Origin of the sequence: Paenibacillus sp. SAFN-117 (assembly GCF_051966115.1) — a bacterium.
GTDB lineage: Bacteria > Bacillota > Bacilli > Paenibacillales > NBRC-103111 > Paenibacillus_L > Paenibacillus_L residui.
Map to the genome: position 1 here is coordinate 1 of NZ_JBQCLK010000047.1, position 44,344 is coordinate 44,344.

The 44,344-nt window shown below is 49.9% G+C and carries 38 protein-coding genes and 2 pseudogenes; 33 read left to right on the forward strand and 7 right to left on the reverse strand.

Annotated elements, in window-relative coordinates:
- The first annotated feature begins 631 nt into the window (after positions 1-631).
- The 11 genes from ACTHRH_RS23560 to ACTHRH_RS23610 all read left to right on the forward strand — a co-directional run bounded on the left by ACTHRH_RS23560 (position 632) and on the right by ACTHRH_RS23610 (position 14,696).
- The gene (locus ACTHRH_RS23560) at positions 632-1,429 is read left to right on the forward strand and encodes a sugar phosphate isomerase/epimerase family protein (protein ID WP_144937907.1); all 798 of its coding nucleotides are present in this window, start codon (positions 632-634) and stop codon (positions 1,427-1,429) included.
- Between the two features lie 27 nt (positions 1,430-1,456).
- Positions 1,457-2,578: a Gfo/Idh/MocA family protein gene (locus ACTHRH_RS23565; RefSeq protein WP_379286762.1), complete on the forward strand. Its 1,122-nt coding sequence runs from the start codon at positions 1,457-1,459 to the stop codon at positions 2,576-2,578.
- A gap of 55 nt (positions 2,579-2,633) precedes the next feature.
- The gene (locus ACTHRH_RS23570) at positions 2,634-3,848 is read left to right on the forward strand and encodes an MFS transporter (RefSeq protein ID WP_379286760.1); all 1,215 of its coding nucleotides are present in this window, start codon (positions 2,634-2,636) and stop codon (positions 3,846-3,848) included.
- Positions 3,849-4,047: 199 nt separating this feature from the next.
- Positions 4,048-5,397, forward strand: coding sequence for an ABC transporter substrate-binding protein (locus tag ACTHRH_RS23575; protein ID WP_440417895.1), 1,350 nt, complete (start codon positions 4,048-4,050; stop codon positions 5,395-5,397).
- A 13-nt stretch (positions 5,398-5,410) separates the two neighbouring features.
- Positions 5,411-6,361 (forward strand): carbohydrate ABC transporter permease, encoded by a 951-nt coding sequence (locus ACTHRH_RS23580; protein WP_440417897.1) that lies wholly within the window; start codon positions 5,411-5,413, stop codon positions 6,359-6,361.
- An 11-nt stretch (positions 6,362-6,372) separates the two neighbouring features.
- On the forward strand, positions 6,373-7,233 hold the full coding sequence (locus tag ACTHRH_RS23585) for a carbohydrate ABC transporter permease (RefSeq protein ID WP_379286754.1): 861 nt from the start codon (positions 6,373-6,375) through the stop codon (positions 7,231-7,233).
- A 388-nt stretch (positions 7,234-7,621) separates the two neighbouring features.
- A complete protein-coding gene (locus ACTHRH_RS23590; RefSeq protein WP_440417899.1) occupies positions 7,622-8,956 on the forward strand; it encodes an ABC transporter substrate-binding protein in 1,335 nt (444 codons plus the stop codon).
- Positions 8,957-8,977: 21 nt separating this feature from the next.
- Positions 8,978-10,789: a cache domain-containing sensor histidine kinase gene (locus tag ACTHRH_RS23595; protein WP_440417901.1), complete on the forward strand. Its 1,812-nt coding sequence runs from the start codon at positions 8,978-8,980 to the stop codon at positions 10,787-10,789.
- Positions 10,786-12,408, forward strand: a complete 1,623-nt coding sequence (locus ACTHRH_RS23600; RefSeq protein WP_440417903.1) for a response regulator transcription factor — start codon at positions 10,786-10,788, stop codon at positions 12,406-12,408. Before ACTHRH_RS23595 ends, ACTHRH_RS23600 begins: the two co-directional genes overlap by 4 nt.
- Positions 12,409-12,636: 228 nt before the next feature.
- Positions 12,637-13,506 (forward strand): SDR family oxidoreductase, encoded by an 870-nt coding sequence (locus ACTHRH_RS23605; protein WP_440417905.1) that lies wholly within the window; start codon positions 12,637-12,639, stop codon positions 13,504-13,506.
- A gap of 221 nt (positions 13,507-13,727) precedes the next feature.
- Positions 13,728-14,696, forward strand: coding sequence for a helix-turn-helix transcriptional regulator (locus tag ACTHRH_RS23610; RefSeq protein ID WP_144937892.1), 969 nt, complete (start codon positions 13,728-13,730; stop codon positions 14,694-14,696).
- Between the two features lie 404 nt (positions 14,697-15,100).
- On the opposite strand, the gene ACTHRH_RS23615 is transcribed toward ACTHRH_RS23610, so the two are convergent.
- From ACTHRH_RS23615 to ACTHRH_RS23635, 5 genes are all read right to left on the reverse strand, one after another.
- Entirely contained in the window at positions 15,101-15,853 is a 753-nt protein-coding gene (locus tag ACTHRH_RS23615; protein ID WP_144937889.1) for an ABC transporter permease, read from the reverse strand.
- Positions 15,850-16,830, reverse strand: coding sequence for an ATP-binding cassette domain-containing protein (locus ACTHRH_RS23620; protein WP_440417908.1), 981 nt, complete (start codon positions 16,828-16,830; stop codon positions 15,850-15,852). Before ACTHRH_RS23620 ends, ACTHRH_RS23615 begins: the two co-directional genes overlap by 4 nt.
- A gap of 16 nt (positions 16,831-16,846) precedes the next feature.
- Positions 16,847-17,422 (reverse strand): hypothetical protein, encoded by a 576-nt coding sequence (locus tag ACTHRH_RS23625; protein ID WP_144937883.1) that lies wholly within the window; start codon positions 17,420-17,422, stop codon positions 16,847-16,849.
- A complete protein-coding gene (locus tag ACTHRH_RS23630; protein ID WP_379286765.1) occupies positions 17,422-17,736 on the reverse strand; it encodes a PadR family transcriptional regulator in 315 nt (104 codons plus the stop codon). The genes ACTHRH_RS23625 and ACTHRH_RS23630 overlap by 1 nt, the downstream gene beginning before the upstream one ends.
- A gap of 448 nt (positions 17,737-18,184) precedes the next feature.
- Positions 18,185-19,177: a phage baseplate protein gene (locus ACTHRH_RS23635; protein WP_144937880.1), complete on the reverse strand. Its 993-nt coding sequence runs from the start codon at positions 19,175-19,177 to the stop codon at positions 18,185-18,187.
- Positions 19,178-19,818: 641 nt separating this feature from the next.
- On the opposite strand from ACTHRH_RS23635, the gene ACTHRH_RS23640 reads away from it, so the two are divergent.
- The 3 genes from ACTHRH_RS23640 to ACTHRH_RS23650 all read left to right on the forward strand — a co-directional run bounded on the left by ACTHRH_RS23640 (position 19,819) and on the right by ACTHRH_RS23650 (position 20,998).
- Complete coding sequence (locus tag ACTHRH_RS23640) at positions 19,819-20,316, forward strand: RDD family protein (protein WP_144937874.1); 498 nt, start codon at positions 19,819-19,821, stop codon at positions 20,314-20,316.
- Positions 20,317-20,426: 110 nt separating this feature from the next.
- Positions 20,427-20,789 (forward strand): GNAT family N-acetyltransferase, encoded by a 363-nt coding sequence (locus ACTHRH_RS23645; RefSeq protein WP_440417911.1) that lies wholly within the window; start codon positions 20,427-20,429, stop codon positions 20,787-20,789.
- A complete protein-coding gene (locus ACTHRH_RS23650) occupies positions 20,789-20,998 on the forward strand; it encodes a tubby C-terminal domain-like protein (protein WP_440417930.1) in 210 nt (69 codons plus the stop codon). Before ACTHRH_RS23645 ends, ACTHRH_RS23650 begins: the two co-directional genes overlap by 1 nt.
- 209 nt (positions 20,999-21,207) lie before the next feature.
- On the opposite strand, the gene ACTHRH_RS23655 is transcribed toward ACTHRH_RS23650, so the two are convergent.
- The gene (locus tag ACTHRH_RS23655) at positions 21,208-21,864 is read right to left on the reverse strand and encodes a universal stress protein (protein ID WP_144937868.1); all 657 of its coding nucleotides are present in this window, start codon (positions 21,862-21,864) and stop codon (positions 21,208-21,210) included.
- A 332-nt stretch (positions 21,865-22,196) separates the two neighbouring features.
- Here ACTHRH_RS23655 and ACTHRH_RS23660 point away from each other — a divergent pair, with 332 nt between their 5' ends.
- The 4 genes from ACTHRH_RS23660 (at position 22,197) to ACTHRH_RS23675 (ending at position 24,933) form a co-directional block, all read left to right on the forward strand.
- Positions 22,197-22,400 carry a hypothetical protein gene (locus tag ACTHRH_RS23660; RefSeq protein WP_379286732.1) on the forward strand — a complete coding sequence of 68 codons (204 nt, stop codon included), beginning with the start codon at positions 22,197-22,199 and terminating at the stop codon, positions 22,398-22,400.
- 23 nt (positions 22,401-22,423) lie between these two features.
- Positions 22,424-23,401, forward strand: a complete 978-nt coding sequence (locus ACTHRH_RS23665) for a GNAT family N-acetyltransferase (protein WP_440417913.1) — start codon at positions 22,424-22,426, stop codon at positions 23,399-23,401.
- A gap of 5 nt (positions 23,402-23,406) precedes the next feature.
- On the forward strand, positions 23,407-23,703 hold the full coding sequence (locus tag ACTHRH_RS23670; RefSeq protein ID WP_440417915.1) for an antibiotic biosynthesis monooxygenase family protein: 297 nt from the start codon (positions 23,407-23,409) through the stop codon (positions 23,701-23,703).
- A 228-nt stretch (positions 23,704-23,931) separates the two neighbouring features.
- On the forward strand, positions 23,932-24,933 hold the full coding sequence (locus ACTHRH_RS23675) for a DUF4003 family protein (protein ID WP_440417917.1): 1,002 nt from the start codon (positions 23,932-23,934) through the stop codon (positions 24,931-24,933).
- Positions 24,934-26,017: 1,084 nt separating this feature from the next.
- Here ACTHRH_RS23675 and ACTHRH_RS23680 read toward each other — a convergent pair.
- Entirely contained in the window at positions 26,018-26,203 is a 186-nt protein-coding gene (locus tag ACTHRH_RS23680; RefSeq protein ID WP_379287757.1) for a hypothetical protein, read from the reverse strand.
- A gap of 841 nt (positions 26,204-27,044) precedes the next feature.
- Between ACTHRH_RS23680 and ACTHRH_RS23685 the strand changes: the two genes are divergently transcribed.
- The 15 genes and pseudogenes from ACTHRH_RS23685 to ACTHRH_RS23755 all read left to right on the forward strand — a co-directional run bounded on the left by ACTHRH_RS23685 (position 27,045) and on the right by ACTHRH_RS23755 (position 44,222).
- Positions 27,045-27,701: a hypothetical protein gene (locus ACTHRH_RS23685; RefSeq protein ID WP_379287755.1), complete on the forward strand. Its 657-nt coding sequence runs from the start codon at positions 27,045-27,047 to the stop codon at positions 27,699-27,701.
- Between the two features lie 179 nt (positions 27,702-27,880).
- Positions 27,881-29,049: pseudogene (locus tag ACTHRH_RS23690) on the forward strand (ISL3 family transposase).
- Between the two features lie 326 nt (positions 29,050-29,375).
- Positions 29,376-29,516, forward strand: a pseudogene (locus ACTHRH_RS23695) (ATP-binding protein); the annotation flags it as partial.
- Between the two features lie 131 nt (positions 29,517-29,647).
- The gene (locus ACTHRH_RS23700) at positions 29,648-30,685 is read left to right on the forward strand and encodes a LacI family DNA-binding transcriptional regulator (protein WP_144937849.1); all 1,038 of its coding nucleotides are present in this window, start codon (positions 29,648-29,650) and stop codon (positions 30,683-30,685) included.
- Between the two features lie 585 nt (positions 30,686-31,270).
- Positions 31,271-32,617: an ABC transporter substrate-binding protein gene (locus ACTHRH_RS23705; RefSeq protein WP_440417920.1), complete on the forward strand. Its 1,347-nt coding sequence runs from the start codon at positions 31,271-31,273 to the stop codon at positions 32,615-32,617.
- Positions 32,618-32,690: 73 nt separating this feature from the next.
- The gene (locus ACTHRH_RS23710) at positions 32,691-33,572 is read left to right on the forward strand and encodes a carbohydrate ABC transporter permease (protein WP_144937843.1); all 882 of its coding nucleotides are present in this window, start codon (positions 32,691-32,693) and stop codon (positions 33,570-33,572) included.
- The gene (locus tag ACTHRH_RS23715; RefSeq protein ID WP_379287746.1) at positions 33,565-34,395 is read left to right on the forward strand and encodes a carbohydrate ABC transporter permease; all 831 of its coding nucleotides are present in this window, start codon (positions 33,565-33,567) and stop codon (positions 34,393-34,395) included. The genes ACTHRH_RS23710 and ACTHRH_RS23715 overlap by 8 nt, the downstream gene beginning before the upstream one ends.
- Positions 34,396-34,414: 19 nt before the next feature.
- Positions 34,415-35,635, forward strand: a complete 1,221-nt coding sequence (locus ACTHRH_RS23720) for a Gfo/Idh/MocA family protein (protein ID WP_144937837.1) — start codon at positions 34,415-34,417, stop codon at positions 35,633-35,635.
- A 29-nt stretch (positions 35,636-35,664) separates the two neighbouring features.
- The gene (locus tag ACTHRH_RS23725) at positions 35,665-37,656 is read left to right on the forward strand and encodes an alpha/beta hydrolase family protein (protein WP_440417923.1); all 1,992 of its coding nucleotides are present in this window, start codon (positions 35,665-35,667) and stop codon (positions 37,654-37,656) included.
- Positions 37,653-38,903: a Gfo/Idh/MocA family protein gene (locus ACTHRH_RS23730; protein WP_144937831.1), complete on the forward strand. Its 1,251-nt coding sequence runs from the start codon at positions 37,653-37,655 to the stop codon at positions 38,901-38,903. The genes ACTHRH_RS23725 and ACTHRH_RS23730 overlap by 4 nt, the downstream gene beginning before the upstream one ends.
- Positions 38,904-38,919: 16 nt before the next feature.
- Positions 38,920-39,657 (forward strand): glucosamine-6-phosphate deaminase, encoded by a 738-nt coding sequence (locus ACTHRH_RS23735; RefSeq protein WP_144937828.1) that lies wholly within the window; start codon positions 38,920-38,922, stop codon positions 39,655-39,657.
- 118 nt (positions 39,658-39,775) lie between these two features.
- Positions 39,776-40,030 (forward strand): hypothetical protein, encoded by a 255-nt coding sequence (locus ACTHRH_RS23740; RefSeq protein ID WP_440417925.1) that lies wholly within the window; start codon positions 39,776-39,778, stop codon positions 40,028-40,030.
- Positions 39,963-41,309, forward strand: coding sequence for a tagaturonate reductase (locus ACTHRH_RS23745; RefSeq protein WP_440417927.1), 1,347 nt, complete (start codon positions 39,963-39,965; stop codon positions 41,307-41,309). Before ACTHRH_RS23740 ends, ACTHRH_RS23745 begins: the two co-directional genes overlap by 68 nt.
- Positions 41,306-42,820: a UxaA family hydrolase gene (locus ACTHRH_RS23750; RefSeq protein ID WP_379287741.1), complete on the forward strand. Its 1,515-nt coding sequence runs from the start codon at positions 41,306-41,308 to the stop codon at positions 42,818-42,820. The genes ACTHRH_RS23745 and ACTHRH_RS23750 overlap by 4 nt, the downstream gene beginning before the upstream one ends.
- Before the next feature lie 904 nt (positions 42,821-43,724).
- The gene (locus ACTHRH_RS23755; RefSeq protein ID WP_379287739.1) at positions 43,725-44,222 is read left to right on the forward strand and encodes an NAD(+) diphosphatase; all 498 of its coding nucleotides are present in this window, start codon (positions 43,725-43,727) and stop codon (positions 44,220-44,222) included.
- Positions 44,223-44,344 lie beyond the last annotated feature (122 nt).

The following is a 44,344-nucleotide window of genomic DNA, read 5'->3' on the forward strand; positions in this document are numbered from 1 at the left end:
TTTCCATATTTCTTCCGAATATAGAAAACTAACTGTATGAAATCCAGTTAGTTTTCAAATTTCACACTATTGAAGCAGTTCAACTCTATTCTATCTTGAAAATACATCCATTTTCACCATCTGATGGTGCCGCGGCCAGAGGCATGGGGGTCTAAATGGAAATTCTAGCTGCAGACTGCCTTTTAAAATGGGTGACTTGCAGTGATATAGCTCTTTTCACAGTAAATAACTGGGGGTTTTCCAGTAAGTTTTCTTTCTTAACCTCATAGGAGCAAAATAGCCGGACTATATCCATTTAGACGCCACGCCCATGACGATTGCGTAGTTTCAAGCCATCCGCGTCTCCCTTACCAATGTGCCTCCAGGCAGTTTGGACCTGAGCTGTCCGCATTTTCTATTGTGCTTAAAAAATCAGATAATTTTGTGGATTTCCGGGATAGGAGAGAGGCTTGTAAGCGGTTATAATCAAACCAAGGCAATAATCCAAAAACTGGGAGGTGTCGACGAGGAAAGGCAATGTTGCCCATTTAGCTGCTGCTCGACGGAAAATGATCAACGGGAAAAGGTAGGCCAAGGCTTGTTCAACTTTAATTTACAAGTGCAGGAATGGAAGAAAGAGAGGTGCACTATCATGAAATTGTCAGTTGGAGGCTATTCGTTCTGTAATTCTTTCCGGGCAGGAACGATGGATGTATTCGGCTATCTGGAAACGGTCAAATACCGTTACGGCTTGGATGCCGTCGATTTGTGGAACGGTTTTTTTGCGGATGGTACGGGCGAGCTTTGCAGGGTGCCTGACGAGGATTACATACGGAAAATTCGGCAAGCGCTCGATGAAAGGGAGCTAATCCTAGCTAATTTTGCCATCGATAAAGCGCATATTTGGGACCCCGATCCGGTGGAAAGGGAAGCGCTGCACAAGAACGCGCTGGATCATCTGAAGATGTCGGCCGCGCTAGGGGCACAGACGGTCCGGATAGATACGGGTATCTACGAAACGACGGAGATCACCGAAGAGCAGTTCGAATATATCGTCAACCGGTTCCGCGAGTACTGCGAGTTTGCGAAGGATAACGGATTCCTGATCGGTCCCGAGAACCATATGGGCCCCTCGCTCGTGCCGGGCACGATGGCGAGAATAGCCGAGGCGGTCGATCATCCGAGCTACGGAATTTTGCTGCATATCGGCAGGTGGCGAGAGGATGTGGAGCAGGGGGATGCCATGGTGGCCCGCTGGACGGTTCATACGCATTTCTCCGCCCATACGGTGACGGGCCCGGAAGCGGTGGAGAAGGTCCGGATGCTTAGAGCGGCCGGGTATGACGGATATTGGGCGGTCGAGTACAACGCGCCCAACAACCAATATGGGGAAGTCGAGTGGCTGCTGGCTTCGGTCAAGAGGGTATTGGCCGCGAGCGAGGCGGAGTGAGGTTTTAAAGAAACGGAGGAATAGGGCATGAAGACGATTCGGATAGGGGTTATCGGTGTCGGACTCATCGGCAAGAATCATATGGAAAATTATTCGAAGCTGGCGGGAGCGGAGGTCGTTGCCGTTTGTGACATTAACGAAGCCGAAGCGAAATCGGTGGCTGACAAATACGGCGTGCCGCACGTATATACCGACTACAGGAAAATGCTGGAGCGGGACGATCTCGATGCGGTGGATGTATGTCTCCATAACAATTACCACGCTCCCGTGTCCATCGCTGCCATGGAGGCAGGCAAGCATGTCTACTGCGAGAAGCCGATTGCGGGCTCCTACTTCGACGGCAAGCGGATGGTGGACCGGGCGCAGGAACTGGGAAAGATGCTGCATATCCAGTTGGGTACGCTGTACCGCAAGGAGACCAAAGCGGCGAAGGCGTTAATCGACGGAGGAGAGCTCGGATCGCTGTACCATGCCCGGGCGACCGGATTCCGCCGAAGAAACCGGCCGTTCGTGGACGGCTTCGGAACCGCCTATTTCACCCGCAAGGAAACGGCAGGAGGCGGAGCCATCTTCGATATGGGCGTCTATCATATTGCTCAGATGCTGTATCTGCTGGATCTGCCCAAGGTCGAGCGAATATCCGGCAAGACCTACCAGGAGATGGACATGGACGCTCACAGGAAAGCGGCCAGCGGCTTCGATGTCGAGGAATTGGGACTGGGCTTCGTCCGCTTTGCCGGCGGCGTGACGATGGATATTATCGAAGCGTGGTCGGTTCATCTGGGCGGATTCGAGGGGGGCTCCGTGGTCGGCTCCAAGGGAGGAATCCGGCTGCCCGCCTACGGTCCGGGGGACCAGAAGTTCTCGTATTACACAACCCGATGCGACATCGACCTCGACAGCACCGTCGATTTGAACATGATGGATCTCCGCTGGCACCGGCTGAGGGAGAATGAAGACGCCTACGACTCGTCCCAGCACCATTGGATCGCTGCGCTGCAGGGCAGGGTCAAGCTGCTGCCCACCGCAGATATTGCGCTTCAGACGATGCTGATCAGCGAAGGGATTTATTTGTCGGATTCGCTTGGCCGCGAAGTAACAGCCGAGGAGGTAGCCGAGCGTTCCGTTTCCCTGTCCATTCCCGTATAAGGATGGGAACGGCGCTTCTCTCCTCAGGAATTCGGCGGAAAGAGAGGGGTAGCTTATGACGGATACGGTCCAGCCGGCAAGCGCTCGCTCGCTGGTTCAGTTGAAGATCTATAACTTTTTCGTATATGGCTCGATTGCGGTGCTGTTCGCCTTTTTTCCCTTCTATTTCATGAAAGCGGGATTGAGCCGGATGGAAATCGGCATGCTGATGGCAGGCGGACCGTTCGTCTCGATCATTGCCAACCCGATGTGGGGGTACTTAAGCGACCGCTTCCAAAATCTTCGGCGCGTCATCGTCATCCTGCTGCTGGGGAATCTGTTGGCCGTGCAGGCGGTGTTCCATACGACATCGTTTGGAGTCATATATCTGGTCATGATCGTGTTCTTTTTCTTCCAGACGCCGCTGTTCTCACAGAGCAATAGTCTGATCTTGAATACGATCGAAGGGACGCGGTACAAATTCGGCACCTTCCGGTTATGGGGCTCGCTCGGCTGGGCTTTGTTGGCGGTCGCGGTCGGGCCGGTAATCGAGAGGACAGGAATTGACCGGCTGTGGATCATTTACAGTGTGATGCTGCTGATCACACTGGCCTTTACGATCGGACTGCCGCGGGGACAGGTCGCCGAAGTTCCGACCAAATTCGACGGGCGCGGGTACGGGAAAGTGTTTATCAATCCCCACTTTACGATATTTGTCCTGCTGGGAGTGCTCATTTCCGTGCCGAATTCGATGAATTCGACCTTCGTCTCCATCTATATTTCGGATTTGGGCGGCTCCGAAACGCTAATTGGCTGGTCGGCCTTCTTCTCCGCTATTTTCGAAATTCCGGTTTTTCTGCTGTTTGACCGCTTCCTCAAGAAAAAGACGAATACGATGGTCGCCTGTCTGGCAGCGGTCAGCCTGCTGTTCGCTTTACGGTGGCTGCTCATGGCGGTTGCGGCCGGGCCCTGGCAAATTATATGGATCCAGGTGCTTCACTGCATTACGTTCGGCGGCTACTATTACGTCGGAACGAGCCTGACGGCCCATCTTATTCCAAGCGAGTATCGCGCGACCGGGCAGGCGGCATTTGCCCTTACCTGGGGAGGCATTTCGGGCATACTGGCCGGATTTATCGGAGGATGGATGTTTCAGAATCTGGGACCCGCTCCGATGTATACGATCAGTGCGGTCGTTTCCTTGCTCGGAGCAGCCGGTTTTGTCTGGCTGTGGCGCATGATCCGCAAGGCGGAGGCGCGAACGAGCGGTACGCACAGCGCGGCTGTATAGGCAAGCGATTTCGAAGAATCTGCCATATTCAAAGATTGTGATGGTGAAGGAAGGCAAATCCGTCATGGATTTGCCCGGAGTATATGGGACGTCAAAAGTCCTTAAAGGACTAAATATGTCCCGAAATTTAAATATTTTCAAGGGTCTGAGCCCGGCCCGATGAAAGAATCCAACCCGATTCAGTAAAGGAGGAAAGCTTATGCGAAAAAAAATTGTCCCGGCCTGCCTCGTGTTGTTCCTGCTGCTGGCAGCGCTGACCGGCTGCGGAGGAGGAAGCGGTACCGGTGCGGAAGGAGGCCAAGGAGGACAAGAGCAGGTCGAGATTACCTGGTTGGTCGTATCGAATCCCTATAAGCAGGCATGGTATGAAAATACGGTCAAGACGTTCGAAGCGGAGCACCCGCACATTAAAGTGAAATTGATGACCTTGACCCAGACGGATGTGCCGCAGAAGCTGCCGACGATGGTCGCCAGCAACACGATGCCGGATGTTTGGTCCGCGAACTGGGGCGGAGGATTTGCGACATGGAAAGGGATGGATCTGCTGATGGATCTGACCCCGTATATCGAGAAAGATCCGCAAGCGGTCGAAGGGATCGACCCCCGGCTGCTGGATGTATACAAGATAGAAGGCAAAATATACGGGGTTCCGATGCTGCATTACGGATTTTTCCTGTTCTACAACAAGGATTTGTTCGATAAAGAGGGCATTCCGTACCCGACGACCGACTGGGATGATCAAAGCTGGACCTGGGACCGGTTCGTCGAGGTCGCCAAACAGTTGACGAAGGATACGGGCAAATCGAGCGATAAGCAATTCGGCTTCTATTACGACCTGCATAATCATACGCGGGTGTGGCAGTGGGGCGGAGATTTCTTCAAGGAAGAGGATTATGTCAAGGGCGAAGTGAGTGAGCCGGCGGTCCTTACCAATCCGAGGAATTTGGAGGCGCTGCAATTTAATGCGGATATGATCTTCGAGCATAAAATTTCTCCTTCGCAAGGCGAACTCGATGCCGTCTCGCAGCTTGGCGATCCGTTCATGACCGGCAAGGTGGCCATGGTGCTCAAAGGCGGCTGGGGCTTCCAAAACTTCACGCAGGGCGTGAAATTCCGCTGGGGAGTGGCCGCTGTCCCTTATGCCGAGGGCCGTCAGGTTCCCAACTATGTGGACCCGTGGAATATTTATAAGAACAGCAAGCATCCGGACGAAGCCTGGGAGTTCGTGAAATTTCTGATCGATTCCAACGGGGCGGCCAAAGAGTTTGCCGAAAATTCGGGAGCGACTCCGGTTCATTCGGAGCTTCTGGACCGGTGGTATGAGCAGATGGCCAAAGTTACGGAAATGACGCCGGAGCAGCTGAAGCAAGTCAATGAGGGCTCGCTGAAATACGGAAGGGAGGATGCCGGCCATCTCATAAGAGAGTTTTCCCCTGTTAGTAACATGATCAAGCAAACGATGGACGGTGTCTACAACGGCAACAAAACGGTTCAGCAAGCATTGGAGGAAATCGACAAAAACTTGCGGAATCTGAAATCTGGCAAATAGCAGGTGAGCGAATATGAATGAGATGGAAATTTCCGCCCACGCTCCGGAGCGGATGCCTCCGGGGAGGAAGCGGAATATGGAAAGAATCCGGGAGCAGAGAGCGTTCTGGCTGTTCATATCTCCGTGGCTTATCGGATTCGTATGCTTTACGGGGGGGCCTTTCATCGCCTCCCTGCTGCTCAGCTTCACCGATTACAATGTCGTTCTTGCGCCTAACTTTATCGGCTTGGGCAATTACATCAAGCTGTTCCAGGACAGCCTGTTCTATAAGTCGCTCCGCGTCACTGCGTATTACGCTTTGCTGAATGTTCCTTTTTCCATTCTGTGCTCCTTGCTGCTGGCGGTCCTGCTGAACCGCAAGGTGAAGGGGACAGCGCTGTTTCGCACGATTTATTACGCGCCGTCCATCGTTTCCGGCGTTTCCGTCGCCTTCCTCTGGTCCTGGCTGTTGAATCCCGATTTCGGGATTGTCAATAACGTGCTGCATGATGTGTTCGGCATTCAGGGCCCGGGATGGTTCAACGATTCCAAGACGGTCGTTCCGTCCATGGTGCTCATGCATTTGACCTCGCTCGGCTCGACGATCGTCATTTTCTTGGCCAGCCTGCAATCGCTTCCTTCGGAGCTGTACGAAGCTGCCGATATAGACGGCGCCGGAAGCGTGCGCAAATTTTTCAGCATCACCGTTCCCTTGATTTCACCTGTTATTTTGTTCAATTCCATTATCGGAATCATCAACTCGTTCCAGGTATTCACGCAGGCATTCGTCATTACCAAGGGAGGGCCGGACTGGAATTCCTATTTTTACGTGCTGTATCTGTACGATACGGCCTTCGGGCAGTACCGGATGGGATACGCCTCGGCGCAGGCGTGGATTTTGTTCATCATCATTTTCGTGCTGACGATGCTGTCGCTGTGGCTCTCCAGAAGGTTCGTCCATTATGAATACGGTGATAACCGATAGGGGGAGGAGTTATGCTGCGCTTTAGAAAAATATACGGGCACGGAGAGCTGAATCCGCTGCAAAAAATCGTCACTTATGTGCTGCTGCTGGCGGGAGCCGTGCTTTTCGTCTTCCCGGTCTACTGGATGATCATCACATCGTTGAAGCATCTGCCGGATGTGTATACGATGCCGCCTTCCCTGCTTTTTTTCGATATCCGCTGGGAAAATTACAAGGACATTTTTACCATCGCACCGATGGGCAAATATTTATGGAATACGGTATGGTACAGCGCCGTATCGATTTCGATCCATGTCGCCGCCTCCTCGCTGGTCGCCTTCGGCTTTGCGAGACTTAGGGCCAAGGGCAGCGGCATTCTGTTCGCCATCGTGCTGAGCACGATGATGCTGCCGCCCCAGGTGACGATGATTCCGCAATATCTCGTCTTCAACAAGCTGGGGCTGATTGATACGTACTACCCGCTGATTATTCCGGCTATCGGCGGTGGGGCTTTCCTGATCTTCCTGATGCGGCAGTTTTTTCTCGGATTGTCCAAAGATTTGGACGAGGCGGTGAAGATCGATGGAGGCGGCTATTGGACGGTCTATTTCCGGATTATACTGCCCTTGTCCATGCCGGCGCTGGCCACGGCCGCCATCCTGGACTTCATGTATCGCTGGAATGACTTGATCGGGCCGCTCATTTATATCAACTCGCCGGAGAAGTTCCCGCTGTCTCTCGGGTTGGCCGGATTTACCGCCGCCTTCGGGGGAACTCCCTGGAATCTGCTGATGGCTGCGTCGGTCGTCGCTGTCGCACCTCCGCTCGTGCTGTTCTTCTTCACCCAGAAGTACTTCATCCGCGGCATCGTCATCAGCGGAACCAAGGGATAGCCTGTTCCTTGCCAGGATGTTCAGCCGTTCAGTTCGTCCCCATCATCCTTTAGCCTGCAAGCAAGCCCGTTCACTGCACATATCGTCCCTACCCGTAAGGATGGAGGATGGTCAGGATTGGCTCCGATTCCGGTTATCCTCCCCCGGGTCAATCCTGTCCGATTAGAAAGCCAAGATCATCGGTTCATACGGTTTGCGGACGTTTGTTTGTCAGAGGCTCTCCTTTGGCAGGAAGTGTAGGTTTTTCGGATATTATTTTAATTCGCAAGGATACTCAAACGGACATCTCCGACTTATAATGAAAATAAAAGGGGCAGACAAACCAATGTTAGCCGATGATTCCCACCAGAAATGACAGCGCTTTCTAAGTTTGCGGGGGGAGGAAGTTATGACCAGAAGCCGGATGAAACGTTTGTTTTGCGCGGCCATCGGTTTAACGCTTCTCATGGGCTTGACGGCGTGTGCTACGGCATGGCCGCGGAACAGGGCTCCCGATTCGGCCGCCGGACCGCCCGAGCCGACGGTGCTCACCTTCATGCACAATTGGTCCGGACCGAGCAAGGTCAGCACCGTATATATGGAAAGGCTTCGTCAATTTGAGCGCGAGAATCCGGATATCCGCATCGTTGAGGAGGCGATCGCCTCCGCGCAGTATAAAATTAAGCTAGGCACCCATAGCGCGGGGAGGAAGCTGCCCGATTTAAGCGTGGTCTGGCCGGGCTCCAGGCTGATTCGGTTGGTCGACAGCGGGCTCCTGATGCCGATTGACGACATCATCGGTGAATGGGAGGGGCTGCTCCCTCCCGAAGCGCTGCAGGGCTTCACGGTTCATGGGCAGACGTATGCGCTGCCCGCCATCCAGAATTTCGACGATATTATCTACTATAATAAAAGCTATCTGTTAAAGGCCGGATATAAGGAATTCCCGGACAGCTACGGGGAGTTCAAGGAGATGCTGGTCCGCTTGAAGGAGCTGGGCATCACGCCCATCGGGCTCGGCAATAAAGATAAGTGGCCGATGTCTTCGGCTTATGTCTCTATCATTACGGACCGGATCAACGGCCCCAGTTTCCTGCAGGGGGTGGCCAGCGGAGAGAGGGCGTTCACGGAGTCCGGGTTCGTTCGTGTACTGTCGGTTATCGGCGAATTAGCCGAGATGGAAGTTTGGAATGAAGATATGAATTCCATCGATGCGATTCAGGTGCTGGAGCGGTTCCTGCAAGGGGAGGTGGCTATGGTCATTTCCAACAGCTCTTACAATGCCAAGCTCAGAATCGATAATCCGAACGGCCCCCAGGTAGGCGTCGCCCTGTTTCCGAGGTTCGCTGAAGGCAGAGGCGACCCGGCCCGAAGCGCCGGCAATATTCAGATGGGCATTGCCGTCAACAGCCGGCTCGATCCGGCGAAGAAGGAAGCCGCATTCCGGTTTCTTAAATTTTTTTATGATGAATCCTTCTACCGGTCCTTGTTAATGGAAAATATTCTTGTGCCGGCCAGGCTGGAAATCCCCGAAGACGCCGACCCTTCCTTGCGGGAAATCATCGGGCTGACCGGCAACGGGACGGCCCCGATTCTGGACAGCGTCGTTCCGCTGTCGGTGAAGGACGCGGTTGAGACCGGGCTTGTCGCCATTGTTAAAGGGCAGGCAGCACCGGAGGAGGCCGCCCAAGAAATGCAGAGGGTCATGGATCAATGGCTGAATGATAACCGGGCAGCAGATTGAGCGGAAAGAAGGAGAAGCCGCATGCGGAAACGAAAGCGGAGCCGTTGGCTGGCGCGATTGAGTTTGAAGTGGAAGTCTTACATCCTGTTTGCCGTATTCGTTACGCTGCCAACTCTATGGCTCGGGCAGGTTGTTCTCCAGCAGCTGAGCGGTATATTGCGTGAGCAATTCATGGCTTCCACAGAGCGGAATCTCGATGTAATCGTCATGAATTTGACGGACAAGATGAAAGCCGTCGAGGATATGTCCGACTATATGACGTACAGCCGCGATTTCCGAACGTTCATGATGAGCCCGCCGGATCAGATTTCTCCCGAAGAGAATGACCGCATACAGGACAGCATTATGGGCTTCGCCACCTTTCAATTAATGTCCAAAGGCTATATTAAATCGATTTCAATTGAAGGAATCGGAGGAGGCCGGGTCGACTTTGGCGAGCCGGTCTTAAGCGACGAAACCGATTGGCGGGAGAAAGCCCGCAGCAAGCGGGGAGAAGCCGTCTGGAGCGATTCCTACCTCATCTACAGCGGCTGGAACGAGAGCAAACGTGTCCTTTCGATGTTTCGCGTCATCAACTCGTATGACGATCCCGAGCGCCCGATCGGCCTGGTCACCGTAAGAATGGATGAAGGGGCAGTGTCGGCACTGCTCGAAACCGGGATGGGCAAGCAGTACGGCCATATCTTTATTGTCCGTGGCGACGGTACGGTGGTCCTTCACGATGATAAACGCGTCATCGGCTCATCTAATCCGTGGCTGGACCGCACCGAAGCAAGCTTCTATTCCGGCAAGGGGCCGAATGCCGGCAGCTATCTGCAAATCATCCGCGAGGTCGGAGCAACGGGCTGGCAATTGATCGCCTTGATCGACAGGGCACGGATCGAGAGCCACGCCCAAGGCATCAAGGCTTCGATTCTGCTGATCCTTGGCGTCATGGTCCTATTGGGACTGGCCGCGTTGTTCGGCTTTCACTGGACGATAATCCGTCCGATCCTCGAGCTGAAGAAACAGACGATGCGGCTGGAGGGGGGAGACTTTCAGGCGCGGGTCGCCATCCGTTCCGGGGACGAGATCGGCAGCCTCGGCAGGCAGTTCAACAGGATGGTCCGAACGATCCGCAGACTGATCGACACGAAGTATGTACTGGAGATTCGCCAGCGCGAATCGGAGTTGAAGCTGCTGCAAAGTCAGATCGATCCTCATTTTTTGTATAACACGCTGGATATGATCCGCTGGACGGCCAGGCTGGAGCAGGCCGGGCAGACCAGTCAGCTTATTGAAGCTCTGTCCCGTTTCTTCCGCAACAGCTTGAGGAAGGACCGGATGTGGACGACGCTGCAGGATGAACTGGAATTCGTCCGCTCGTATCTCGAGCTGCAGAAGAGAAGACTGGGCGACGGGCTGAGCTTCACTGTGCTGGCGGATGCAAGGGTAAATCATTGCGTCATGCTGACCCAAATTATCCAACCGCTTGTGGAGAACAGCTTGAAGCACGGGCTGGCCCGCAGGAAGCAGGGGGTCATTGCCGTCCGCTGCTACGAATCGGGAGGCGGGCTGCGGATCGACGTGCTCGATAACGGCAGCGGTTTTGCCCCGGAGCTGGCCGGCTTCCTGATGGGAGCGGGCAGTCAGCCCGCGCAGGGACTGGCGCTGCATAATATTATGGAGCGATTGAGAATCGTGTTCGGAGAGAGTGTGGGATTCGAGATCGGAGAGCCGCCGGGCGGGGGAGCCAGAGTCAGTCTCCGGCTTCCTCTGCTGTACAATTCGGAGCAGGCTGTCCGATTGCTGCATCGCAAAGACCAACCGGGAAAGGCGGGAATCGGACCATGACTTTCAAAATGTTGATTGTGGACGACGAACCGGTCATTTGCAGCGGACTGAGACATACCATTCCATGGGAAACGCTTGGGATCGATGTCGTAGGCGAGGCCTATGACGGAGAGGAAGCGCTGCGCATCGCTGCCGTGCGGCCTCTCGATCTGGTGCTGACGGATATCTCTATGGAGGGAATGGACGGATTGGAGCTGGCGGGAACACTAAAAAGCCGTTATCCTCATATTAGAGTGATCTTGATCAGCGGTTATGAACAATTCGAATATGCCCGGCAGGCTGTCCGTTTGGGAATCGAGGACTATCTGCTCAAGCCGGTCGATATTGATGAATTGCTCGGACTGGTCGCGAAAATTACCGGTCAATTGGCTACAGATCGAGAACGAAAGCACCGGAAGGAGAGGGAGGAATGGCTGGGCTGGCTTAACGATCAGATGCAGGGAATCGATAGAGCCTGTCCTCCGGCCGCGTTGCTATGGGAGAGTGAAGCCCCAACAGACTGCCGGGTGATAGTCAGCCAGTTGGATGATTATGCCTGTTGGCGGCAGCACCTCTCGGAAGCGGAGAGCAAGCAGATGCGGATGCGTTGGAAAGCGGCCGTGGAAGCGGCACTGCAAGCTGGGTGCTGGTATCCGCTATCTATTTTCCACCATCCGAACCTGCTCGTTACGATGGCTGCGGGCGCCTCTGCGAGCTGCATTGATTCCGCTCCGGGTGCGAGCTGTACGAACGCGCAATTCGATATGCTTGAGAGGCTTCTGAGCGAGACGTCCGAACGTTGGGAAGGGCCCGGCCGACTCGCTTTTGGGGTGTCCGGCGCGTTCAGTGACCCGGCTTGCTTTCGTCGGCACGGGATGGAGGCCGTGCAGGCTCTTCGACGCAGAGCGATAGAGGCAGAACACATCGTGTTCGAATACGGACACGAAATACGAACGCCTCCCCGATCCGTTCCGTGTTTAAGTGACGAGATGAGTCAATGGGAGGAGCGGGTGGCCCGGTCCATACTGAAGGAAGCAGAGTATGAAGTCGCTGTGGCGGTGCGGGAGCTTCTGAACGGCTGCAGAGCTCGGAGGATGCTGCTGGACGAAGCGGTTCAGGTTTGCGACGAGCTTCGTCTGATGGTCTGCCGCAAGCTTAGGGAGAGCGGGCTTCGGATCGGGGGGGAAGCGGCCGGATATCCGTTGGCCCGGCTTGACCCGCATGTCTATAATTCCTATGCTTCGATTGAAACGATATTTATCGAGCAATTGCTTGCGCTCGCATCCGCAGCGGTGCCTCCTTGCCCGGGAAAAGCCTGGCGGATTATGGAACAGGCCAAATCCTATATCATTCAAAATAGCGGAAGCGATCTGCGGGCGGCGGATGTCGCCGGCTGGCTGCAAATTACGCCGAACTATTTCAGCATGCTGTTTAAGCAGCATACGGGGAAAAATTTCTCCGAGTTTCTGAATGAGCAGAGAATTAAGAGGGCGAAGGAGCTGCTGCTCGAAAGCACGGACCGGGTCTATGAAATCGCCGATCAGGTGGGCTATAAGGAATATAAGTATTTTTCCGCCATTTTCAAGGCCCACACCGGCCTGACACCGACCGATTACCGGGAATTGGCTTCCGCCAGATAAGGCTTCGCATCCGACAGCGAAATTGCTCCATCGATCCGGCTAACGGGGACCTCTATGGACAGGTTCTAGGCCAATATCGGCTCCATGTATATTCCGTAAGAGAAATATAAATTAATATGACATTAGATGTCATATAAGTCTGTTACTCTTGGATAAGGCAGCGAAAATTGAAAGGTTCGGTGAATCACCGCACTTTGCACTCTTGCCGGAGAAGGAGCGATAATAGAAATGAAGCCATTACAGGGAAAAGTGGCCGTGGTGGCCGGTGCGACCCGCGGATCGGGACGCGGAATAGCAGTCGCGCTCGGGGAAGCCGGAGCAACGGTGTACTGCACGGGCCGGAGTGTCCGGGGAAGTTTATCCGATATGAATCGGGCGGAGACGATCGAGGAAACAGCCGACAGAGTGACGGCCAGCGGCGGGACAGGAATTCCCGTTCGTGTGGATCATTCGGTGGAGGAAGAGGTGAAAGCTTTATTCGAGCGGGTCCGAAGAGAACAATCGGGTCGTCTCGATATTCTGGTCAATGATGTGTGGGGCGGAGACCCGCTATCCGAATGGAACACCTCGTTCTGGGAGCATTCGCTGGATAACGGCCTGCTTATGCAGCGGCGGGCCGTACATTCCCACATGATTACCAGCTACTATGGCGCGCCGCTGATGATTGAGAGACGGCAGGGACTGATTATAGAAATAACGGACGGCACGGATTACCGTTATCGGGGGAATCTGTATTACAGCTTGGCCAAAATCTCGGTCATCCATCTTGCCCAAGCGATGGCGGCGGAGCTTAAGCCGTACAACGTTACGGCATTGGCGCTGACTCCGGGCTTCCTGCGTTCGGAGGCCATGCTGGATCATTTTGGCGTGACCGAGGACAACTGGAGGGAAGCCGGTCAGATCGATCCTCATTTTCTCATGTCCGAAACTCCGGCTTACATAGGCCGGGCAGTGGCGGCGCTGGCTTCCGATCCGGAAGTGGCGCTTAAATCCGGACAGGCATTGAGTACCTGGGCGCTCTCGGATGAATACGGATTTACCGACCGGGACGGCAGCCGGCCGCATTGGGGGAATTATGCCGCCGAGCAAGGCTTCTAGGGGCTGCGGAAGAATCATTTTAACGCTTGTCGGTCCACATTTGTCTCGAAGTGTCGCGGTATCGCGGAGTGCCGCAGCATCACCAAGTATCTTGAAGTACCAGCGCTTGAGGTCTGATCTTGGTGCGGTCTTCATTAAGAAACGTTAGTTTGAAAACTCTAAAATTATGTTCCTTCGGCTGACCAGCGGGGGAGAACCGATCGCAGGAGGGGGGCGAAAGCATGAGAGCGGACCGGTTAATATCTATTTTACTTTTGCTCCAGAATTATGGACGGCTGACTACCAAGGAGCTGGCGGACAGATTGGAGGTATCCGAGCGCACCATCCATCGGGATATGGAGGCCTTGAGCACAGCCGGAATTCCGGTGTTTGCCGAGCGGGGGGCCAACGGAGGGTGGGCTTTGTCCGAAGGATACCGGACTCAACTGACCGGGATGAAGACCGAAGAAATGCAGTCGCTGCTCTTGGCCCACTCTTCCTCGCTGCTCCGGGATTTGGGACTCGGCAGCGTGTTCGAGGACGCCTTTCAGAAGCTGTTGGCTTCTTTCCCTGTACGGCTTCGCGAGGATGCGGAGCTCGTTCGTCGGCGCATTCATGTGGATGGCGCCGGTTGGCATCCGTCGGATGAATCCCTGGCGGCATTGCCAACCGTTCAAGAAGCGGTTTGGCAGGAAAAGAAGCTGTACTTCGAATATCAGCGTGAGGAGGATGCGGTGGAGCGGACGGTTGAACCGCTAGGCTTGGTGGCCAAGAGCAGCATATGGTATCTCGTCGCAGCAGTGGAAGGGGAGCTGCGAACCTACCGGGTCTCCCGCATGAAGAGCGCCCGGATGCTGGAAGAGTTCTTCGAACGCCCCGATTCGTTCGATTTGGCCGCCTGGTGGGAGCAATCCACACGACAATTCCGGGAACGGTTGCCTCAATATCCGACTCGGCTAAGGCTCAGCGCCCAGGCGCTGTCACGTGCTTCCCGCCAGCGCTATATGAAGCTGCTGCATACCGGACCCGAGGTTAACGGCTGGATCGAGGCGAAGGTAGAATTCCATACGCTGGATTCTGCTTGCGAAATATTGCTCGCATATGGGCCTCTTGTGAAGGTGTTGGAGCCGGCTGAGCTTCGTGACAGCCTGCTGTCTCAAGCACAGGGCATTGTGTTGTTATATAGTGAGGAGAATACGGAGGAATCGTGATGCTGCCCGGGGCAATCCCTGATTAAAGGTTGGGGTGACCCGAAGCAATGAACGAATAAGGCAGGAATTTGCATCCAAGGAAGGCGTATCCGGCAGGACGACCGTAGTGGTCCCTTTTCAAAGGCTGCGTATGCAGTGAAATGACCGGAGCGGGATAAGCCTTCCCGTTTGCAAATCATTTTATTGTCCCCGAATTCAGGAAAAACAACGATCGCCATACAGCAGGAAATACCGGAAGACGTGGACTAATCGGCGCCCACCTTCCCAAGAAAGAGACGTTTTTAGTAGACGGTTATGAAGACTGGTCGCATGGTGAGAAGTGAGAGAGCCGTGTAGGAAGTGTAGGAATTGCTTGAATGTAGACTGATAACAAATAATACTGGGATTGGAATCAGCCATTGTAGTTATGCAACGGCTCTTCTATAAACGTTCGTTGCCCAGCCAAGGGTAATCGCAAGCAGTGGTATCATAACGGCGAACGCTAGAAATACATTCTTATCCCAAATGGTGCCGCTGGCCAATACGCGAGAAGCTTCCACCACATAATACAGCGGATTTAAGTGCGCGAGAACTTGCAACCATGTCGGCCCAAAAGAAATGGGAAGTAAAACGCCTGCCAGCAACATTATCGGAAGCTGCAATCCGGTGACAACAGCGGCTAATGTACCGATATCTTTGAATAGGAGTCCTAAACTGCTGCTTACGGCAGACACGACAGCCGTCAATAGGCAAAGCAGAACCAACAAGACAGCAAGCCCGCCAATGTGAATTTGAAATCCGGCAAAGCTTGAAATAATGATGACAATAAGTGCAGGCAGCAAAAACATGACAACATCTTTCACCACGTTTCCCATTAGCAGGGAAAAGCGGCTGACCGGCGAAACCCTGAAGCGTTCAATAACCCCTGTTTGCAGCTCGTGGATGATGGTCCAGCCAATACCGGTGCCGCTGCTTAATGCAAATAAAGCCAGCAAGCCGGGAACAAAGACGTTGGCAACACCTGTTTCTCCCACGCTGGGAATCCCGCCTAGAAGAGGCGCGAACAAGGCGAGATACAATAAAGGCGTTGTGAAACCCATAAATAACCATATGGGAGAGCGGATTTGTTCCATCATTCTCCGTTTGAAAAGCAGTCCTGTCTCAGAAGCCACGTTCATGCGATTCCCTCCTTAACATCACGTAGCAGTCTTCCTGTCTGTTTAAGAAATACATCGTCAAGGGACGGCGTGGATATGGTGATCGATTGCGTTTGAATGCCTTCGGTCTCCAAGAATTCGAATACGCGGGGCAGTGTCCGAGCTCCGTCATTGGCATAAAGATAGAGATTATCGCCTTCAAGCCGGGTTTCATGGATAAAACTCAGCTTTTCCAAACGTAATTTTGCTTGTTCTGATTCCTCGTTAGAAAGTCGAATTTGAATGACATCGCCGGAGATTTGATTTTTGAGAGCAAGCGGCGTGCCCTCCGCCACGATCCTCCCGTAATCCATAATGGCAAGCCGGTCGCTTAAGGCATCCGCTTCGTCCAAGTAATGCGTAGTCAAGAAGATGGTTGTGCCGCCTTCCTGCAGCTTTCTGATTTGCTCCCATAGATTGGCGCGGTTTTGCGGATCAAGCCCGGTGGTCGGTTCATCCAGGAACAGGACTTTCGGACGGTTGATCATGCCCAGCGCGATTTCCAGCCGGCGCTTCTGCCCACCGGAATATGTCCTCACGACCCGATCAGCCAGTTCGGTTAGCTCGAAAACATCAAGCAATTCGTTGGTGCGGTTTCTCGCGTCGTGGCGGTTCATCCCGTAAAGCCTTCCGGCAAGGATCAGATTTTCGCGTCCGGTTGCTTCCATGTCCGCTCCGCCAAGCTGACCGACATAGCCGATATGCCGCCGCACCTCTTTCGGCTGGCGGACAAGGTCGTATCCGCAAATGGCCGCATTCCCTCCATCAACCGGCAAAAGTGTCGTAAGCATGCGAAGTGTCGTCGTTTTCCCGGCCCCGTTAGGACCGAGAAAACCGAAGATCTCGCCGCTCTTGACCGATAGCGTGACTCCGCGCACCGCTTCAACCGTGGATGTCCGGCCCTTTAATTTGACCGCAAAGCTCTTTCTTAGCTCGGCGATTTCAATGGCATTTGGCATACAATCAACCCTCACTTTATTTTTTCTTTTTCAATGTAATTATGGCGTTGCTTATAAGCCCCATTCCTATTCCGATGACAGCGCCGACGACAACGCCGGTTAGTGTATCGATCCAACCGCCGGCCAAAAAGTTGCCGCGCCCGCCGCTGCCGAGAAATCCGACAAGCGCCCCGATAGCAGAGCCAAGGAACAAAAAACCTGCATAGAACAGCCCAATCGCTTCGTAATCGGCCGGATCGCGGTTTTCAAAGTACCGCTCAAACCGCTCCTGCAAATCGGAAGACCTCGCGGTTTCACTGCGAAATGCAAGATCCGCCTTCGCACGTTCCAATGCCTCCCGCTCGGATAATCCTCCCGCGATCAAATCGTTCATGTAATCGCTCATGTAGATGATCATATCGTTTTGCGCTTCAAGCGATGTCTCCGAGCGGTTCTTGAACTTGGCAAGCTTTTTCAAGAGCTTGTTTTTGGCCTGGCCGGTTTTCCGCCGCAGCTTCTCCATGTAGGTCATCTCAGCTTCATCCAAATAGTGCTGGGATTGTTCCTGTGCGAATTGGTTCATTTTTTCCTGTACCTCACGACTAAAGCTCATTATTTTTCACCTCCATGTTTTCTTAACATTTGGATGCGCCCATTAAGAAAATCCCATCTCGCCCAAAAGGATGCCAGTTCCTCGAACCCACGCTCGTTGAGCGTGTAAAACTTCCTGGGGGGGCCCATTTCCGAAGGTTTTTTCGTGATGTGAACCAGCTTGTTTTTTTCCAGCCGCAACAGTAGAGCATAGACTGTCGCTTCCGCAAGCCCTTCAAATCCCATGGCGTGCAACTTTTTGGCAATCTCATATCCGTATATTTCGCCCCGGCTTATAATCTCCAGGACGATGCCGTCCAAGACGCCTTTGAGCATTTCGCTTAGATTATCCAGAATACCACCCCCACGGTACTCAACGTCGTAGGTAATCAATGTTATTGAGTACTGCTACACAATAACATAGAGTAGTGAAAATTGTCAATAAGCTTTTCAATTAAGTTGTTATTTTCAATAAGTGCTCCTCAATAATTCAATAACGCCTCTGGTACGAGGCGACCTTGTGCATGGCAAGACAGAAACATCAGAACATCTTCCTGCTTACCGGATGGCGGGTTTTCGGGTTGGGGGGGGTCTGCTGCGGAAGATATCCGAATAATAAGGAGTCCATAACAACGCATTTGATTCAGGCGGTGGTCATTCATTTTTCTGTTGGCAATCATGTGACAAAGCCCGGCCTTACGCCGGGCAATCGATTTAACTATCCATCGGTTTGCTAATCTAACTTTATTTATTAACAGCTTTCGGGGGCTGATTCGTTTAGCGGTTAATTAAATATGCTGTCAGGAACGTAATAAATTTTCTGCGTATCTTTTTTGTTTACCGGGTCTGTTACTATGGTGAAATAAACGTTGCCGTTTTTCGTCTGAACTCCTTCTATCTCTTTGAGCCCCACATTGGTAATCTTTACAAGAGCTCGGTATGCTCCGGTGTTCGACATCATCGCAATTTGCGGAGTATCGCCATGCGCGCCGCCTGATGTAAAGATTCTTGTACTGCCGAGCATGTCTACTCCTTGGAAAGATCCGTTCGGCCTGATGATTCCACTGCCCGACTGCGTGAAGCTGTAAACACAGGCGCTTTTCGCTGCCGCACTGTCCAAACGCACCTGTTTGCTGCTGTCCAGAAGCTTGTTCAGCGCTACCGTATCATAAATGGACCAAGTCACGGTTCCTTCTTTCGTCTGTACGCGGAAAATTGTATGGGTACTGTTGCCTCCGCCATCCACACGGTATGTCGTCCCTAATCTGGTACCGGTCTTATTGGCGTAATTCATATAGGTGAACCGATGAAGGTCTGTATAATCGAGTGTCGTGCCGGCTTTGTACTGCAGCCTTGCTACTTGAAGCGACCAGTTATACGTTGTTGCAGGATCCTGTTTTGAACTGAAATAGAAGTAATTCTGGCCATTGTAAGTATACATATCGAGGGTTTGGCCATGACCCGCATTGGTGATGGTCATTTTATCAACGAATGTGGCGTCTTTTCCATTGATGCGCAATCTTGAAAGATAGACCGTACCTCCAGACCGCTGAGTGACATAAATATACGTTGAAGCGATGTAAGCTTTTTGAACAACCAAGTTATGCTGAAGTCCTTTGAGATTGTAGGCGAGTGTCGCTGAAGCGCTTACCGTTTTCTGAGGAGCTGCAGCAAAGGCGGGCAAAACCGTCATTATCTGCATAATTAATGCGGCGGCCACACAAGTAAGTATTCTTAGTTGTCTTTTAGTAAGACGTAACGATTGGATTGGCAGCATCATGATTCCTCCTTAACAATGGATTTTAATATCATTGGATTGCCCCCGAAAACGTACCCAAAAATTAGAACTCTACCGTACTTCTTCAGCACAGAGAGCATGCCGGATATGCGCCATTGTCAATTAATTTTCACCTAGCAAGCCAGGGCCCTATTTTAAATCTCGATTCGAGAAATTATCGTAATAATCGGGGTTTATATAAAATAGAAAAGGGTTAGGGAGATGGCAAAAAAGTAGTAAACAATCTATGCGGTGAGAGGGACAGATTGAATAACATCGTAAAATGAAATCAACGAAAATTATACAAACCATCATTTGGGAGGTGTGGAGTAATAGTTCTGTTATCATTTAATACTTCACTGTATATGATGCGCCAATATATTAGAGGTCAAGTCAAAAGCTCCTATCATTATATTTTTAGACTATAAAAGGACGTTTGAATCACCAATGTACATGCCCGGTTGCGGAAATTCTTAATTCGAAGCCCACATATAGAAGAACTTGAGCATTTTAAGGAAGTCATAGACTACTACAGTCAATTAAGAGATAGTAAGGCTTGAAGAAGCCTGAAGAAATGCACAGGGATTATGTTTGGTGTTCCACCTAAAAAATCAGCCTGATAGTGGGAGGTAGGGAAGAAGATGTTAGCCGTCCGGAGACTGATTGCCTATGGAATTGATTTTATTATCCTTGCAATGATTCTTGTTAGCGTGCAATTAATAATTAATGTATTCACAGGGGGAGGGCTGTCCCGCTCGCTGCAAAGCGGCTGGGCCATAGAGCTGTGGGTGCTGTTAACGATGTCCGCACCTGTATGGCTTTACTTTATCTATTGTGAATATCGCACACGGCAAACGATAGGTAAAAAAATGATGAGGCTAATGCTCGAGAGGGTGGATGGACAGCCATTGAAGCTTCGGCAAACGGTGATTCGAACGCTGATCAAGCTGCTGCCGTGGGAGCTAACTCATATATTCATATTGCTGCCTGAACCTTGGTGGTCTGTTCCCGAAGCCCCCCGTATTTCGATATACCTGCCCAATATCCTCATAGTACTCTATGCTGTCTTTCTGTTCTGGACGAGAGGCAAGCGCGCACTTCATGATCTCATTCCGGGGACTCATATAGTTTCAGAATAACACGGAGCCCCAAATTACCATTCCAAGAAAACGGGAAGAGGAAATGGAAATCAACTGGAAATTCATATAGAATTAAGAGAATCATAGAAACTGGAGAGGGTGTCGAAAAGATGGGCAGTAGAAGCAGGCTTATCCGGGAAGAGGAATTGGAGAATCTTCTGCAGTTATACAAGCATCTGCATCCGGAGGACCCGGAATTGACCAGGGACGAGGAGCTGTCCAAGCATTGGCGCGACATGCTGAATGACGGAAACATGAGCATCATTGTGGTAGAGCATGAAGGACAAATCGTGGCTTCCTGCATCCTGGTGCTGGTTCGGAACCTGACTAGAAGCGCAAGACCCTATGGGTGGATAGAGAATGTGGTTACGCACAAGGAGTTTAGAAGAAGAGGGTTCGGAAGGATGGCGCTGGAGAAAGCACAGGAAATCGCGTCGTATATCAGTGGCAAACAATATCTCCCGAATTTCTAATTAAATCCACATCTGGACTTGAATTTACAGTAAAGAAAGATTTAATGGATTGGGCAGAATTTTATTATGAAGGTAAGGAAGTAGCAAGGTGGAAAATGAAAGCAACTGAATTTTTTAAAACTTATTTAGAAATTGAAGAATATTCTCCCATAAAAGAACCCGAATTCTTCATATGTCTTTTTCAATGTATTTTTTATGTTGGGGATTAGGGAAATTAACTATTTATGCATCGAATATATTTAGTTAATAATTCCGCGTTTATTGAAAAAGCCCGGGCATTCTAATGAGGTCATCAACAGCTTCCATGACAAGATAGTTTAAAGAAGCTTGAATAGCCAATGGAAGAGGAGAAAAGAAGAGAGGAAGAAGGGATGTCCTTCCTCTCTCAACGTTTATGGCAGACACGTGCTTTCGGAAACTATGGTGACTCATTGCTTTGCAGTGGAGACGGGTCGACAATTTGGCCTCGGCTGACATTCAAATACTTAAGTTTATCCGCTATTTTTACTTTTAACAAACCGGTGTCGAAGTCGGTATTCAATTCCTTGAAAAAGATCCCCTCTGTTACCGGCTCGCCCTCGACTTCCGAATTGCCGATGTGATACTGGTCCCCATTCCTGCGAACCGTGACACGGACTCCTCTCTCATGAGTGTCTGCCAATTCCTCATCCATTCGCTGAACGGCCACGATATGCAAATCAATTTCGCCTATTCGATTGAGGAGCTCATTAACGAAAGAACCGTGAATAATCTCCTGCCAACGCGTTTGGGCGGGCTGTCCGATGATCAATTGCGTAATATGATGATTCCGGGCCGTTTCGGCTATGATTTCAGAGGCTTTACGATTTTCGCTAGATTTCATAATAAAGGTTGCCCCTAGTTCTTCACATTTCGCTCTCCAGAGCGCCATATAATTCTCTTGCTCCTGATTAAGTTTATCCGGCTGCACAGGAATGACGCTTACTACAAACAGGGGGCATTGGAGATACCTGGCCAATTCACCGCCGCGGCGAATGAGCCGCTCCCCGTTCGGACCGTAATACACACAAACCATTATTTTTTCGTTGTTTTCCATTATTCGGACTCCTTTACTGTTGAAAACACGTGATATTTCTTTACTTTCCCAGGGAAGGTTCTGGGTGTAAGTCTGATCATTTCATTACCAATACCTTGCTGGACATTATAACCCAACTTTAGCAAAGAAAAAAAGGGTTAAGGATGTAATATGCTTGCGAAAATGAAAGTTTAGATTTGGTATAGTTGATCCGTAAATAGAAGCCGACTCCTTATTATCCACATTGCCATTAGGAACATCAGAAACAGGAATGACTATGAGAAATTACCAATGGATTAAGCTATAATATTACGAAAGGAAGCATTATCCATTTCAGTATAGGAAGTGACAGCGTGGTCGTTCGACGGGCGAACATTGCCGAGTGGGTTAATGATAAGGAAATCAAGATTAGTCCTAATCCGTCCGAGGAGAGCTTCCTCGCCTTTATAAAGCAGAAACGGGTATCCAAGAAGCTGATGCAGGAAATGGACATTGCAGAAGCCTTCAGCCAAACAGAATGGGTCGATCAAGAAGTCATTTTTAGGGGACGCCTCTAGGTCGCCCCAGTTAGGAGGTAGCTGTGGAATCGATCCGAGTTGCACAAGTGACAAGCCTTGATCCGGAAAGCTTGTCATCATTAGTAAAATGCAGTCAGGAAGAAGGCTTCCGCCATCTCGTTAGATTGGTCAAGGAATATGAACAAGGGGAGAATACTTTCTCCAGGCAGGGGGAAGCGCTGTTTGCGGCCATCCGGGGAGAGCAGATCGTTGGAGTGTGCGGTTTGAATCAGGACCCTTATTCGCAAGACAAAACCGGAAGAGTCCGGAGACTTTATGTGCTGCCCGAATTCAGGAGATCAGGCATTGGCAGAAAACTGACGGAGGAAGTCATAAAGGAAGCAGCCAAGCATTATAAACGGCTGGTTTTAAGAACGGATAATGAAGCAGCCGCAAAATTCTATGAAGCTCTCGGATTTATCCAAACTAATAGAATAGAGGGGAGTACCCATGTTATGAAGCTGACTCCGAACCATCCCGCGGACAAGCAAGAGACCAATGTCTTATTGGAGAGAGAAGGATGGACCCTCTATGAGGATAAATATGGTAAATTGTATTATACTCAAACGAATAACGAATCTGTAGTTATGCTTGCTAAAGATGAAGATTGCTTCATTCTTATTAAACAATTCAGGAGAGCGGTACAGTCCTCTGTCATCAAGCTTCCGGGCGGGGGTGTTAACGCAGGGGAGAGCCTGGAATCGGCAGCCAAGAGAGAATTTCTAGAGGAGACGGGGTATTCCTGCGGTGACGTTATCTATCTGGGTAAAATGTGGTCCTCTTCTTGGCGAAGCAATGAAATGACCCATGTATTCTATACAGAAGAAGTATCGCCGCCTGACTTGCAGCGGTTGGAGAACCACGAAAGCATTGAGGTTCTACGTGTAGAAGTAAAGGACTGCTTAAACCTAATTAAAGCGAATGAAATTTCAGACCCGGAACTAACCTTCGCTCTATTGCAAGTCATTTTAAGGGGAATGCTGACTGGACATGGGAGGTAGACCGCATGATTCTGGAAGTTGCCATATTGAATGTCATCCCGGAGTTGGCCGATAAATTTGAACGTAATTTTAAAATAGCCTCCGGCATCATTTCAAAAATGAAAGGCTATATCTCTCATGAGCTGCAGAAGTGTATAGAGGAAGAAAGCAAATATATTTTGCTGGTTAGATGGGAAACTCTCGAGGATCATACCGAAGGGTTTAGAGGGTCGAAGGAATACTTGGAATGGAAAGCTTTATTGCATCATTTCTATAATCCTTTTCCAGTAGTTGAGCATTATAGGGGCATCGATCTGGGATGATTAATGGGAGTGGGTCGTTAGTCAGGAGACTGACCGGTCAAAAATAAGCCTGGAGGAGAACCGTCAATCAACCGAGGATATGGCCAGGCAGTTGATGAGAATTATCGAGGATCATTACGAAACGGGTAGGCAGGTCCTTTCAATAATGTAAGAAAGTTTTTATGACAATATAAAACCATTTCCTATTTAGAACGTATTACAAATTAACAGGCACAGGGGGGATGAACCATGTTTCAAGAGACCATCTTACAGAAACGGGATCAATTTACAAAGATCTTCGATCAATTAACCCATTCAATTAGTTGGAGTGTGGATAAAAGGGTTCGAATGAGCATAACGTCACAGTTTATGTCGACTGAGCGGGATTTTGACCCTAAAGCTTACTTATACGTTATTGATTTTATAAAGAGAGAAGAAGGTTGGTTTTCATCACTTCCATATAATACACGCTACATATTAGCAGCCTTACTCATAACACAATTTGAGGACCCGTATAAAGCATACAGTGAATTAAAAGAATGCTATGAAGTATTAACGAATAATAAGTTTCGAAAAGGGCCTTATACTTATTTATCTGCGTTTTCTCTGCTAACTCATAAAAAGGAGAATGGAAATCTGGCGGAGCAGGCCCAGCGTGCAATGGAAATTTACAAAGCTATTAGAAGCAGACATTTCTTTCTAACCTCCTCTGACGATTATCCTCTATCCGTATTATTATCGCAAAGTAATCGTTCCATTGATTCATTAATGGAAGATATTGAATATTTCTATGACTTTCTAAGTAAACATGGATTTAGAAAAGGAAATGACTTACAGTTTTTATCGCATATATTAACTCAAGGGCAGCCGGAAAGAAGAGAACAGCTTGCGGAAACGACTGCTCGATACTTAGAAGCATTCCAAAGTGAAAAAGTTAAAATTAAGGGCATGCACTATCCGGCATTGGGAGTTTTAGCGCTTATAGATACACCTGAAAATACGCTCGCAGATGTAATCAAGGCATATTCACATTTTAACGAAAGCAAATTATTCCGTTGGTATAAAGACATGAGTCTGCTGGTAGCTATTCAGTTATATGTACAACAAATCATTGCAGATAATAGTGTATTATCCGTTGGGATTGCCACAAGCATCCAGACTATCCTGCAGGCGCAGCAAGCAGCAATGATAGCCGTTATATCTGCCGGCGCTGTAGCCGCAGCAAGCTCATCAAATGGAGGCGGCAATTAACTTTCCAGGTGTCGGTATAAAGAGGGATCCAAATGGCGTTCGGATCCCTTTTGAGTTTTTAGTTTTAATATATTGAGGTGAAAAATGGGACGATTCAAGTTTGAAAAATGCATGGACATAGAGGGACTTTATACTATAGAGCCTGAAGTTTTTTCAGATGAAAGAGGTTGTAATTTAGAGTCATACAATTTGAAAGATTTTAAAGATTCCTCAGAAACCTACGTTGGCTTGATTTTAAAATGCACGTATACACGTTTCATAGACGCTATTTCAATTACAGTGTTGTGAGTTCTGAAATTTTAACAAAGGCCCACAAAAACTGTGTTGGAAAAAATATGAAAGAATTCGCCATGCTTAAAACGGTGTGATTATGTTGCCAATGGAGGAATAGGCAGATGTCCTACATCAGACTGGGCTACGCCCTCTGGCAAGTAAAAGTATTGATTAAAACGACTTGTTAGTACCAAATTGTATACTAGAGAAGGAAACGACTATACGGTAGTTATTGAAAAACAGTATGAAGAATTTCTACTTTCAATGAAGCAGGGTCATAGCTTTTTGCCTATTTTGGGTGGTGTGGCTAATATTGCATTTAGCGGGGAACGCACACTGAATTATGCGGTTCAAATAATAGATGTTATTAAATCCACGGATACAATACAATAATCAATTCCACTCCACTTCCCTACGACGGATAACGGATAGTTCATATTTCAAGGAAAGAGCATCTCAGGCTTGGTGCCCACTACCCGTTTGAGGGTGGCTCTAACACGGTGGTTCAAATCATTACCAAAGTCCAGACAGCGGTGAGGGAGGCAAGAATATCGCACAAATGTGGATGAGATTTTGTCAAAGGGGAAAGAGATATCTTAATGTGCCAGTGGGAAGTTTCATACACACTTCATATACATATCGAACCGCGATAATGATGGCATCTAGGAAAAAGACGATATACCATGTCGGGCCTTATGTATTTAGACGATGGATTGTGTAGAATATTTGTGTAAATTTAAGATCGATGTCACGTGTTACGTAGATTTAGCCATTTTCCGGATACTCAAAGACTCTCTATATGGAATGGTAGTTAACGCTTCAAAAAATAAGCTAGAAGAGCTAATATAGCGTAACAAGTAGCAAAGGAGATAAAAAGGGTCAATACAATATACTTCCAATTTGGGCGGTGAAAATTACTTTTTTTTATTTCTTTTAGTTGCCGTTCAACTTCACTTACTCTATTTTTAAGTTCATCAATCATTTTTTCGTTGTCCATCCCTTATTTCTCCTTTCTTTTAGGTGCTATATAGTGCGATTTGGACTATTTTTGTTGTATCCATAAAATTTAAAAGTGTAAGTTCATCGCGTATTAGAAACTATACTAAAATTTCTAAATTGAATAGGTTCTTAAAGAAATATTATAACAGAATATTACTTCTTTATGGAGGGGTTTTGATCTGGCGAGACTAAATAATGCGATACGAGTAAATTTTCGTTTAAGTTTCGAAATATTTTTGAAAAAAAGAGATATTATTTCTTCGCCCTTGCGTTAGGATTCATTTAAACAACACGGAAAAAAAGGGTAAGGCGTAATCAGATACAAATAGCCTTGTTATAAGACTTGCGGTAACGGAAAAAAGTAAGATTAGCGCACGCATTCCTATAGTTTCATTTAACTTGGCGAGTATTTGCTAACGTCGAAATAATTATAATTTACTTTCCCAAGTGGCTGCGGGTTTATCTGTATTTATGTCACAGAAACTAATAATGGGTAGAGTGCAGCATTATAGATTAATCGAATGCATCTCATATCATAAGTATTGAGGGATAAACAAACACTATCAATTATAAATTTAGCGGAACTAATTTCTTTTTGTTAATCTTGTAAATTGTAAATATATGTGATATATTGGTAGAAATTGATAGGGTGTTTGGTAAAAAAGTGGAATGTCTTTGCTTAAGATTGGTGTTTTGTTCCGTTTATTTTCTCAGCCTACATAGGTGTCCATCCTTATCCAATTTAAGCAAAGAGTCAAACAACAAGATCAGTCATCTTTTTTAAGGTTCATCCAGCCTATTGCGAAGATAAACCAAAAAAATGAAGGGACTGATGAATTGTGAAAAAAACAATCTCGTTTTTGCTAGTTCTAGCGATGTTTATGGCGGTTACTACACCCGCTAGCGCATCCGCTTCTACAGATCGATTGACTGTCGAAAAGTTCCAAAACCACTTGGAGCAGGTATCGAAAAATGATGCAAAAGCGCTAGAGGAACTAGAAAAATTTAATCGTATGTCAAATATCGAAAAATCGAAATTAATTGCGCTTCTTAACGATGGAGAGCTCATGAACAAAGTCATTAAGGAGGCATCTTCAGATATAATAAACTCTCCCAAAGAAAAAAGTTTTCATAACGGTGATATAAAAATTACGAAAACGATCACCAGCACTTTAAATGGCAATCAATCGTATACAAAAGAAATTAGCACATATGGATTGAACCTTACTTCCTTAACATTAACAGTATACTTTAAATATGATCCTTCGAATTCGGTAGTAACAGAAACACTTAGTGCAAATAACACCCACTGGAACATCAATCCCGGTCTGGTTATCACTAACGAAGCCAATGATCATTTTGTTAATGGAACTTTAGCCCAAGCTTGGGGAAATTATAACTTTTACGTTACTGCAAGTGGCGGGTTTTTTAATTATACTGTTACTCTGAATATCCAATGCGATAATGAAGACGTATCGGGGTGGCTTGAATCATAATTAATGCTTCCTCGCTATAGTGGATGCCTGATGTCTGCTTAATAGAGAAATGGTCAATACTGCCGAGTAAGAACGTTAATAGGGTGGGAATGACCATGTGGACCTCATTAAGCAGCAAGGATAACATGATTCACGAAATGTTTAAGGTAGCGCTCCAACTGGAGGAGCCTTGGAAATTCATGCATGTTGAGTTCGACGATCAAGAAGAGGCCTGGCATTTGTTTATCGACTTCGAACGCGGAGCAACCTTTGCATGTCCGGTCTGCGGCGCCGAGAGCAAAGCCTATGACGCCGAAATGAAAAAATGGCGTCACCTGGATTTTTGGAATTGGAAAACGTACATGCATGCGCGAGTGCCGAGAACCAATTGCAGAGCGTGCAAAAAAGTGACGCAGGTACCGGTCAAATGGTCACGACCGCTGTCTCACTTTACTTTGCAGTTCGAAGCTTGGGCCATGCGGCTGATGGCGGAAATGCCGGTGAATGCAGCGGCACGGGAGCTGCGGGAGCATGACACACGAATGTGGCGTATCTTCCACCATTACGTCGGGAAAGCCATGGATGAACTCGATCTGACCCGCGTGAAACAGATTGCGATCGACGAAACCTCCTCCCGCCGCGGTCATCGGTACATCACTTTGTTTGTGGATGCTGAAGCGAAAACAGTTCTGTTTGCAACTGAGGGCAAAGGAATGGATACCCTCGAACGCTTCAAGGAACACCTGAGCGCTAAAGGAGCCTCTGCCGGGCAAATCGAGGACGTATGCTGTGACATGTCCCCTGCATATATCCGGGGGATTCAGGATTACTTTCCCCAAGCGGAAATCACCTTTGATAAATTTCATGTCATGAAGTTAGTGAACGAAGCCGTTGACGATGTGCGAATCCAGGAACAAAAACAAGCGCCGGAGTTGAAGATACGAAGTACATCTGGCTGAAGAACGAATCCAACCTCAAAAGCGGGCAAAAAGAAACGTTGGCGCGGCTGAAGGATAGCAATCTGCAGACCGGGCGTGCCTATCGCTTGAAGCTGGCGATGCAGGAGTTTTGGACCACACCGCATATCTTCGCGGACGTCTACCTTCGGGAATGGATGGTTTGGGCGCTCCGCTCTCAACTCACGCCGATGGTTGAACTGGCAAAGACGATCAAGAAGCACGAGGAAGGCATCTTGAGATGGTTTCACAGTAAAATGACCAACGGCTTGCTGGAAGGCATAAACGGTTTGGTGCAGGCGGCCAAGCGCCGGGCGCGTGGTTACCGCAATGTTGAAAACCTTATCGCGATGGTGTACATGACGGCAAACAAACTGCGTATGCCGGTGCTCGGAGCACGCCGGGCACACTAACCCTTACCGCCTTGTGACCCCGCCTCATAGGCAGAAGGAGCGGTCAAGCGAACTCCTTGACGGCTTCTTCTGCCTATGAGATGCTCCAAGCAAGAGGAAGGGTTATCAATCTATTTAAGAGGCTTCTACCCACCGAGTAGAGCGAAGAGCCTAATTAATTAGACCCTATCAATTGGATACACCTATAGTAAGGCTACCGAAAAGGCTGTCCAATAGGTCGTTAACGAACGACTTTGCGAGATAGCCTTTTCTTTAAGTACTACCAGAATAAGGTTGTTTTTTGAGTGTGAACAGTATATTTCCAAAATAAACTTGTTAAACGCATTCAAGATAGGGGAGAATTGTTAGATGATCCTGCCATCACGACCGCTATTCTTGATCGTATCTTACATAAAAGTGAGATCATACATTTAAGTTGGGACGGCTTCCGGCTTAAACACAGAGAAACTATATTTGGAAATGCCTAGTTGTTGAAAGTTATTTAGCGAAAACTGCTCAAAAGTACATGACGGTTACAACTTCCTATATTAATTGATTTCTGCCGGCACTATTTGTATACTTAATCGTAGTAAACGATTTCTAAAAATGAGGGAATACGATGAAAAAACCGACAACGATTCACGACATAGCGAGGAAGGCGAATGTTTCTTCCGCGACGGTTTCGCGGGTACTCAGTAACAGCGATTATCCGGTAAGCAAAGCTTTGCAGGAGAAGATTCGCCGCATTGCCGCGGAAATGAACTACATTCCGAATCTGCTGGGCAAACAGTTGAAAAAAAACGTAAGCATGACCATCGGGGTCATTGTTCCGTCGATTATAAATCCTTTCTATTCTTCGGTCGTCTTCGGCATCGAAGAAATAGCAAGGGAGAACCATTATACAGTTGTTACTTGCAATTCGCTGCAGGACCCGACGCTTGAGGATGAATATATCCGCACCATCATGGAGAAGCAGATCAAGGGACTCATTATTTCCTCCATCTCCAAGGATAAATCCCTGCTCAAAAACTCCATACAGATGGGATTGAATGTCATTGCGATAGACCAGACCATCGAGGAAGAGGGCGTTTCGCAAATTAAATTCGATTATCGTAAGGGCGGATATATGGCGACGAAACATTTGCTGTCCAAAGGCCACAGCCGCATTGGCTATGTAACGTCCAGACTGGACAGGCCAAGCCGGCAAAGCATCTGTCAAGGCTATCTGTATGCGATGAAAGAAGCGAAACTCGAGCCGATCGTGGAAGAATCCAAGTCGGAGGAACTGTATAACGCTGTTTTCGACTTTGACACCGGCAAGAAACTGGCTAACAAGCTGCTCGCGGCGCCAGACCGGCCGACGGCCATATTCGCTTGCAACGACATGATGGCTTTCGGAGTGATCAACGAGCTTTCCCAGCAAGGTGTAAAGGTGCCTGAAGATATATCTGTGATGGGATTTGACGGGATCGATTTCGGCCTTATGATCCACCCTCCGCTGACGACGATCAAACAACCGGATTACGATATGGGAAAACTTGCTTGCCGGCTGTTGCTGGATAAAATAAACGGCGAAGACAGCCCGACGTTCGACGTGATGCTGCAGCCTAAGCTGCTGGAACGAAATTCAGTTTTACCGATAAGCGAGCGCGTTTAGTGATAATGCGCCGACTATAAGATTCTCTAAGGGGTGAGGTATCGTTGTCAATAAAGAAATCGATTGCTTAGCTGTTATGAAATTACTAATTAGAACCGCCATTCCGTTTGCACGGCACCAGCAGACGGTGAAAATAGACGGATTTTCAAGGTAGATAAGTGTAAATACACGAGAAAATTGTTTTTTGGTGGCGATTTTGGGAAGGAAATTGTTTACATTATTACCACACGCAAAACAAAGAGGGTCCTATTGGCATAAAAAGCTACCTCAAATACCGGGTTATTCATCTTCGAGAAGGCTCCGTTAGGAGCTTTTTTTACCACATAGGAATCTGTAAGTTCTTTACAGTGTTAATATGATACAGAACGAAGATTTCTATTGGCATAAAAAGCTACCTTTAATACCGGGTTATTCATCTTCGAGAAGGCTCCGTTAGGAGCTTTTTTTACTACTAGTCAAAGTAAACCGAAAATGTTATACTCTCTATAGTAATCGATTACTATAAATTAAACATGACGTGGGGGCAGATTGAATTTTATTGATTTGTTTATGCCGGTGTATTTTTAAAAGAAGGAGTGAATTTCATTGAAGAGAAGGCTTAGTTATCTTGCTTTTTTGTTAGCGCTTTTATTGGTTGTTTCAGCTTGTTCCTCATCTGGCGGCGACAGCGGAAACAACAATGCTTCAGAAAATCCCGAAAACGGTTCCGTTTCGGGTGAAGGAAACAAAGAACAGCCGAAAGACAAAGTAAAGCTGAAAATCGGATTACCTGGCAGCTATGAAGTGACGAACAAAGAGATTATCGACAAGTTTATCGAGACGCACCCGCATATTGACGTGCAAATTCAGGAAGCGCCGTGGGGCGACTTCACTTCCAAGATTGCGGCGCAAATTGCCGGAAACACGATGCCTGACGTCTGGTTCCAGGAAAACGCCACGATTCTCGGCTATGGCAAGAGAGGTGTGGCGGAAGATCTGGCACCGTACATTGAACGCGATTTGAATGAGGACGATTACATCGACGGCTTGTTCTCGGCGAAAACGCCTGAAGGCCAAGTGTGGGGAGTACCGCACGGCATTAACCCAATCGCGCTGGCTTACAACAAGGACGCATTTGAAAAAGCGAATGTCGAGCTACCGACGGACGATTGGACATACGAAGATTTGATCGAGGCCGCCAAGAAGTTGACGGTTAAAGACGGAAACGATACGAGCCAATACGGATTCATCGGTTCTTTCTCGATTACGAACGGCTGGTTCCCGTGGATCAAGCAAGCCGGAGGATCGGCGTTGGACAGTACGATGACGAAGTCGATGTTCGACGATCCGAAGACTATCCAGGGCTTGGGGCAATTGAAGGATGGCATTGATCAAGGATACTTTACTCATATCGATTATGTCAGCGCTAACGGCGGGGAGCTTGAAGTATTCGCCGGTGGCAAGGCGGCGATGTATTTCATGCAGTACAGCTTACAGGTGAACATGAACGACAGCTTCCCGGATGCGAACTGGGACGTCGTCAAAATTCCGAAGGCGGTGGACGGTAAGCGTTATGTGCCGATGGTCGCCAACTCGTGGCTCATTTCCTCCAGAGCTTCGCAGGAAGCGAAGGACGCGGCGTGGGAATTTCTGGAGTTTTATCTTGGAGACGAATCGCAGAAGATCGTAGCGGAGAGCGGTTCTGCCCTACCGGTAAAAAAATCGGCATACGATGTTCTGGAACAGAGTACGACGAAGCCGTCGAATAAGAAAGCGTTCACAGAAGGGATTGCCGAAGGCGGAGTGACGCTGGACGAGAACGCGTCCTGGAGTGAATGGCGTATAGTTGTGCAGCAAGTCGTGAACGAAATCGTCAAAGGGAACGTTGATGTGGAAGAAGGAGCCAAGGAAATTCACCAGAAAGTGCAGGAAGTGTTGGACGCCAATTCGTAGGCCCGGTTCATTGCAACCTGAGAGGTGTGGCCTTGCTGCCGCACCTCTCGGCCATAGAAAGGTAGGTAACCGTATGCACAAACAAGGATACTGGGGATATATATTCACATTACCATTCGTGTTGAACGTACTCGTATTCCTTTTGTTTCCGATCGTCTTTTCAAGCTACATATCGTTTACGCAATGGGATTTGTTCAACCCGCCGAAGTGGATCGGGCTGGACAACTGGATAAATACGTTGAATAAACGGGAATTTTGGGTAGCGATTCGCAATGTCTTTGTTTTTGCGCTCATCTTTGTTCCGCTTCAAACCTTGATGGCCTTTGTTATCGCTTTTTTATTAAATCAAGCGATCCGCGCCAAAGCCTTGTTCCGTCTCATGTATTTCTTGCCGGTCGTAACCCCGTGGATTGCCGGCGGCGTAGTATGGGTGTGGATGTTCAACTATCAGTATGGCGTCATTAATTGGTTCCTTGGTCTGTTCCATATCGATCCGATCCGCTGGATTGACAATAAGTCCTGGCTCGTCGTGATGGCCAGCATTGCTATAGTGAACGTTTGGAAAGGGGTCGGGCAATCGATGATCATTTTACTTGCGGGCATGCAGAACGTGCCCAAAGAAGTGCTCGAATCGGCGCAAATCGACGGAGCTTCCGGCTGGAAGCAGCTTACGCATATCGTGTTTCCCATCGTGACGCCGATGGTCTATTTGGTCATGATTTTATCTACGATATCGGCTTTTCAGGCGTTCGACGTGTTCCTGGGCTTGTTTGGCAGCATTACGACAGGCATCCCTGAACGGAACATGGTTCCGAACCTCCTCATATACCGCGACGCCTTCCTGCTGTTCAAGATGGGGCCGGCTTCGTCTATGGCATGGCTGCTGTTTATAATCATTCTGGCGTTCACGCTGTTCCAAAAGTATTTTGAGAAAAAGTGGGTGCATTATGACTAAAACTACACCTCGTCCACTTAAGATAGCGGTTTATTTGCTGCTGATTGCAGGTTCTGTTTTCATGGTGTTTCCCTTTATATGGATGATTTCGACTTCGCTTAAAACCGTCGGCGCTATCGCACAGATGCCACCGCAGCTCATTCCGAATCCAATCAACTTCGACAATTATGTAACGATATGGAATAAAGTCAATTTCGGACGATACACGCTGAACAGCTTTTTCATCGTTGTGCTGGACATGATAGGCTCCTTGCTGTCATGCTCTCTCGTTGCGTTCGGACTCGCTATGTACAAATTTAAACTAAAAGGTCCGATCTATATCGTCATGCTGGCGACCTTGATGGTTCCGGGCCAGGTTACGATGATTCCGACCTATTTCATATGGAAGGAATTCAATGCGCTCAATTCGTACTACCCGTTAATCGTGCCAAGCTTTCTTGCGGGGGCATTCGGCATTTTCCTGATGCATCAATACATCAAGTCGCTGCCTAAAGAGCTGTACGAATCTGCGGTGATCGACGGCTGCAGTCCGCCAGGCATCTTTTTCAAAATCTACCTACCGTTGTGCAAACCGGCACTGGCAGCGCTGGGAGTGTTTACGTTCATGGGCGCTTGGAACAATACGCTCGGTCCGTTAATTTATTTGCAGGAAAAGTCTTTGTACACTTTGCCGCTCGGATTGCTCTATTTGAAATCGGAAAACGTGAACCAGGCTTTGATGATGGCGGGGGCCGTCATTACTACGCTGCCGGTCGTCCTCGTCTATTTGTTCGCGCAGAAGCAGTTCGTGCAAGGTATCGCCTCATCAGGGCTAAAAGGTTAAAGTCAGGAGATGTTATTGGATGAAAAAATATGTGCTTGTCGGCGCCGGTTCCCGGGCTCTATATATGTTCGCCAAACCGATGTCATTGCAGTGGAGGCATCATGTCGAGTTTAAAGGCGTATATGATATCAATAAAATACGCGCGAAACTGCTGAGCAAGGAATGCGGCGGAGTGCCGGTTTATGGCGATTTTCACGAGATGCTGGAGGAAGCCAGGCCCGACGTCGTTATCGTCGCTAGCTCGGACAACACTCATCACATTTATATTGTTGAGGCGCTTCGGGCCGGCTGCGACGTCATTTCAGAGAAGCCGATGACGATTGACGAGGACAAATGCAGAGAAATCTTGAAAGCGGAACGGGAAAGCGGAAGAAAGGTTACCGTCACGTTCAATTTACGGTTTGCTCCTTATTTTGCCAAAGTGAAGCAGCTGCTGCATGAAGGCGCGATTGGCGACGTCCATCACGTTCATCTCGAATGGTTTCTGGACCGAACTCATGGTGCGGACTACTTCCGCAGATGGCATGCCGAGATGAAAAATAGCGGCGGCCTGCTGGTGCACAAGTCGACGCATCATTTCGATATCGTCAATTGGTGGGTGAACGGCCGTCCTGTTCAATTGCAGGCGTTCGGGGCGCGAAGGGTGTACGGCGATCAGGGCCGCAAGAAGGGCGAAAGGTGCCTGACTTGTGAATATAAATCATCGTGCGAATATTACAAAGACATTACCGCCGACCCGTTCATGGAGCAATATTACCGTCAGGCCGAACAGGAAGACGGGTATTGGCGCGACCGCTGCCTGTTTGACGACTGCATCGACATCTACGATACGATGGCGGTCAATGTGCAGTACGATAACAGTGCGCTGCTGAACTATTCGCTCGTGGCCTACAGCCCGTATGAAGGTTGGCGCGCAACCGTGAACGGCAGCGAGGGCCGGCTTGAGCTGGGAGAAATTTATACCAGCGCCGATATGCAGCAAACGGACAGCAACCTAATCAAGTTATATAAGCCGGGTGGCCGTGCGGAACATATCGAAGTAGCCGCGGCCTCGGGCGGCCATGGCGGCGGGGATGCCAGACTGCTGCAAGCGCTGTTCGAGGGCGGAATCGACGATCCGCTCGGGCAGCAGGCGGACAGTCTTGCGGGAGCAGCTTCGCTGCTCATCGGTGCTACGGCGAACAGGTCGATCGCCGAAGGCCGGGCACTGCAAATTCCCGATGGTTCCCTCATGCGGTGAATCGTCGGAGGCGGGAGAGAGGAAGCGGCATGAACAGAATACAAGAGCTGGAGCAATATAAATGTACGTTATATGACACGCGTGATCAATTGAAGCTCCATATTTTCGATCGCGCGGACCGGGCGTTCGCCGCCGGCGACCACGATCGTGACAGTATCGTAGACATCGCCGGGCTTCAAGCGCGCCAGGCGGCGATAAGGGAAGCGTTCCTGACAGTGATCGGCGGGCTGCCGCCAAGCGATGCTCCGCTGAATGCGCGAACGACGGGAAAGACGCAGGCCGTAGGATACAGCGTCGAGAACGTCATCTTCGAGCCGCGCCCCGGCCATTACGTTACCGCGAACTTTTATTTGCCGGATGAGCGCGAAGAGAGATGTGCCGCAGTGTTGTTTCTATGCGGGCATGAATATGAAGCGAAGCACAGCCCGTATTATCATCAAGTCTGCTTGCGGTTCGTACAGGCGGGATTCTCAGTGCTCGCCATCGACCCGATCGGACAGGGCGAGCGGCTAGCTTTTGTGGACTTCCCGGCAGGGGAACCCATATGGGGAACGCAGGAGCACCAGCTGTTCGGTGCGCAATGTTACCCACTCGGGGACAGTATCGCCCGCTACTTCGTTCATGACGCAATGCGCGCGGTTGATTATCTGCAGCAACGCCCGGAAATCGACGCCACCCGTATCGGCGTGACCGGCAATTCGGGCGGAGGCACCCAGACGGCGATGTTGATGGTATGCGACGAGCGGCTCGCCGTGGCGGCGCCGGCCACTTTCATCATGAACCGCCGGCAATATATGCATGCGGGCGGCGTTCAGGATGCGGAGCAGGTGTGGCCCGGCTTGTCGGCGCAGGGGTTCGACCACGAAGATTTGCTGCTGGCGTTCGCGCCCAAGCCGCTCCTCGTGCTGGCCGTGCAGTACGACTTTTTCCCGATCGAGGCGACGCGGCGTACGGTCGACCGCTGCCGCCGATTCTGGGAAATGTCCGGCAAGGCCGGGGAACTGCTCCTCATAGAAGACCAATCGACCCATCGTTATACGGATCGATTGGCCGTTGCCGCCGCCCGTTTCTTCAGCTGGCATCTAGCGGGGCGGGGGGCCAAGCCATTCCCCGACACGTTGGCTGCGCCGGAACCGGAGCCACTGTCACCCGTCCCTGCCGAGCGGCTGCTGTGCACTGCCAGCGGGCAAGTGCGTCGCGACTGGCCCGCCGCCCGAACCGTTCGCGACGAGAACGCTGCTCGGTGTGAACGGCTGCGCCGCATGCGTGCCGGGCTTGCGCCGGAGTCAAGGCGGGTACGCGCGCTCGGATGGCTTCGCGAGAGGGTCTGTGGCCCCCGGACGTGCTGCGAGCTGAATCCCCGCCGCATAGGGGTCGGCGAAGCGGACGGTTTGCGCGTGGAGTATTTGCTGTGGTGGTCACAGCGCGACTTGATGAACAGCGGTTATTTATTTCACGCAGACGGCACAGACGGCGCGGACTGCAGGGTGGCCGAACGGTACAGACCGGTCACGGTGGCGTTATGGCCCGGAGGAACAAGCCGCCTGTCGCGGCACTGGCCCTGGATTCGCCAGACTTGCGCGCAAGGGCGCGACGTCCTTGTGCTGAACGTCTCCGGTGTCGGTCCGCACGAGCCGCATGCGATTTACGGCAAGCCTGCCCACCGTTTTTTCGGAGTGATGCACAAGCTGACGGATGACCTGTTATGGCTTGGCGACAGCCTGGCCGCTCTGCGCACGTACGACACGATTCGTTGTCTCGATGTGCTCGCACATTTGGGCGAATGGCCCGATGAGCCGGCCGACTTCTACACAGACGGGCGGTACGGAATGTATGTCCAGCTTGCCGCCATGCTGGACAAAAGAATCGGGCGCATAACGGGGCGCGATCTCTTAGGTAGCATTTCCGATTGGGTCGAGATGCTTCATTATGAGGAAGAAGATGTCATGAGCCTTGTGTTTCCGGGAATTTTACAATATCTCGATCTTGGCGAACTGGCGAGAAAGGAAGGATACAGATGACGAAACCAATCACGGTCACTCTTGTCGGAGCGGGCCTGCGCGGGATGATTTACAGCAGTTATGCTCATCAACGGCCGGAGGAAATGCGCATTGTCGCCGTAGCCGAACCAGATGTAGCAAAGCGGGACCGGGCACGTGAACGCTTTGGCATAGCCGGGCAGCGCTGCTATACAAGCTGGGATGATTTGTTCGCGCAGCCGCAACAGTCTGATGCCGTCTTCATATGTACGCGCGACCGGGATCATTACGAACCGGCGATGAAGGCGCTGGAGGTGGGCTATCACGTACTGCTGGAGAAGCCGATGTCCCCGGACTGGCGGGAATGTATCGAGCTGGGCAAGCAAGCCGAAGCCAAGGGCCGTATTCTGACCATATGCCATGTGCTGCGGTATTCTCCTTTTTTTCAGACGATCAAGCAATTGCTGGACGAAGGCCGCATCGGTCGGCTTATGTCGATTCAGCACAACGAGAATGTAGGATATTGGCATCAGGCACACAGCTATGTTCGGGGCTATTTCAATAACGCCGAAAGATCGAGTCCCATGATTTTGGCGAAATCCTGTCATGATCTGGACATTATTCAGTGGCTGGCGGGTGGGGTATGCACAAGTGTATCATCTTACGGCCATCTGTCTTATTTCCGGCCGGAGAATGCTCCGCCGGGCGCTCCGAAATATTGTATCGACGGATGTCCGGTCGCGGACGAATGCGTGTATTATGCGCCCGATACTTATCTGGTGGAGAACGGCGGCTGGAAAGCAGAAGCGGCAAGCAGCGACCCGAGCTACGAAGCGCGGTATAAAGCGATGAAGGAAGGTCCGTTCGGCCGTTGCGTATTTCAGTGCGACAACGATGTGGTCGACCACCAGGTCGTCAGCATGGAATTCGATAATGAAGTGACGGCGGTTTTCACGATGAGCGCCTTTACGGAAAAATGCAATCGGACGCTCAAATTGATGGGAACCGAAGGTGAAATTCGCGCGACGATGGAATCGAACGAGATTGAGATCCGTCGGTTCGGAAGCGGTCGGCAGGAAGTGATCAAGCTAGTCGACCCAGAAGGCCATATCGGTCACGGGGGCGGTGATCGGAGGCTAGTCTACGATTTTGCGAAGGCGGTTCGTCGGCAAGGGACTCATCGCAGTGTTACGTCCGCGCAAGCTTCTATACAGAGTCATCTGATGGCGTTCGCGGCGGAACGTTCGCGTATAGAGAAAAGAATGGTTCGTCTGGATGAATTTCGATAGGGAGGAAACCGACAAAATGCAAATCAACATATTCGAGACAGCAGATCAGAGCGGCTTGGAAGCGGCGCTTGCCTGCAAGGAACTAATTGGGGATGCTATCCATACGAACGGCAGCGCTCGCATTGTGCTTTCAACGGGCGCTTCGCAATTTGAGTTTTTGCAGCATTTTATTACGATGAATATTGAGTGGGACAAGGTGGAGATGTTCCATTTGGACGAATATATCGCTCTGCCGGAATCTCATCCGGCAAGCTTTCGCAAATATTTGAAGGAACGGTTTTTGCAATATGTTAACGTGAAACAGGTTTGTCTTGTCAACGGTGAGGCGGAACCGCAGGCGGAACTGCGCCGTCTGAATGAAGAGATCGCCAAAGCTCCGGTCGATGTAGCCTTGATCGGCATCGGGGAAAACGCCCACATCGCCTTTAATGATCCGCCAGCCGATTTTGTAACGGAAGAGCCGTACAAAGTTGTCGATCTGGATGACACCTGCAAACAGCAGCAAGTGCGTGAAGGGTGGTTTGCTACAGTTGACGATGTCCCTAAGCAAGCGATCACAATGACGGTGAAGCAAATATTGAAGAGCCGCCACATCGTATCGGTCGTGCCGCATGAAGCAAAAGCCGCGGCAATCGCGAATACGTTCAAGCGGGAAGTGGATCCCAACTATCCGGCTACAATTTTGAAGTCGCACTCGAACTGGCGATTGTATCTGGACAAAGATTCCGCTTCGAAAATTTATGCCTGGAGCTGACGCGGTCCGAACTTGTGTCGGAAAATACACCTTCGGCAGAGCGGTGGCGAATGCAGACCGGTACAGATAAGCACGAAGACATATAATTTTTCCAGGCAAAAAAAGGGGGGGAGAGGGCTTGTCAGTTTTGCAAGGCAAGCTTGCCCGGACGGGCAAGGAGGGGAATGGGGGAGCTCCGGAGGCTCATCTGCTTCCATGCTTGTCGAATTCAGAGCAGCGGCTTCAACAGACGATGGATGATCCGGTGACGGTGGTTCAAATCGGCGAAGGCAATTTCCTCCGAGGCTTTTTCGACTGGATGATTCATGAAGCGCGCTGCCAGGGAATTTATCAAGGCAGCATTGCGGTCAGCCAGCCCGCGCCCTTCCGGTAAAGCGAAGCTGGATGCACTGAAACGCCAGAACGGGCAGTACACGCTCGTCATGCGCGGTTTGAGCGATGGAGTCCCCGTAGAGCGCACCGAAATCATTTCTGTTTTTTCCCAGATGATCGATCCGTATTCGGAATGGGATCGGTTCCTCCGTCTGGCGGAGCAGCCTCATCTGCAGTTCGTCATTTCCAATACAACGGAAGCGGGGCTCGTTTTTTGCCCCGAATCGATGACCGAAGGCGAACCGGTAGAATCGTTTCCCGGGAAAATGACGTTGTTTCTGTACCGCCGATACTTGACTTTCCGCGGCGAACCGGACAAAGGCCTTATTTTTTTGCCGTGTGAGCTGCTGGAACGCAACGGGGATGAGCTTCGAGACTGCATACTGCGTTATTGCGAAGATTGGGGGCTGCCGGCTCCGTTTATCCGGTGGGTAAATGAGCATAACCGTTTTTTGAATTCGCTCGTGGACCGCATCGTAACCGGCTATCCGGATACGGAGGCGGATGCATGGTTTGCCGAATGGGGGTACCGAGATGACCTGCTCTGCACGGCCGAGCTCTATCATCTGTGGGCGATAGAAGCGGAGCCCGAACTGGAGGAGAAGCTTCCTTTGCGGCGGGCGGGTCTGAATGTTCATTGGGTGGACGACCTGACGGAATACCGTCTGCTGAAGGTGCGGCTGTTGAACGGCGCCCATACATTAATGACCCCGCTCGCACTGCTCTATGGGCTTGAACATGTGCGCGAAGTGATGGGGCATCGGGAACTCGGGGCATTCGTACGCCGGACGATCGAGGACGAGATCATTCCTTCCTTACCGGTACCTGAAGCAGAAAGCAGACGGTATGCGGAAAGTGTATACGAACGTTTTCTCAATCCGTTTATCCGTCACCGGCTATCGGATATCGCAATGAACAGCGTTAGCAAGTTCAAGGTGAGGCTCTTGCCGTCTCTGCTCTATTATCGCGATCGAGGAGAAACGCTGCCGCAAGGGCTCGTCCGGGCGTTCGCCGGATTGCTGAGGTATTACAGGGTGAGTCGAACGGAAAAAGGCTATGAAGGAATTTCCTTGAACGGAGATAAATATAGGGTAAACGACGACAGAAACGTGATGGAAACATTCGCATATGTCTGGGGGCAGGAACAAACGATGTCTTGGGTTGAACTGGCCCGCCGTTTGCTCGGACTCGAGAACCTATGGGGGACGGATCTGGCCGCAATAGCCGATCTATCGGAAGCGGTCGCCGGACATTGGGAACGAATGGAGATGAGAGGATGAAAGACTGGGTTCGCTTGCATGGAGAGGATCATGTCATCGTCGCTTTGCGGAGTTTCGCCAAGGGAGAAATATTGGAGCTGGACATGGGCGCGGTGGTGGCGAGGGGGACAGTTCGGATCGAACTTCGGGAAGACATTCCGAAAGGGCACAAGGTTCTCGTTCAGCCGGTCAGGAAGGGAGAACCCATCCGGAAATTCGGTTATTCCATTGGGAAAGCGAGAGAGGATCTGGTCCCCGGCTGCTGGGTTCATACTCATAATATGGAGACGGGGTTAAAAGGTTTCATAGATTATACATACGAGCCTACTGAGCCGGTTCAGGAAACCGAAGCGGCAGCGCCTCTTACATTCCCAGGGTATGTTAGAGAAGGCGGGGACGTCGGCGTTCGTAACGAAATCTGGATTATTAACACAGTCGGCTGCATTAATAAAACGTGCGAAACGCTCGCCAGAAGAGCCGATGCGCTCTATCGCGGCCGAATCGACGGCGTTTATCACTTTGCACATCCTTTCGGTTGTTCGCAGCTTGGTGACGATTTGAAGTATACACAAGCTCTGCTCGCATCCCTTGTCCGTCATCCGAATGCCGGCGGCGTACTCGTTGTCGGGCTGGGCTGTGAAAATAACCAAATCGATTCGTTCAAACAAGCCATCGGGGAATTCGATCCGTTGCGCATACGTTTTATGAAGGCACAGGAGGAAGAAGACGAGCTTGAGATGGGCTTGGAATTGATCGAACAACTGGTAGAGCACGCGGAACGGTTTCTGCGCGAGCCGGTTTCCATCTCGAAGCTTAGGATCGGTCTGAAATGCGGAGGGTCGGACGGGTTGTCCGGAATAACGGCCAATCCTCTGGTCGGGGCCGTCTCCGATCGGTTGACCGGCATGGGTGGAACGACGATTTTGACCGAAGTGCCGGAAATGTTCGGGGCGGAAACGATATTGATGAATCGGGCCGCAGACGAGAAGGTGTTCGATCAAATCGTACGTCTGATCAACGATTATAAGCAATATTTTATACGGTACGATCAGGAAATTTATGAGAACCCTTCGCCGGGCAATATAGAGGGAGGCATTTCCACTTTGGAAGAAAAGTCGCTCGGCTGTACCCAAAAAGGGGGGCATGCGGTGGTCGTCGATGTCGTCGGCTACGGAGGCAGAGTAAGCAAGCCGGGGCTGAATCTGCTTGAGGCGCCTGGGAACGATCTTGTCTCCGTTACGGCGCTTGCCGCTGCGGGGGCCCATATCGTCCTGTTCACGACGGGAAGAGGGACTCCTTTCGGCGGACCCGTACCTACGGTAAAAATATCGACCAACAGCGAGCTGGCCGTTCGTAAAAAGAACTGGATCGACTTCAATGCAGGGCAGCTCCTTGAAGGAAAGCCTATGGACCGTCTGACGGACGAATTGTGGGCACTCATCGTCAGCATAGCTTCCGGAGAATCGGAAGCCCGCAATGAACAAAACGGATTTCGCGAAATCGCCATTTTTAAAGACGGCGTGATTTTGTAGAATGGTAGCCACCAATATCCAAGACAAAGACCCGCATTTATGGCGGGTTTTTTCATTTTTTAACTTTATTACCTCAACTATCGCAGACTGAAATCGCCAAATAACCTTTGAATTCATTAGGCCATCTGTCTATTTAATTTCCGGCTTTACGCTGAACCGAATCAGTGATTCCTCTCCTGCTTTTATGACGGCTTTCGCCGATCCAATCGCTGCAAGACGACAGCCCGTTTGAGACTAACTGATTTTCTACGTAGCAAATAGAACCGTTTACCTGGTTATGTCTCGATAATTTTCACTCTTCTGACGGTGCCGTTTGACGGTACCGGTGACGCTTTTCCGACTTGGACGTCTACCTTGAAAATCGTTTTCATTTTCTGCTGGTGCCGTGCAAGCAGTCTACTCGCAGAATGGCGCGTCTAACTGGATTTCATACAGTTAGTTTGCAACTCTGGAGCGAAATACGGAAACTAAGTGGAAAAACTACAGTTAGTTTGTGCAAGAAAGGCGATTTCAGCAAAAAGCCTTGATTCTAAATGTAGTTTTTCCATTTACTTTAATCATTTTCCGCCATTCGCTTAAATTTACCTGCATAAAATACAGTTAGACCGTCGAGGGTCCACCACAAGTAAAGGTTTTCTACTTGTGCAACCGCGCGCTGGGAGTCGCGCTCGGTGCGGAAGACATTTATATCAATACTTATCTTCTGCGAGTCAAATCAAACCTTTAATCGTTTTTCGCTCTGCGAAAGTTGAGTTTATTACAAAATATGGGGCAAGATTCTGGGGAGGAGACATCAGTCTGTGGAGTTCCAAGGTATTACGGTGGTTATCGATTCATGGAAGGGTATCTGGAAAATTAAGGCGGATGATATGTTACAATTAGAATGAACGTCGGGAGGTGGAGGATGACCTATAAATACTGTCCCAGATGCGGACAAGAACTAAGCAAACGCATTATTCCGGATGAAGGTGAGATTCCGTACTGTGAAGCATGCAGGAAACCGTTTTTCATGTCATCGCAGGTTTGTGTGCTCGTGGCTGTCATTAATGAACAAAATCACATTCTATTAACTAAGCAAAAACATATTTCAAATGATAAGTGGATCCTTATATCGGGTTATGTTAAGCAAGGCCACAATATGGAAGAAACGGTTGTTAGAGAAGTCAAAGAAGAAACCGGGCAAGAGGTCAGGGAGCTTCAGTATATTTCGAGCTATTATCATGAAGGTTCCGATTTATTGATGATAGGATTCGCTGCCTTTGTCACCCAGAAAACCATCGGAAGTTCACACGAGATACAGGAGTTCGGATGGTTTTCCGCACATGACGCCGCCGAATCCATTTGGAAAGGAAGCATTGCCGAAAAACTTTTAATAAAAATAAGAGAACGAATGGAAATCTAGCAGCGTCCCCATACATCGGTAAGAAGCGACAAGAACCAGCAATAACTCCACGGCCCCCTAACGAAACTGGAGTCCTACCCTACAATATATTATTGTATTTCTTAGGGAGGCGACCAGCATGA

What these genes read in the sequence shown, in the direction of transcription:
- ACTHRH_RS23560 (WP_144937907.1), top strand. Translation starts at nt 632, where the DNA reads ATGAAATTGTCAGTTGGAGGCTATTCGTTCTGTAATTCTTTCCGGGCA.
- ACTHRH_RS23565 (WP_379286762.1), top strand. Translation starts at nt 1,457, where the DNA reads ATGAAGACGATTCGGATAGGGGTTATCGGTGTCGGACTCATCGGCAAG.
- ACTHRH_RS23570 (WP_379286760.1), top strand. Translation starts at nt 2,634, where the DNA reads ATGACGGATACGGTCCAGCCGGCAAGCGCTCGCTCGCTGGTTCAGTTG.
- ACTHRH_RS23575 (WP_440417895.1), top strand. Translation starts at nt 4,048, where the DNA reads ATGCGAAAAAAAATTGTCCCGGCCTGCCTCGTGTTGTTCCTGCTGCTG.
- ACTHRH_RS23580 (WP_440417897.1), top strand. Translation starts at nt 5,411, where the DNA reads ATGAATGAGATGGAAATTTCCGCCCACGCTCCGGAGCGGATGCCTCCG.
- ACTHRH_RS23585 (WP_379286754.1), top strand. Translation starts at nt 6,373, where the DNA reads ATGCTGCGCTTTAGAAAAATATACGGGCACGGAGAGCTGAATCCGCTG.
- ACTHRH_RS23590 (WP_440417899.1), top strand. Translation starts at nt 7,622, where the DNA reads ATGACCAGAAGCCGGATGAAACGTTTGTTTTGCGCGGCCATCGGTTTA.
- ACTHRH_RS23595 (WP_440417901.1), top strand. Translation starts at nt 8,978, where the DNA reads ATGCGGAAACGAAAGCGGAGCCGTTGGCTGGCGCGATTGAGTTTGAAG.
- ACTHRH_RS23600 (WP_440417903.1), top strand. Translation starts at nt 10,786, where the DNA reads ATGACTTTCAAAATGTTGATTGTGGACGACGAACCGGTCATTTGCAGC.
- ACTHRH_RS23605 (WP_440417905.1), top strand. Translation starts at nt 12,637, where the DNA reads ATGAAGCCATTACAGGGAAAAGTGGCCGTGGTGGCCGGTGCGACCCGC.
- ACTHRH_RS23610 (WP_144937892.1), top strand. Translation starts at nt 13,728, where the DNA reads ATGAGAGCGGACCGGTTAATATCTATTTTACTTTTGCTCCAGAATTAT.
- ACTHRH_RS23615 (WP_144937889.1), bottom strand. Translation starts at nt 15,853, where the DNA reads ATGAACGTGGCTTCTGAGACAGGACTGCTTTTCAAACGGAGAATGATG.
- ACTHRH_RS23620 (WP_440417908.1), bottom strand. Translation starts at nt 16,830, where the DNA reads ATGCCAAATGCCATTGAAATCGCCGAGCTAAGAAAGAGCTTTGCGGTC.
- ACTHRH_RS23625 (WP_144937883.1), bottom strand. Translation starts at nt 17,422, where the DNA reads ATGAGCTTTAGTCGTGAGGTACAGGAAAAAATGAACCAATTCGCACAG.
- ACTHRH_RS23630 (WP_379286765.1), bottom strand. Translation starts at nt 17,736, where the DNA reads ATGCTCAAAGGCGTCTTGGACGGCATCGTCCTGGAGATTATAAGCCGG.
- ACTHRH_RS23635 (WP_144937880.1), bottom strand. Translation starts at nt 19,177, where the DNA reads ATGCTGCCAATCCAATCGTTACGTCTTACTAAAAGACAACTAAGAATA.
- ACTHRH_RS23640 (WP_144937874.1), top strand. Translation starts at nt 19,819, where the DNA reads ATGTTAGCCGTCCGGAGACTGATTGCCTATGGAATTGATTTTATTATC.
- ACTHRH_RS23645 (WP_440417911.1), top strand. Translation starts at nt 20,427, where the DNA reads ATGGGCAGTAGAAGCAGGCTTATCCGGGAAGAGGAATTGGAGAATCTT.
- ACTHRH_RS23655 (WP_144937868.1), bottom strand. Translation starts at nt 21,864, where the DNA reads ATGGAAAACAACGAAAAAATAATGGTTTGTGTGTATTACGGTCCGAAC.
- ACTHRH_RS23670 (WP_440417915.1), top strand. Translation starts at nt 23,407, where the DNA reads ATGATTCTGGAAGTTGCCATATTGAATGTCATCCCGGAGTTGGCCGAT.
- ACTHRH_RS23675 (WP_440417917.1), top strand. Translation starts at nt 23,932, where the DNA reads ATGTTTCAAGAGACCATCTTACAGAAACGGGATCAATTTACAAAGATC.
- ACTHRH_RS23680 (WP_379287757.1), bottom strand. Translation starts at nt 26,203, where the DNA reads ATGGACAACGAAAAAATGATTGATGAACTTAAAAATAGAGTAAGTGAA.
- ACTHRH_RS23700 (WP_144937849.1), top strand. Translation starts at nt 29,648, where the DNA reads ATGAAAAAACCGACAACGATTCACGACATAGCGAGGAAGGCGAATGTT.
- ACTHRH_RS23710 (WP_144937843.1), top strand. Translation starts at nt 32,691, where the DNA reads ATGCACAAACAAGGATACTGGGGATATATATTCACATTACCATTCGTG.
- ACTHRH_RS23715 (WP_379287746.1), top strand. Translation starts at nt 33,565, where the DNA reads ATGACTAAAACTACACCTCGTCCACTTAAGATAGCGGTTTATTTGCTG.
- ACTHRH_RS23720 (WP_144937837.1), top strand. Translation starts at nt 34,415, where the DNA reads ATGAAAAAATATGTGCTTGTCGGCGCCGGTTCCCGGGCTCTATATATG.
- ACTHRH_RS23725 (WP_440417923.1), top strand. Translation starts at nt 35,665, where the DNA reads ATGAACAGAATACAAGAGCTGGAGCAATATAAATGTACGTTATATGAC.
- ACTHRH_RS23730 (WP_144937831.1), top strand. Translation starts at nt 37,653, where the DNA reads ATGACGAAACCAATCACGGTCACTCTTGTCGGAGCGGGCCTGCGCGGG.
- ACTHRH_RS23735 (WP_144937828.1), top strand. Translation starts at nt 38,920, where the DNA reads ATGCAAATCAACATATTCGAGACAGCAGATCAGAGCGGCTTGGAAGCG.
- ACTHRH_RS23745 (WP_440417927.1), top strand. Translation starts at nt 39,963, where the DNA reads ATGAAGCGCGCTGCCAGGGAATTTATCAAGGCAGCATTGCGGTCAGCC.
- ACTHRH_RS23750 (WP_379287741.1), top strand. Translation starts at nt 41,306, where the DNA reads ATGAAAGACTGGGTTCGCTTGCATGGAGAGGATCATGTCATCGTCGCT.
- ACTHRH_RS23755 (WP_379287739.1), top strand. Translation starts at nt 43,725, where the DNA reads ATGACCTATAAATACTGTCCCAGATGCGGACAAGAACTAAGCAAACGC.